This window comes from Brachyspira hampsonii, assembly GCF_001746205.1.
Lineage (GTDB): Bacteria > Spirochaetota > Brachyspiria > Brachyspirales > Brachyspiraceae > Brachyspira > Brachyspira hampsonii_B.
Window position 1 is genome coordinate 56,445 of record NZ_MDCO01000015.1, and the last position, 57,671, is coordinate 114,115.

The 57,671-nt window shown below is 28.5% G+C and carries 54 protein-coding genes, 17 pseudogenes and 1 riboswitch (2 of these 72 cut by a window edge); of the genes and pseudogenes, 49 read left to right on the plus strand and 22 right to left on the minus strand.

Annotated features, from left to right (window positions below):
• The 4 genes from BFL38_RS14200 to BFL38_RS14215 form a co-directional block, all read left to right on the plus strand.
• Positions 1–309: the 3' portion of a PhzF family phenazine biosynthesis protein gene (locus BFL38_RS14200; protein ID WP_069727651.1), read on the plus strand. The gene continues 489 nt to the left of window position 1, outside the view; only the last 309 of its 798 coding nucleotides appear in the window; its start codon lies beyond the left edge, outside the window; the stop codon is at positions 307–309.
• Between the two features lie 75 nt (positions 310–384).
• Positions 385–1,800, plus strand: coding sequence for a UDP-N-acetylmuramoyl-L-alanine--D-glutamate ligase (gene murD, locus BFL38_RS14205; RefSeq protein ID WP_069727652.1), 1,416 nt, complete (start codon positions 385–387; stop codon positions 1,798–1,800).
• Between the two features lie 98 nt (positions 1,801–1,898).
• Entirely contained in the window at positions 1,899–3,710 is a 1,812-nt protein-coding gene (locus BFL38_RS14210) for an ABC-F family ATP-binding cassette domain-containing protein (RefSeq protein WP_069727653.1), read from the plus strand.
• A gap of 42 nt (positions 3,711–3,752) precedes the next feature.
• Complete coding sequence (locus tag BFL38_RS14215; protein WP_069727654.1) at positions 3,753–5,333, plus strand: amidohydrolase; 1,581 nt, start codon at positions 3,753–3,755, stop codon at positions 5,331–5,333.
• Between the two features lie 128 nt (positions 5,334–5,461).
• Here BFL38_RS14215 and BFL38_RS14220 read toward each other — a convergent pair whose 3' ends face one another.
• Genes BFL38_RS14220 through frr form a run of 3 tightly spaced genes read right to left on the minus strand, consistent with a single transcriptional unit; the run spans position 5,462 to position 7,640 of the window.
• The gene (locus BFL38_RS14220; protein ID WP_069727655.1) at positions 5,462–6,367 is read right to left on the minus strand and encodes a phosphatidate cytidylyltransferase; all 906 of its coding nucleotides are present in this window, start codon (positions 6,365–6,367) and stop codon (positions 5,462–5,464) included.
• 5 nt (positions 6,368–6,372) lie between these two features.
• Positions 6,373–7,095, minus strand: coding sequence for an undecaprenyl pyrophosphate synthase (gene uppS / locus BFL38_RS14225; RefSeq protein WP_008729858.1), 723 nt, complete (start codon positions 7,093–7,095; stop codon positions 6,373–6,375).
• Positions 7,092–7,640, minus strand: coding sequence for a ribosome recycling factor (frr, locus tag BFL38_RS14230; protein ID WP_048594088.1), 549 nt, complete (start codon positions 7,638–7,640; stop codon positions 7,092–7,094). The genes uppS and frr overlap by 4 nt, the downstream gene beginning before the upstream one ends.
• Before the next feature lie 410 nt (positions 7,641–8,050).
• Here frr and BFL38_RS14235 point away from each other — a divergent pair, with 410 nt between their 5' ends.
• The 9 genes and pseudogenes from BFL38_RS14235 to BFL38_RS15015 form a co-directional block, all read left to right on the plus strand.
• A complete protein-coding gene (locus BFL38_RS14235; RefSeq protein ID WP_069727656.1) occupies positions 8,051–9,028 on the plus strand; it encodes a type I phosphomannose isomerase catalytic subunit in 978 nt (325 codons plus the stop codon).
• Position 9,029: 1 nt separating this feature from the next.
• Positions 9,030–9,809, plus strand: coding sequence for an ABC transporter ATP-binding protein (locus BFL38_RS14240; RefSeq protein WP_069727657.1), 780 nt, complete (start codon positions 9,030–9,032; stop codon positions 9,807–9,809).
• Positions 9,810–9,853: 44 nt separating this feature from the next.
• Complete coding sequence (locus BFL38_RS14245) at positions 9,854–10,636, plus strand: MlaD family protein (protein WP_069727658.1); 783 nt, start codon at positions 9,854–9,856, stop codon at positions 10,634–10,636.
• 25 nt (positions 10,637–10,661) lie between these two features.
• A complete protein-coding gene (locus BFL38_RS14250) occupies positions 10,662–11,555 on the plus strand; it encodes an inositol monophosphatase family protein (protein ID WP_069727659.1) in 894 nt (297 codons plus the stop codon).
• A 47-nt stretch (positions 11,556–11,602) separates the two neighbouring features.
• A complete protein-coding gene (atpD, locus tag BFL38_RS14255) occupies positions 11,603–13,015 on the plus strand; it encodes a F0F1 ATP synthase subunit beta (protein WP_069727660.1) in 1,413 nt (470 codons plus the stop codon).
• A 76-nt stretch (positions 13,016–13,091) separates the two neighbouring features.
• Entirely contained in the window at positions 13,092–15,944 is a 2,853-nt protein-coding gene (locus tag BFL38_RS14260; RefSeq protein WP_069727661.1) for a methyl-accepting chemotaxis protein, read from the plus strand.
• A gap of 19 nt (positions 15,945–15,963) precedes the next feature.
• On the plus strand, positions 15,964–17,175 hold the full coding sequence (locus BFL38_RS14265; RefSeq protein WP_069727705.1) for an OmpA family protein: 1,212 nt from the start codon (positions 15,964–15,966) through the stop codon (positions 17,173–17,175).
• A 150-nt stretch (positions 17,176–17,325) separates the two neighbouring features.
• Positions 17,326–19,368: a GTPase ObgE gene (gene obgE, locus BFL38_RS14270; RefSeq protein ID WP_069727662.1), complete on the plus strand. Its 2,043-nt coding sequence runs from the start codon at positions 17,326–17,328 to the stop codon at positions 19,366–19,368.
• 37 nt (positions 19,369–19,405) lie between these two features.
• Positions 19,406–19,504, plus strand: a pseudogene (locus BFL38_RS15015) (Rpn family recombination-promoting nuclease/putative transposase); the annotation flags it as partial.
• Positions 19,505–19,607: 103 nt separating this feature from the next.
• On the opposite strand, the gene BFL38_RS14275 reads toward BFL38_RS15015, so the two are convergent.
• Positions 19,608–19,874 (minus strand): hypothetical protein, encoded by a 267-nt coding sequence (locus BFL38_RS14275; RefSeq protein ID WP_069727663.1) that lies wholly within the window; start codon positions 19,872–19,874, stop codon positions 19,608–19,610.
• A gap of 21 nt (positions 19,875–19,895) precedes the next feature.
• On the opposite strand from BFL38_RS14275, the pseudogene BFL38_RS14760 reads away from it, so the two are divergent.
• From BFL38_RS14760 to BFL38_RS15720, 15 genes and pseudogenes are all read left to right on the plus strand, one after another.
• Positions 19,896–20,153: pseudogene (locus BFL38_RS14760) on the plus strand (ankyrin repeat domain-containing protein); the annotation flags it as partial.
• Positions 20,154–20,181: 28 nt separating this feature from the next.
• Complete coding sequence (locus BFL38_RS14285) at positions 20,182–20,484, plus strand: hypothetical protein (protein WP_069727665.1); 303 nt, start codon at positions 20,182–20,184, stop codon at positions 20,482–20,484.
• Between the two features lie 118 nt (positions 20,485–20,602).
• Complete coding sequence (locus BFL38_RS14290) at positions 20,603–21,235, plus strand: MotA/TolQ/ExbB proton channel family protein (protein WP_069727666.1); 633 nt, start codon at positions 20,603–20,605, stop codon at positions 21,233–21,235.
• 69 nt (positions 21,236–21,304) lie between these two features.
• A complete protein-coding gene (locus tag BFL38_RS14295; protein ID WP_069727667.1) occupies positions 21,305–22,243 on the plus strand; it encodes an ABC transporter substrate-binding protein in 939 nt (312 codons plus the stop codon).
• Between the two features lie 4 nt (positions 22,244–22,247).
• On the plus strand, positions 22,248–23,255 hold the full coding sequence (locus BFL38_RS14300; protein ID WP_069727668.1) for a FecCD family ABC transporter permease: 1,008 nt from the start codon (positions 22,248–22,250) through the stop codon (positions 23,253–23,255).
• A 6-nt stretch (positions 23,256–23,261) separates the two neighbouring features.
• A complete protein-coding gene (locus BFL38_RS14305) occupies positions 23,262–24,038 on the plus strand; it encodes an ABC transporter ATP-binding protein (protein ID WP_176720593.1) in 777 nt (258 codons plus the stop codon).
• 65 nt (positions 24,039–24,103) lie between these two features.
• Positions 24,104–24,280, plus strand: a riboswitch (cobalamin riboswitch).
• A gap of 333 nt (positions 24,281–24,613) precedes the next feature.
• Positions 24,614–25,306 carry a propanediol utilization microcompartment protein PduB gene (gene pduB, locus BFL38_RS14310; protein ID WP_069727669.1) on the plus strand — a complete coding sequence of 231 codons (693 nt, stop codon included), beginning with the start codon at positions 24,614–24,616 and terminating at the stop codon, positions 25,304–25,306.
• A 21-nt stretch (positions 25,307–25,327) separates the two neighbouring features.
• A complete protein-coding gene (locus tag BFL38_RS14315; protein WP_069727670.1) occupies positions 25,328–26,989 on the plus strand; it encodes a propanediol/glycerol family dehydratase large subunit in 1,662 nt (553 codons plus the stop codon).
• A gap of 10 nt (positions 26,990–26,999) precedes the next feature.
• Positions 27,000–27,686 carry a propanediol/glycerol family dehydratase medium subunit gene (locus tag BFL38_RS14320; protein WP_069727671.1) on the plus strand — a complete coding sequence of 229 codons (687 nt, stop codon included), beginning with the start codon at positions 27,000–27,002 and terminating at the stop codon, positions 27,684–27,686.
• Positions 27,687–27,707: 21 nt separating this feature from the next.
• Positions 27,708–28,211 (plus strand): diol dehydratase small subunit, encoded by a 504-nt coding sequence (locus BFL38_RS14325; RefSeq protein ID WP_008725498.1) that lies wholly within the window; start codon positions 27,708–27,710, stop codon positions 28,209–28,211.
• Positions 28,212–28,301: 90 nt separating this feature from the next.
• Positions 28,302–30,131: a diol dehydratase reactivase subunit alpha gene (locus BFL38_RS14330; RefSeq protein WP_069727672.1), complete on the plus strand. Its 1,830-nt coding sequence runs from the start codon at positions 28,302–28,304 to the stop codon at positions 30,129–30,131.
• Entirely contained in the window at positions 30,124–30,483 is a 360-nt protein-coding gene (locus BFL38_RS14335; RefSeq protein WP_256097290.1) for a glycerol dehydratase reactivase beta/small subunit family protein, read from the plus strand. The genes BFL38_RS14330 and BFL38_RS14335 overlap by 8 nt, the downstream gene beginning before the upstream one ends.
• A gap of 15 nt (positions 30,484–30,498) precedes the next feature.
• Positions 30,499–30,897: a GlcG/HbpS family heme-binding protein gene (locus tag BFL38_RS14340; protein ID WP_069727674.1), complete on the plus strand. Its 399-nt coding sequence runs from the start codon at positions 30,499–30,501 to the stop codon at positions 30,895–30,897.
• Between the two features lie 18 nt (positions 30,898–30,915).
• On the plus strand, positions 30,916–32,307 hold the full coding sequence (locus tag BFL38_RS14345) for an aldehyde dehydrogenase family protein (RefSeq protein ID WP_069727675.1): 1,392 nt from the start codon (positions 30,916–30,918) through the stop codon (positions 32,305–32,307).
• A 45-nt stretch (positions 32,308–32,352) separates the two neighbouring features.
• Positions 32,353–32,886: a BMC domain-containing protein gene (locus BFL38_RS15720; protein WP_069727676.1), complete on the plus strand. Its 534-nt coding sequence runs from the start codon at positions 32,353–32,355 to the stop codon at positions 32,884–32,886.
• 62 nt (positions 32,887–32,948) lie between these two features.
• On the opposite strand, the pseudogene BFL38_RS14355 reads toward BFL38_RS15720, so the two are convergent.
• The 9 genes and pseudogenes from BFL38_RS14355 to BFL38_RS14395 form a co-directional block, all read right to left on the minus strand.
• Positions 32,949–33,302: pseudogene (locus BFL38_RS14355) on the minus strand (Rpn family recombination-promoting nuclease/putative transposase); the annotation flags it as partial.
• A gap of 216 nt (positions 33,303–33,518) precedes the next feature.
• Complete coding sequence (locus tag BFL38_RS14360) at positions 33,519–35,516, minus strand: ribonuclease R family protein (RefSeq protein ID WP_069727677.1); 1,998 nt, start codon at positions 35,514–35,516, stop codon at positions 33,519–33,521.
• A gap of 179 nt (positions 35,517–35,695) precedes the next feature.
• The gene (locus BFL38_RS14365; RefSeq protein ID WP_069727678.1) at positions 35,696–36,544 is read right to left on the minus strand and encodes a prephenate dehydrogenase; all 849 of its coding nucleotides are present in this window, start codon (positions 36,542–36,544) and stop codon (positions 35,696–35,698) included.
• Positions 36,545–36,568: 24 nt separating this feature from the next.
• Positions 36,569–37,666 carry an NYN domain-containing protein gene (locus BFL38_RS14370; protein WP_069727679.1) on the minus strand — a complete coding sequence of 366 codons (1,098 nt, stop codon included), beginning with the start codon at positions 37,664–37,666 and terminating at the stop codon, positions 36,569–36,571.
• A gap of 90 nt (positions 37,667–37,756) precedes the next feature.
• Entirely contained in the window at positions 37,757–39,916 is a 2,160-nt protein-coding gene (locus BFL38_RS14375; RefSeq protein ID WP_069727680.1) for an ATP-binding protein, read from the minus strand.
• Between the two features lie 24 nt (positions 39,917–39,940).
• Positions 39,941–41,011, minus strand: coding sequence for a metallophosphoesterase family protein (locus BFL38_RS14380; RefSeq protein WP_069727681.1), 1,071 nt, complete (start codon positions 41,009–41,011; stop codon positions 39,941–39,943).
• 231 nt (positions 41,012–41,242) lie between these two features.
• Positions 41,243–42,232, minus strand: a complete 990-nt coding sequence (locus tag BFL38_RS14385; protein WP_069727682.1) for a DNA adenine methylase — start codon at positions 42,230–42,232, stop codon at positions 41,243–41,245.
• Complete coding sequence (locus BFL38_RS14390) at positions 42,216–42,473, minus strand: DNA methyltransferase (RefSeq protein WP_256097294.1); 258 nt, start codon at positions 42,471–42,473, stop codon at positions 42,216–42,218. Before BFL38_RS14390 ends, BFL38_RS14385 begins: the two co-directional genes overlap by 17 nt.
• Positions 42,460–43,059 (minus strand): annotated as a pseudogene (locus BFL38_RS14395) (hypothetical protein); the annotation flags it as partial. The gene BFL38_RS14390 and the pseudogene BFL38_RS14395, both read right to left, overlap by 14 nt.
• 279 nt (positions 43,060–43,338) lie before the next feature.
• On the opposite strand from BFL38_RS14395, the pseudogene BFL38_RS14400 reads away from it, so the two are divergent.
• The 6 genes and pseudogenes from BFL38_RS14400 to BFL38_RS14420 form a co-directional block, all read left to right on the plus strand.
• A pseudogene (locus BFL38_RS14400) lies at positions 43,339–43,614 on the plus strand (hypothetical protein); the annotation flags it as partial.
• 14 nt (positions 43,615–43,628) lie between these two features.
• Positions 43,629–43,964 (plus strand): annotated as a pseudogene (locus BFL38_RS14405) (hypothetical protein); the annotation flags it as partial.
• A 15-nt stretch (positions 43,965–43,979) separates the two neighbouring features.
• Positions 43,980–44,888: pseudogene (locus BFL38_RS15655) on the plus strand (hypothetical protein); the annotation flags it as partial.
• A 2-nt stretch (positions 44,889–44,890) separates the two neighbouring features.
• Positions 44,891–45,109, plus strand: a complete 219-nt coding sequence (locus BFL38_RS14415) for a hypothetical protein (protein WP_069727687.1) — start codon at positions 44,891–44,893, stop codon at positions 45,107–45,109.
• A gap of 25 nt (positions 45,110–45,134) precedes the next feature.
• Positions 45,135–45,296: a DUF7788 domain-containing protein gene (locus BFL38_RS15660; protein ID WP_305143777.1), complete on the plus strand. Its 162-nt coding sequence runs from the start codon at positions 45,135–45,137 to the stop codon at positions 45,294–45,296.
• Between the two features lie 250 nt (positions 45,297–45,546).
• Entirely contained in the window at positions 45,547–47,439 is a 1,893-nt protein-coding gene (locus BFL38_RS14420; RefSeq protein ID WP_069727688.1) for a hypothetical protein, read from the plus strand.
• A 294-nt stretch (positions 47,440–47,733) separates the two neighbouring features.
• On the opposite strand, the pseudogene BFL38_RS14780 reads toward BFL38_RS14420, so the two are convergent.
• From BFL38_RS14780 to BFL38_RS14430, 3 genes and pseudogenes are all read right to left on the minus strand, one after another.
• Positions 47,734–47,913: pseudogene (locus tag BFL38_RS14780) on the minus strand (tyrosine-type recombinase/integrase); the annotation flags it as partial.
• A gap of 6 nt (positions 47,914–47,919) precedes the next feature.
• Positions 47,920–48,189, minus strand: a pseudogene (locus tag BFL38_RS15800) (terminase large subunit); the annotation flags it as partial.
• 47 nt (positions 48,190–48,236) lie between these two features.
• Positions 48,237–48,476 (minus strand): hypothetical protein, encoded by a 240-nt coding sequence (locus BFL38_RS14430; protein WP_069727690.1) that lies wholly within the window; start codon positions 48,474–48,476, stop codon positions 48,237–48,239.
• 534 nt (positions 48,477–49,010) lie between these two features.
• Here BFL38_RS14430 and BFL38_RS14440 point away from each other — a divergent pair.
• The 5 genes and pseudogenes from BFL38_RS14440 to BFL38_RS14455 form a co-directional block, all read left to right on the plus strand.
• Positions 49,011–49,962 (plus strand): annotated as a pseudogene (locus tag BFL38_RS14440) (phage major capsid protein); the annotation flags it as partial.
• A gap of 24 nt (positions 49,963–49,986) precedes the next feature.
• Positions 49,987–50,181, plus strand: a complete 195-nt coding sequence (locus BFL38_RS15670) for a hypothetical protein (RefSeq protein WP_069727692.1) — start codon at positions 49,987–49,989, stop codon at positions 50,179–50,181.
• Positions 50,182–50,261: 80 nt separating this feature from the next.
• Positions 50,262–50,354: pseudogene (locus tag BFL38_RS15675) on the plus strand (head-tail adaptor protein); the annotation flags it as partial.
• 1 nt (position 50,355) lies between these two features.
• Positions 50,356–50,814, plus strand: coding sequence for a hypothetical protein (locus tag BFL38_RS14450; RefSeq protein WP_008730217.1), 459 nt, complete (start codon positions 50,356–50,358; stop codon positions 50,812–50,814).
• A gap of 11 nt (positions 50,815–50,825) precedes the next feature.
• Positions 50,826–51,110: a hypothetical protein gene (locus BFL38_RS14455; protein WP_069727693.1), complete on the plus strand. Its 285-nt coding sequence runs from the start codon at positions 50,826–50,828 to the stop codon at positions 51,108–51,110.
• A 32-nt stretch (positions 51,111–51,142) separates the two neighbouring features.
• Here BFL38_RS14455 and BFL38_RS14460 read toward each other — a convergent pair whose 3' ends face one another.
• Positions 51,143–51,445, minus strand: a complete 303-nt coding sequence (locus BFL38_RS14460; protein WP_256097292.1) for a hypothetical protein — start codon at positions 51,443–51,445, stop codon at positions 51,143–51,145.
• Between BFL38_RS14460 and BFL38_RS14465 the strand changes: the two genes are divergently transcribed.
• From BFL38_RS14465 to BFL38_RS14480, 4 genes are all read left to right on the plus strand, one after another.
• Positions 51,376–51,942 carry a hypothetical protein gene (locus BFL38_RS14465; protein WP_256097293.1) on the plus strand — a complete coding sequence of 189 codons (567 nt, stop codon included), beginning with the start codon at positions 51,376–51,378 and terminating at the stop codon, positions 51,940–51,942. The genes BFL38_RS14460 and BFL38_RS14465 overlap by 70 nt on opposite strands.
• Before the next feature lie 21 nt (positions 51,943–51,963).
• Positions 51,964–52,329, plus strand: coding sequence for a hypothetical protein (locus BFL38_RS14470; RefSeq protein ID WP_069727695.1), 366 nt, complete (start codon positions 51,964–51,966; stop codon positions 52,327–52,329).
• A gap of 342 nt (positions 52,330–52,671) precedes the next feature.
• A complete protein-coding gene (locus tag BFL38_RS14475) occupies positions 52,672–52,872 on the plus strand; it encodes a type II toxin-antitoxin system HicB family antitoxin (protein ID WP_069727696.1) in 201 nt (66 codons plus the stop codon).
• On the plus strand, positions 52,869–53,075 hold the full coding sequence (locus BFL38_RS14480) for a type II toxin-antitoxin system HicA family toxin (protein ID WP_069727697.1): 207 nt from the start codon (positions 52,869–52,871) through the stop codon (positions 53,073–53,075). Before BFL38_RS14475 ends, BFL38_RS14480 begins: the two co-directional genes overlap by 4 nt.
• 69 nt (positions 53,076–53,144) lie before the next feature.
• Here BFL38_RS14480 and BFL38_RS14485 read toward each other — a convergent pair whose 3' ends face one another.
• Complete coding sequence (locus tag BFL38_RS14485) at positions 53,145–54,095, minus strand: phage tail tape measure protein (protein WP_069727698.1); 951 nt, start codon at positions 54,093–54,095, stop codon at positions 53,145–53,147.
• 57 nt (positions 54,096–54,152) lie between these two features.
• Here BFL38_RS14485 and BFL38_RS14800 point away from each other — a divergent pair.
• The 5 genes and pseudogenes from BFL38_RS14800 to BFL38_RS14500 all read left to right on the plus strand — a co-directional run.
• Positions 54,153–54,431 (plus strand): annotated as a pseudogene (locus tag BFL38_RS14800) (ankyrin repeat domain-containing protein); the annotation flags it as partial.
• A pseudogene (locus tag BFL38_RS14805) lies at positions 54,383–54,604 on the plus strand (methyl-accepting chemotaxis protein); the annotation flags it as partial. The pseudogenes BFL38_RS14800 and BFL38_RS14805, both read left to right, overlap by 49 nt.
• Before the next feature lie 24 nt (positions 54,605–54,628).
• Positions 54,629–54,841 (plus strand): annotated as a pseudogene (locus BFL38_RS15680) (hypothetical protein); the annotation flags it as partial.
• Positions 54,842–54,974: 133 nt separating this feature from the next.
• Complete coding sequence (locus tag BFL38_RS14495) at positions 54,975–55,163, plus strand: hypothetical protein (RefSeq protein WP_013113818.1); 189 nt, start codon at positions 54,975–54,977, stop codon at positions 55,161–55,163.
• Positions 55,164–55,252: 89 nt separating this feature from the next.
• The gene (locus tag BFL38_RS14500) at positions 55,253–55,543 is read left to right on the plus strand and encodes a hypothetical protein (RefSeq protein ID WP_069727700.1); all 291 of its coding nucleotides are present in this window, start codon (positions 55,253–55,255) and stop codon (positions 55,541–55,543) included.
• Positions 55,544–55,929: 386 nt separating this feature from the next.
• On the opposite strand, the gene BFL38_RS15685 is transcribed toward BFL38_RS14500, so the two are convergent.
• Positions 55,930–56,508, minus strand: coding sequence for a hypothetical protein (locus BFL38_RS15685; protein ID WP_069727701.1), 579 nt, complete (start codon positions 56,506–56,508; stop codon positions 55,930–55,932).
• A gap of 537 nt (positions 56,509–57,045) precedes the next feature.
• A pseudogene (locus BFL38_RS15035) lies at positions 57,046–57,213 on the minus strand (tyrosine-type recombinase/integrase); the annotation flags it as partial.
• A 16-nt stretch (positions 57,214–57,229) separates the two neighbouring features.
• Here BFL38_RS15035 and BFL38_RS14515 point away from each other — a divergent pair.
• Positions 57,230–57,409 (plus strand): annotated as a pseudogene (locus BFL38_RS14515) (hypothetical protein); the annotation flags it as partial.
• Here the strand turns inward: BFL38_RS14515 and BFL38_RS15925 are convergent.
• Together BFL38_RS15925 and BFL38_RS15930 are read right to left on the minus strand one after the other, a co-directional pair.
• Positions 57,352–57,531 (minus strand): hypothetical protein, encoded by a 180-nt coding sequence (locus BFL38_RS15925; protein WP_083249438.1) that lies wholly within the window; start codon positions 57,529–57,531, stop codon positions 57,352–57,354. The pseudogene BFL38_RS14515 and the gene BFL38_RS15925 overlap by 58 nt on opposite strands.
• A gap of 65 nt (positions 57,532–57,596) precedes the next feature.
• Positions 57,597–57,671, minus strand: a pseudogene (locus BFL38_RS15930) (hypothetical protein); its annotated part runs 105 nt beyond the window's last position; the annotation flags it as partial.

A 57,671-nucleotide genomic window follows, 5' to 3' on the forward strand; every position in this document is an offset into this window, starting at 1 on the left:
ATTAATATCGAAAAGGTAAAAAATCTTCAGGGACTTTTATTACATATAACTTCTAAAGGTTCTGAATATGATTGTGTTACAAGAAGTTTTGCTCCTAAATTGAATGTTTATGAAGATCCTGTTTGCGGTTCAGGACATTGTCATGTTGTTCCTTTATGGGCATATAAGTTATGTAAAAAAGATATCTTAGCATTTCAAGCTTCTAAAAGAGGTGGTGTATTATATTGCAGCCTTAATGGAAATCGTGTCAAATTATCAGGAAAAGCTGTATTATATTCTCGTGCTGAAATATATATACCCCAAATTTAAAAATATATTATTTAAATTTATCGTTATTTTGTTATAATAAACTATATATAAAAAATAATTATTTGGTGTGTTAAAATGATTCTCGATTTGAATAAAACATATATAAAAGTCTTAAAAAAACAAAATATTTTGATATTGGGTGCTACTGTAAGAAGCGGAGTAAGTATAGCTAACATATTATATGATATTAATATCAATTTTGATGCTAATATTAAATATGCCTTAAGTGATAGTAAAACAGAAGAAGAACTTAAAGAGAGTATAGAAGAATTAAAAGATAAAAATATTAAATTATTTTTTGGAAATCAGGAAATATCTATTTTAGATGGTATAACTCTTATAATAATTTCCCCGGGTATTCCGCATACTATAGAGATAGTAAAAGAAGCTAAAAGAAGAAAAATAAAAATAATTGGTGAAATTGAGTTTGCATATAATTTTCTTCCTAATAGAAATTATATTGCAGTAACAGGTACTGATGGAAAAACTACTACTGTTACGCTTGTTCATAAAATAATAAGTTCATATAAAAAGGCAAGACTTGTAGGTAATGTCGGAAATACTTTTTCAAAAGAGATTGAAACTATAGAACCAGAAGAAGATATTGTATTGGAGCTTTCTAGTTTTCAATTAGAGACAGTTGAAAAATTTCATGCTCATATAGCTGCTGTATTGAATATTGCCGAAGATCATCTTGACAGGTACAAAGATATAGATGATTATTTTAATACAAAAAAGAAAATAGCTATTAATCAAAATAAAAATGATTTTCTCATACTAAATTATGATAATATTTATACTAATATTTGGTATAATGAACTTCATAATAACTGCAAGATGAAACTTTTAACTTTTTCATTAAAAAGCAAATTTGCAACTATTTATTATAATGAAGAAGATGACTATATATATTATGAGAATGAAAAATTATTTTCTATAGCAAGCAGAAAATTAATAGGTAAACATAATATAGCAAATATATTGGCAGCGGTTTTAATATGTTTAAAAGATAATATACCGCTCGATATAATAGAAAAAATTGTAAATAATTTCAAAGGCATAGAACATAGAGTTGAATTAGTTGCTGAGATAAATGGGGTAAAATATATAAATGATTCAAAAGCCACATCAATGAATTCTGTAATGAGTGCTTTAAAATCTTTTGATAAAGATATTATTCTTATAATGGGCGGCAGAAATAAGAATATAGATTTTACTTCTTTAAATAATATCATAGAAAGCAGAGTAAAAAAATTAATACTTATAGGAGAGGCTGCAGAAGCTCTTAATGAGATGATACATTTTGAGAATAAGATCATTATAAAAGATTTTACAGATGCTTTTTATTATGCTTCAGCAATATCAATAAATGGAGATACTGTTTTACTTTCTCCGGGATGTGCAAGTTTTGATATGTTTAAAAATTATGAAGAGAGGGGAAAATATTTCAAGAGTTTGGTATATAAACTTATAGAAATTTCAAAAGAATAATTAATATAATTATTTCATTTTTATATTTGAATATTTTTTAAAATTATTATAAAATTAATGCTTAATAATAAATAAAAATATTTAATTTAAAATGAAATATGGCCAAAAGTATTATAAATATAGTTAACATATCTAAAAGATTTGTTCATAAAGTTCTGCTTGATAATGTCAATTTGCTTATAGAAGAGAAATCCAAAATAGGCATGATAGGAAGAAACGGAGCAGGCAAAACTACTCTTTTAAAAATCCTTATGGGGCTTGAAGAAGCTGATGACGGAGAGATAATATTTTCTGATGATGTAAAAATAGGATATCTTCGTCAGCAGGGAGATTTTGACGATAATGAGAAGGTAATAGATTATCTTACAAGAGTTACATCAAAAGAATCTTGGAAATGCTCTAAAATAGCCAGCAGATTTGGAATAGATCATATAAAAGTTAATAATAATTTGGGAAGTTTATCAAGCGGATATAGAATGCGTGTAAAACTTGCTGAGATGATGCTTTATGAGCCTAATTTTTTAATACTAGATGAACCTTCAAACTTCTTGGATTTAAATACATTGATAGATTTGGAAAATTTTTTAACAGATTATAACGGAGGTTTTTTAATAGTTTCGCATGATAGAGAATTTCTTAAAACAACATGCGAAAAAACTATAGAAATGGAGAATGGAAAAATAACTTATTTTCCAGGTAATATAGAAGACTATTTTGAATATAAAGAGGAAAAAGAGTATACAATAAAAAAGTATAATAAAAATATAGAGGAGAGAAAAGCACATTTAGAAAGATTTGTTGAAAGATTCAGATATAAAGCTACGAAAGCAAAAGCTGTACAGTCTCGCATAAAGCAGATAGAAAAATTAAAAACTATAGAAATTACTCACCCTGCAAAAAATGTTAGGATAAAACTTCCGGAAGTTCCAGAGAAAAAAGGTTTTGCTCTTATATCTGATGATTTGGCTGTAGGATACGGAGAAAAAATAGTTGCTGAAAGCGGAAGAATAGAAATACCTAGAGGAAGCAGAGTAGCTGTTCTAGGACAAAACGGAGAAGGTAAAACTACTTTTTTAAGAACCATAGCAGGCAGACTTGATCCTGTATCCGGTACTTATAATTATTCTTATGGTATAAAGATAGCATATTTCGGAGAGGATACATATAAAAATGTAACTTCAAATGATACAGTATTATCTTATCTAAAGAAGAATGCCAAACAAGGATTATTGACTCAGGAACTTTTAACTCTTTTGGGAAGTTTTTTATTTTCAGGAGATGATGTTAATAAAGATGTAAAAGTTTTAAGCGGAGGAGAGATGGCTAGGCTTTCACTTCTTGCTGCTATTACACAATGTGCTGATGTGCTTATATTGGATGAGCCTACTAACCATTTAGATTTTGAAACTGTTGAGGCACTTGCTTCTTCTTTAAGAGATTATGGCGGAACAATATTTTTTACTTCGCATGACAGAACTTTTGCTAGTTTGCTTGCTGATACAATTATAGAAGTTAAAGATAAAAAACTTTCTCTTTATTCAGGCGATTATGAAGCTTATGTTTATAGAGTAAGGCTGGAAGCTTTAGAGGAAGAAGAAAAAGAATTAGAGTATCAAAATAAAAGTAATGTTAAAGAAAATAGCGATGATAAAAATGCTAACAATTATGAAGAAAGAAAAAAGATGAGAAATAAACTTTCTAAATGTGAATCTATGCTTAAAAAATATGAGAAGCAGATAGAAGATTATAAAAAAGAAGAGGCGGATATATTAAAATTTTTTGAAACTGCTTCTAGTTATGATGATGATAAAAGTAAGAGATTATTAGAAGTAAAAAAATTGATAGAAGAAACGGAAAATGAATGGCTTTTAACTAATGAAGAGATAGATAATATAAAGGCTGTATTGTAAATAAAAAGAGTATTTATAAATTAAATGAATGGAGGAAGATAAATGAGAATTTTTAAGAATGCCAAAATATACTCTATGGATAAAAATGACAGTATTTATGAGGCTTTAGCTGTTGAAAACGGCAGAATATCATTTGCGGGCACTAATGAAGAAGTATTAAAAAAATATGCAGATGCTGAAGATATTATTGATTTAGAAGGCAGAACTGTTATACCGGGATTTAATGACAGCTGTGTTAATTTTGTAGGTTTTGCCCGTTTTAATACTATGCTTAATTTGAGTAAATGTGAGTCTATAAGAGAAGTTATTGAATTAGCTAAAAATGCTGAAAAATATGAAGGCTGGATTATAGGTTGGGGTTGGAATCAGGATTATTTTGAAGAGAAAAGAATGCTTAATAAGAATGATTTAGACAGCATATCTAGTGAATTTCCTGTAGCCTTTAGAAGGGTATGCGGTGAAATGATAGTTGCAAATAGTAAGGCACTTGAAATTTGCGGTATTACTGAAAAAATGAAATCTGACAGTATAGATTTTGAAAACGGACTTATAAGTTCTAAAGATATGATATTAATTTTATCAAAAATTAAGTCATTAGAAATAGATACTTTAAAATCAATAATATTAGATACTCAGGAAGAATTTTTTAAAATGGGTATAACTTCTGTGCAGACAGATGATTTGAGAAGTTTACCTGATTTTGATTATAGAAAGATTATAGATGCTTATCAAAAACTTCATAGAGAGAAAAAATTAAAAATCAGAGTATGCGAGCAGGCACAGTTTATCAATAAAAAAGATATAGATGATTTTAGAGAATATTATTATTATCAATATATTAATGATGAAAGATTCAAAGTGGCTCGTATAAAACTTATTATAGACGGCGGTATAGGTTCAAGGACTGCATTTTTAAGAGATGATTATAATGATGCTAAAGGTTTCAGAGGTGTTACACAGTATAAACAGGAAGAACTTGATGAATTAGTAGAATATGCTAATAGCTTGGACTATTCTTTGGCTATACAGGCTACGGGAGATGGTGCTATTGATATGGCATTAAATTCAATAGAAAAAATAAAAGATACCAAAGATTTTAAATATAGAAGAAATGGTTTGGTATATGCTCAAATAACAGATAAACAATTATTTGAAAGAATGAAGGAATTGAATGTGGGTATATATTATCAGCCTATATTCCTTCATTATGATATGCATATTGTTGAAAATAGGGTGGGTAAAGAAAAATCTTCTACTTGTTATGCTTATAAAACTGCTAAAGATATGGGAGTACATATTGGATTCGGATCATCAGGACCTGTAGATGATATTAGTGTTATGGAAGGCATACATTGTGCTGTTAATAGAGAGGATTTAAATGGCTGGCCTGAAAATGGATGGATGCCTCAGGAAAAAATTACAGTAAAAGATGCGGTTTATTTATATACTATGGGAAGTGCTTATATGTCTTCTGAAGATAATATTAAAGGTAGCATTGAAGAAGATAAATTAGCTGACTTTGTTGTTCTAGATAGGGATATATTTGAGGTTGACACGAAAGAAATAAAAGATATTAAGATATTAAAAACTATAATTGACGGAGATATAGTTTATAGTGCTTAATATTAATTAATATATAAGTATGAATAAAAAGGATTTAACTATTGAAAGTTGAATCCTTTTTTATTTATTATAAAATTACACAATATTTAGTGAATTGTATATCTGTATTAATTCTGATTCATTCTTATTTATTGTATTAATAGAAATACATAGTATGATATTGGGGCAGTAAGTATTACACTATCGAATATGTCGAATACTCCTCCATGTCCTGGAAATAACTTACTTGAGTCTTTAGTGTCATACATTCTTTTTATTAAACTTTCACCCATATCACCTAAAAAGCCTGTAAATGTGAATATTACAGTTAATAACATTAATTGGAGAAAAGAGAAATTAGGCATATTTTTTCCAAGTAAAAAAGATAAATATCCTTTTGAATATAAGAAATAATATAGTATTGAAAGCGGTATAGTAAATATAAACATACCGAGTAAGCCTTCATAACTTTTATTTGGAGAAGCACTATTTGATAATTTGTGCTTTCCAAATTTTCTTCCTACAATATATCCTCCTGTATCGCTGAACCAAGCACATAATAAAATGAATACTATATAATATTTTCCGCTAGGCATAAAACGCATAAGTGATATATGCCATACTCCTAAGCCAACATATATAAAGCAGAAAACAGCAGTTAATATAGCCCTTCCTTTTTCTTCAAATGTGGATACATGAACTTTAAACATATTAATGATAAATAGTGTAGCTATCAAAGCAAAAACCATTACCAATGATAAATCCATAGAAGGATGTTTAGTTTCTACTATTTTGTAAAGATTGGAGAAATCGCCTTTAAATACATTTACATCGCATATAGTTATAATATAACCTAATACCATAGCTATCATAGTTGTTATTACAGTTCTCAAATTTTTTTGCCTATGAACTTTAGCCATGTAGAATATTTCTGATGCACTTAAAATAGATATAGATAATATAGCCAAATGAAATAAATATATAACTTTATCATAAAACATTATAATAAGAAATAATGGCAATGTTAAACATACAGATATAAGTCTTTTCTTCATAATTTTTATAGACCTCCATATCTTCTATTTCTATTTGAGTATTCTTCTATAGCCTTTTTGAAATATTCTTTAGAAAAGTCCGGCCATAATATATCTGTAAAGTATAATTCGCTATATGATGCCTGATACATTAAAAAATTACTTAATCTGTATTCTCCTGAAGTTCTTATCAAAAGATCCGGATCGGGTATTTCTTTTGTATACAGGTAATTTTGAATAAAGTTTTCATCAATATTTTCTATGTCTATTTTATTATTTTTAGCATCATAGCATATATTTTTTAAAGCATTTTTTAATTCATCTCTGAAGCCGTAATTTAAAGCTAATATAACAGTTAGTATTGGATTTTTACATTTTTCAAGAGTTTCTTTTTCTGTTTCTTCTATTGTTTCTATAGTATCTTTTGGAAATGCTGTAATATCGCCTATATGTTTTACTAAAATATTGTTTGAAATAAGTCTTTTAATTTCTTTTTTGTAGAATTCTTTTAATAATTTAAATAATGCTTTTTTTTCTTCCTCAGGTCTTTTCCAATTTTCTGTGGAGAACGCATATAAAGTTAAATATTTTATATTTAATTCACAGCATGCTTCTACTATATTAATTACATTTTCGCTTCCAGCTCTATGTCCAAAACTTCTGCTTTTATGATGAGATTTAGCCCATCTCCCATTGCCATCCATGATTATAGCCACATGTACAGGTATATTCGGCTCATCAGTAATCATATAGTATCTAATTCTTTTTCTTTTGTAGTAATCATTTCATCTATTTTTTTTATATATGAATCTGTATCATTCTGTATTTTCTTCTCCTGAGATTTTGATTCATCTTCAGTAATAGTTTTATCTTTTAATTCTTTTTTTATTTTATCATTTTCATCTCTTCTTATATTTCGTACAGCTATTTTAGCTTCTTCACCTCTATGTCTTACCCCTTTCTTAAGCTCTTCTCTTCTTTCTTTAGTAAGTTCCGGCACTACTATTCTTATATTTCCGCCGTCATTGAAAGGATTAAAACCTAAATCGGCTTTTAATATAGCTTTTTCTATGTCGCTTACTAAACCTTTATCGAATGGCTGTATCATAATAGTTCTTGAATCTGGGGTAGAAACATTTCCTACTTGTTTTAGTGGCATACTGCTTCCATAAGCCTCTACTTTTACTCCGTCCAATATAGAAGCGTTAGCTCTTCCTGTTCTTATACCTTTTAAATCATTTTGTAAACTTGAAACCGCTTTTTCCATTCTATCTTTATATGATTCTTTTGACATAGATAAAAAACCTCTTTTATTTAAAATAATTATCTTTGTAAGATTATAATTTAATATAATACTATTGTCAAGTTAATTATTTATTCATTAATTTTACAAACTTTTTATAAATTATATGTTTTAGTAAGATTTATAAAAAACTTGTAAAATTTTTTATTATATAATAATATATATAAAAAATTGCAGATTAATTAATTTTGTAGAATTATCTTTACTAAAAATGTATATGTATTTTATACAGATTTTGTGAAATATATCTATAAATTTAATAATGTTTTAATAAGAGTAAATTATTTATGTGATGATTTGCTTTTTTATAACAAATTAAAAATTATAACTAATAGTTTGATAAAAAAATATTTTAGATTATAATGTGTTGAATTATTTATTTTATCTTATATAATTGAACTATGTATTTATTAGAATTTAAAGAAATAGAAAAAGAAGTTATTTGGGGCGGTAATTATCTTGCTTCTGTATATTCAAAACCATTTGATAAAAATAAGACTATAGGCGAAAGTTGGGAAATTTGTGATTTGCCTAATGACAATAATATTGTATCCAATGGAGAGTTAAAAGGAAAAACTCTATCTTATTTGGTAAAAGAATACAGATTTGAACTTTTGGGAACAAAGTGTAAGGATAATTATTTCCCATTACTTATAAAATTAATTGATGCAAAAGACAAATTATCAATACAAGTTCACCCAGATGAAGAATATGCCAATAAAAGACATAATAAACATGGTAAAAATGAAATGTGGTATGTTATGGAAACTTACGGCGATGCCAAGCTTCTTATTGGACTTAAAGAAAATATTTCAAAAGAAGATTTAATAAAATCTTTTAATAATAATGAAAATATAGAGGGTATGTTCAATTATTTTGATATAAAAAAAGGAGATGCTTTTTATATACCTAGCGGCTGTATACATGCCATACTTGGTAATGTTGTTATAGCGGAGATACAAACACCTAGTGATGTAACATATAGGCTTTATGATTGGAATAGAGTTGATAAGAACGGAAAATTTAGAGAACTTCATATAGAAGATTCATTTAATGTTATAAAAGATATTAATGCTTTCGATTTGAAATCTGATAAAAAAAATCGTTTAAAAAATGAAAAATTGGAAATTAATATAGTATTTTCTAATGATTATTTTACAGCAGAAGAATATATTATAAATGGAGATTATTCTTCAAAAACCAGCAAAGAAAGTTTTGAATTAATTATCGTTATTGAAGGAAATGGTTCTATAGAATCTGATATTCCAAATAATATTATTAAACTTAATATCGGAAAAACAGTTTTGATTCCTGCTAGTTTGGGAAATTATTTTATTAAAACAGATGGTATTATAAAAATTTTGAGGGTAACTTTATAATATGGGTGATATAATAGAATTAAAGGATGTACATAAGAGCTTCGGTACTCAGAAGGTTCTTAATGGTGTTAATCTTAAAGTTAACAGAGGTGAAACCTTATCGGTTATAGGAAATTCCGGATGCGGTAAAAGCGTTCTTATAAAGCATTTAATGGGATTGCTTCAGCCGGACAGCGGTACTATATTAGTAGACGGACAGGATATTAATAAAATTTCTGATAATGAACTTACAGAAGTAAGAAAAAAATTTGCTATGGTATTTCAAGGGGCTGCTTTATTTGATTCATTAAATGTGTATGAAAATGTTAGTTTCGGACTTAGAAGAATAAAGAAAGATATTCCTGAAGAAAGAATAAGGGTAAAAGTTGCAGAAGTTCTTGAAATGGTTGGAATGCCTAATATAGAACATAAAATGCCTTCAGAACTTTCCGGAGGAATGAAAAAACGTGTAGGATTGGCTAGGGCTATAGCAATGGATCCTGAAATACTGCTTTATGATGAACCTACAACAGGTTTAGATCCGGTTATGTCTAGGGTTATAGATGATTTAATAGTAAAGATGCAGTCTATTCTTAATGTTACTAGTATAGTTATTACGCATGATATGACTAGTGTATTCAGAATGTCTGATAGAGTTGTTATGCTCTATAAAGGACAAATTATAGAGGGAGGAGATCCGGATCATTTGCATGAGACAGATAATCCTCATTTGAAATTTTTCTTTATGAGCAGTATAGCAAAAAAAGGAGAGGATATAGAGAGTATTAGACCAAAGGATTAATATATTTCTATATAAATAAAATATAATTTTAGGATAGGAAAATTATGAAAAATAAAATTAAATTAGGTGTATTTTTTATTGCTACATTTATTATATTTGTAGGAGCTATAATATTATTGGGCAAGATAAAACTTAAGGGTGATGGATATAGGCTATATGTAGATTATGTTTTTATAGGTGATTTACAGGAAAATGGTAAGGTTTCATATAGAGGCGGCGGAATTCAAATAGGCTTTATCGAAAAAATAGCTATAAATCCTGATGGTACTATTAGAGTAACTTTATTTATTACAGATAAAAATGTTATAATTCCGGTAGGGACTAGATTCTCTATACAAACCGTTGGTTTAGGACTTGGAGAAAAATATATAATGGTATCTCCTCCTGCCATAAACACAACCGGTATGACTAGTATGGCACCTAATACAATAGTAAAAGGTGTAGAGCCGTTTAGTATAGAAACTACATTAGGATCTATAGGAGATATAGGTAAGGATTTAAACTTCCAAGAATTATCAGCAGTTGTAAGTAATCTTTCTCAAACTATAAATTTGATATCAGCTGTTATAGTTGATAATCAAACTAATATTAATGATTCTATATCAAATGTAAGTGCTACTTTATCTTATGTAAATAATATTGCCAGAGATTTATCTTATGTTATAAATGATGTGGAGAAAGGAAAAGGTACTATAGGAGCGATAATGAAAGATCCTCAGATACATACTAATTTTAATGAAATAGTTGATAATTTAAGAGTATTTAGTGAAAAAATAAAAGATAATCCTTCTCTTTTGCTTTTTAGAGAACCAGAAACTAAAAAATAGATTAAAGAATTTATTGGAGGTTAATATGTTAGATAATATTGTAGATATTTTTAGAAATGTTTTTTCTAGTAAAAAGAAAAATTCAAATTTTTCTGAGTATGATAACATATTGGATGAAATAAAGCATCTCCCTAAATCAAAATTAAATAAGTGTCTGAAAGATGCTGAGCGTATAGCAATTAAAGCAGGTAAATATTCTTTAAAATATTTCGGATGTCCAAAAAAAGTTTCAAAGAAAGGTAAAACTGATTTATTTACTGAAGTAGATTTACAAAATGAAAAGAAGATAAAAGAATATTTATTAAAATGCTATCCTAAATTTGGTTTTTATGGAGAAGAATCTAAAGATAATAACAGTAAAAAATTTACTTGGATAGTTGATCCTATAGACGGTACAAGCAATTTTATACATGGTTATCCTTTTTACTGTGTATCAATAGGGCTTGCTTACAAGGGAATACCTATATTAGGTGTAGTATATGCCCCTTTGACTAATACAGTTTATAAGGCTCATATAAAATCAAAAGCATATAAAAATAATAAAGTTATAAAAGTAAGCAGCAGTAATAAACTTATAGAATCCATTATAATAACAGGATTTTATTATAATGTTAATGTTGATGATGATTTTCTTCATGATAGAATGGTAGATTTTGCTAATATGGTAAAAAGCTCCTTAGCTGTAAGAAGAGATGGTTCTGCAGCACTTGATATATGCATGGTTGCTGAGGGAGCAGCTGATGGATTTTTTGAGTATGGACTTTCACCTTGGGATATATGTGCCGGTACTATTATATTGAAACGGGCAGGAGGCACAGTAAGCAACATAAATATGGAAGAATATGATATATTTTCTAAAGAACAATATATAGCAAGTAATAAAAAAATTCATAAAGAAATGGTTAAAGTACTTGAATAAGTTATTAATAGATATAAAATATATAAAAAAAAATTAAGGAATGTTTTATGGTAGAAGGAAAAAGAGGAAAAGTTATTCAGGTTGTAGGTTCTACCTTGGATGCTGAGTTTGAAGAAGGACATCTTCCAGCTATATTGAATGCCCTTTATATAGATAAAGAAATAGAAGGTGTTCAAAGACATATAATTTGCGAAGTACAGCAGCATTTAGGCGGAGGGAGAGTAAGAGCTATATCTTTAGAATCTACAGATGGTATATCAAGAGGAGATGATATATTTGATACCGGTAATCATATAATGGTACCGGTTGGAACAGAAACTATAGGAAGGATATTTAATGTATTGGGACAGACTGTAGATAAAGGGGAACCTATAGCTGCCAAAGAATACAGGTCTATACATGCTTCGCCTCCTAAATTTGAGACATTAGAGCCTAAACTTGAAATATTTGAAACAGGTATTAAAGTTATAGATTTGCTTGCCCCTTATATTAAAGGCGGTAAAACAGGTCTTTTCGGAGGGGCAGGTGTAGGAAAAACAGTTCTCATAATGGAGCTTATACATAATATAGCAAGTGAGCATGGAGGTTATTCTGTGTTTGCAGGTGTAGGTGAGAGAACTAGAGAAGGAAATGATCTATGGTCAGAGATGAAAGAATCCGGCGTTATTAATAAGACTTGTCTTGTTTATGGTCAGATGAATGAACCTCCGGGAGCAAGACTTAGAGTTGCTTTATCAGCTTTGACTATGGCTGAATATTTCAGAGATTCTGCAGGTTTAGATGTATTATTATTTATAGATAATATATTCAGATTTACTCAGGCAGGAAGTGAAGTATCAGCACTACTTGGCCGTATGCCTTCAGCAGTTGGATATCAGCCTACTTTGGCAACAGAAATGGGAGCATTACAGGAAAGAATAACATCTACTAAAAATGGCTCTATTACTTCAATACAGGCAGTTTATGTACCTGCAGATGACCTTACAGATCCGGCACCTGCTACAGCATTTACTCACCTTGATGCTACTACTGTATTATCAAGAGAGGTTAGTGAAAAAGGTATTTATCCTGCAGTAGACCCTTTAGCTTCTACAAGCAGAATATTGGATCCTAACATATTAGGTCAGGAACATTATGATGTAGCAAGAAAAGTACAGCATATATTACAAAGATATAAAGATTTACAGGACATTATTGCTATACTTGGTGCAGATGAACTTTCAGAAGATGATAAATTAATAGTATCAAGGGCAAGAAAAATTGAACAGTTTTTGAGTCAGCCTTTCTTTGTAGGGGAGCAATTTACAGGACTTCAAGGAAGATATGTAAAACTAGAAGATACTATAAGAAGTTTTAAAGGTATATGTAACGGAGATTATGATGATTTACCTGATCAGGCATTTAGATTTGTAGGTTCTATAGAGGAGGCAGTTTCTAAAGCTAAAACTATGTCTAATTAATGATATTATTTCTAAATAATAATAGTATTATACCGATAAGTTTAATAGTATAAAAATATTTTATAGGTTGTATAATATGCTTTTTCAAGTAAATGAAGATAGATTAAAAAAAAGATTAAAATTTTATATACCGATTGGATTTCTTATAGTAGCTGCAGTTTCAGTTGGTTCATATTCGGTTTTATTGAAAACAATTTATCAGCTTTCAAGTTCATTAAGAGGGTATATATATATATTTATAGTCTTTTTAGCTTTATCTATAGCTGTAAGTATGTTTTTTGATTGTCTAAAGGTGGAAAGAGGAAAATCCATACCTTTAGGAAAAATATATGTAATAAAATCTGGTATTGCTGTAATTTTAGTAGCAATTATTTCGTACGCTATATACATATTGGATGGAAGCATTACTTTATTTGAAATATTTAATATACGGTTTATAATGGTTGTATTTTTAATTAGTATGGCTATGTCCGTAGCTTCTATAATCTTTAATATCTTAGTAAGACCATTATACAAAAAAACAGGAAAAAGAGAATATTATCTTCCTATGATATATAATTTCTTGCCGGTATCAATGGCTATAGTAATATTTATAGTTACTTTAATTAATGGTATGCATTACAGATCTGAAATAATTTATGACAGAGAATATGATATTACATTGAAAAAAAGTTATGCTAATGACTTTATTAATAATATTTCAGATTCAATAGGAAAATATGTTACAATATCTGATAATATAATAGCATACATGAATATGATATATAGAAATAATTATACTTTAAATGATTATGCTGATTTATTATCTATTTATTTAAGCACTAGATATGCTAATGATAATAATATTTCATCTATATATATACATTTAGTTGATCTTGAAAATGTCAATATTAATATTAATACTAATGGAATTAATAATTTATCTATAAATTGGGAATACGACATAAATAATTTAGCCAATATTAATACAAATGTAAGACCAAATTTAGATGCTAATTATTCCTCTAAATTATCTTCAGAAACTAATTTTTTGATAGATATAACTCCTAATGCAGATACTTTTTATATATATAATCCTATTCTACTTAACAATAGAAATGTAGGATTTGTCACTTTGGAGATAAAAAGTTCTGTATATTTAGATGTATTTTCAAATGATGAGATTAATAAAAATTTGAATATATTTTTAACAGATGATCTATATAATATCAAAGCATCTAATAATCCTTCATTAATAGGTAATCTTCAAAGATATTTAAGCGGAAGTTCTTTTGGAATAGAAATAAAAAATAGTCAGCCTGATAACTATGGAAGCAGTATAGTAAATTTGAATGTTATTTCTTTTAAAGATTCTAACATAGTTGCTGTAAAATATGCTCTGTTTAATAATTTAAATGTTATAAATATGTGGGAGCATAATATTGCTTATGAAAATCAATTATTCAGAAATACCATAATAAAGGCTTCTATAGCAATATATATAGGTCTATTTGCATTTTTATTAGTAATATTAGCTTTAATACTTTCTTTGAGAAAAACTTTAGTATTTGCTAAAAATGTGTCAGAAGGGCTAAGCGAAGGTGAAGGTGATTTAACAATCAGACTTCCTGTTATTAGTAATAATGAAACAGGAGAATTAGTGCATTCTTTTAATAAGTTTTTAGATAAAGTAAAAAATATTATAGTAAGTGTTAAAAATAATGCTTATACTTTAACCGGAAATATTCAGAACATGAGAGCTTCTATTAGTATAAGTATTAGTGATTTTAATACTATTTATAAAGAGTTTGAAACAGAATTAGCTAATTCTAATAAGATAGCAGAATCTTCGGCTAATGCTGCTAGAGTAAGTTTTATGCAGCGAACTAGGTTTACAGCAGTGAATGAAACAGTACAGTTATTATTAGATAATATTAATGATATTAATAATAAAATGAAGCAGCAGTCAGAGGCGGTAGCTAAGACTAGCAGTTCGGTGCAGCAAATGATGGCTAATATTGTAACAGTAAGCCATGGAGCAACTAAAGCAAATGATTATGCTAAAATTCTATATACAGAAGCACAAGATGGAAGTAATATAGGAGAGTCAGTAGTAGATTCTATACAAAGCATTAAAGAATATTCTAAACAGATAACCAATATTACACAGGTAATACATAATATAGCAGAACAGACAAACCTTTTAGCAATGAATGCTGCTATAGAAGCTGCTCATGCTGGAGAGCATGGACGAGGATTTACGGTTGTAGCTGATAAGATTAGAAAATTGGCAGAAGATACAGGTGAGAACTCTAAAATTATTAATGATATAATTGAAGAAACAACACAGGCTATAGATCATACAGTATCTTTAGCATTTAAAAGTTCTGAGTCTATGGAAAAGATTTTGGAAGGCTCTAATACTCTTGCTGATTTAATATCTACAATATCAGGTGCTAATGATGAACTTGATATAGGAAGACGAGAGATATTGATGAATATTAGCAACTTGAATAATATTACAGAAGATGTACAGGAACTTTCTCTTAAACAAATGCAGATGAGTTCAGCGGTAAGTCAGAATATTTCTAGTGTAGATAAATTAGCGGAAGATGTAGTTAATGTAGTAAATACAGCTGAAAATGAGATGAAAGAGTTAGTAAATTCAATAGAAAATGTATCTAATTTGTCTAGCACCAGCAGTCATAATATGGAGACAATGGATAAAAGAATTAAAGAATTGCAATATATATTTTTGCAGCTTTATAAATTAGTAATTTCTTTCAAAACAGAAAAAACTGAAGAGGATATAGAAAAAGAGAAGATTAAGACTGTTAAAGTAGATAGAAAAAGACTTAAATTAGAACGCAAAGCAGAGAAAGAGAGAATTAAAGAGGAAAAGAGAAGAATAAAAGAATTAAGAAAAGAAAGTGCTAAAAGTAAAAAATAATTTATTGAATATTTATTTTATGAAAAGAGTTAGTTTATTTGTTTTTATATTTTCTATTTTAATTTTTAATATTTTAAATTGTGAAATAACTCATAGATTCTATTGGAATTTAGAAAAAGGAAAAAGAATAGAATCAGTTAAAACCGCTGATGTAGAATATTATGAAAATGGTATATTAACAAGCACATACAAAGAAAGAAATATTGTTGATTTAACTGTTATTGCCATAGCTCCTAAGGGAGGATATAGAGTAAGCGGAGTATTTAAAATATTTAGAATGATGAAAGGAGATAAAGTTTTTCATCTCGATGAAGAATATACAAGCGATTTTATAATTCATACTAATGGGAAATTTGAAGTTCCATATAATTATTTTATGCCTAATGTAAGACATGTACCTACTTTTCCTGATAATGAAATAAAACTTACTGAATCATGGAATAGAGAGTCTATAGAAATTGTTAAAGTAAATAATGCTCCTAATTTAACAATGGCATTATCTTCAGATTATTTATTTGCAAATGTTGAGACTAATGATGATGGAAGCAGAAATGCTGTTATACAATATCATATTATGACTGATAAAGATTTACTTCAGGCAGGACTTTCAAGAAAAGGTTATCCAGAAAGAATATACGGCTTTAATTACGGTACATTTCTTTGGGATATGGAAAAAAATATTCCTGTATCTCAGCAGGAAAGATATCAGATATTATTTGGTTACGGAAAAGAATTGTCTTATGCTAGTTTGCAGTATAAGATGAATATTATAAGTACATACAAAATTTATGATACAATAACAAAAGAAGAAGAAGATTATAATAGAAAAAAACTTGAAGATAATCTTTATAATGATGATAATGTTACTATAGATACAGTACCTGAAGGTTTAGTATTAAGACTTGGTGAGATTCTTTTTGATACTGATTCTTATACTTTAAAACCAGAAGCAAAAACTACTATAGACAATATTATTAAAGCAATCAAAGAAACTTATCCTGATAGAGAAATTATAGTAGAGGGACATACTGATAATACAGGAAGAAAAGAGTATAATCAGGAATTATCTGAAAAAAGAGCAAAATCAGTTGCTGACTATATATTGCCTAATCTTGAACATGATAAATTATCTTATAAGGGTTTTGCCGATGATGATCCTATAGCTTCTAATGATACAGCAGATGGAAGAAGAAAAAACAGAAGAGTTGATATTATAATCAAATTAAGATAATTAATATTTTTATATATTTCAAAATATAGCATCATTCTATTTTTGTTAATAAATAATATATTTATTAGCATTGCTAAAATGTTTTTTTATAATATAATAAATAATTCTTATAAATAAAATAACAATTAAACTATACAAGGTAATAAGAAAATGGATCAATTTATAGATGTAGTAAGTTTTTATATAGAAGCAGGACATGGAGGAGCGGGAAGTGTAAGTTTCAGAAGAGAAGCACATGTACCTATGGGAGGTCCTGATGGAGGAAATGGAGGAGACGGCGGCGATGTTATAGTAAGAGTTGATGCTAGAATAAACAGTTTTGGTAAAATAAAAAGCAGGAAGAGATTTAGAGCCAGAGACGGAGAGCCCGGAAGAGCTAGGCTAAGCGACGGTAAAAGAGGTGATGATGTAGTTATAAGGGTTCCTATAGGCACAGTTATTTACGATGAAGATACAAATAATATATTGGCTGATCTGCTTGAAGATGGACAGAGCTATACTGTTGCAAGAGGCGGCAAGGGTGGTAAAGGAAATAAATTTTATGCCACCGCTACGAATCAGGCACCAGATTATGCACAGCATGGTTTGGACGGTGAAAAACTCAATATAAGGCTTGAAGTAAAATTAATTGCTGATATTGGGCTTGTAGGTATGCCTAATGCCGGTAAATCTAGTTTGCTTGCAAGACTTACAAGAGCCAATCCTAAAATCGCATCATATCCTTTTACTACCTTAACTCCTAATTTGGGGGTGTGCTATTTAGATTATGAAAGAAGTTTTGTTATTGCTGATATACCGGGTATTATTGAAGGAGCAAGCGAAGGGGCTGGACTTGGTCTTACTTTTTTAAGACATATTGAAAGAACAGGAGCTTTATGTTTTGTTATAGATTTAACCGATGAAGATGTAGCAGATACTTATAAAAAGTTAAGAAATGAATTAAAACAGTACAGTAAAGAATTAATAAAGAAAAAGTCTATTATTGTACTAAATAAAACTGATATGCTTGAAAAAGATGAGATAAAAGAAAAGATAAAATCTATAGAGAAAGCCGTAAAAAAAGAGTATAAAAATAACAAAGAAACTCATTATGAAGAGCCGGAGATATTTGCTTTATCCGTATTTAGTTTGGAGGGAGATATGCTTGATAAGGTAATAAATGCATTTTATAAAGCTAATGAAGAGAGATATGATAATACAGCCAAACAAACAAAAGAGCCTTTACTTCTTAATCAAGATAAAAATAAATCAAAACTTAAAACCAAAAGAGTATTCGGACCTGTTATGTCAAAGAGACTAGGCAATTCTTTGGGAATAGATGTTATACCTCATAAGACTTGCAGTTATAACTGCATATATTGTCAATTAGGTTCTGAAGAAAATACTAGAACTTCTCTTCACAATTTTTATTCTGTTGATGAGATAATTTATGAATTAAAAGAGGCTTTGCTTAATAATAAAAATATTGACTATATAACTTTTGCAGGTTCTGGAGAGCCTACTTTATATAAAGATTTAAAAAAACTTATTTATGAAATAAAACAGATAACTGATATTCCAATATGTATTATAACTAATGGTTCTTTGCTATATAAACAGGAAATGCGTTCTGATTTGCTTATGGCTGATTTGGTAATACCTTCGCTTGATGCTGGAAATATTGATACTTTTAAGATAATAGATCAGCCTAATAAAGAAATTGATTTTGATAAAATGGTTAATGGACTTATAGAGTTTAGAAGAGTTTTTAAAGGAGAGTATTGGCTTGAGGTATTTTTGCTTAAAGGCATTAATGACAGCAAAGAAGAACTCGATGATATAATAAAAATAGTAAACAAAATAAAACCAGATAAAGTTCAGCTTGTTACAGCTACTAGAAGAACAGCCGATGAAAAAGCTAAGGCATTGAATGATGAAGAGTTAGAAAAGGTGAAAAAATATTTTAACGCTAACTGCAATATTGAAATAGATGTTCCTAGTGTATCTGATAATGCCAAGGGAAATGTAAAAAAAATTACTGAAGAAGATATAATAAATTTATTAATAAGACACCCTGATACTTCTCGTATGATAGCGGTAAGTTTTAATGAAGATGAAAATAGAGTAGAGGAATTATTAAAAAAATTAATAGAAAGCGGAAAAGTAAGAGAAGAGATAGTTAATGGTGTAGTTTCTTATGCTGCTAATATTTGATATAGACAAAACAAATTATTTTTAGTATAATAAAATTATGAAAGAAATTAACAGGCTTAATGATTTATTTGTACGATACCTAATCGGTACTGAAGGTGATGAAGATATATTAGAANATATTGTTAATGCTGTAATAACAAAAAATATAAGTGATTATAAGTTTTTATTTGAATAGTTATAAACTTAATTAAAAATATGCACGGTAAAAAATAAGAAAATAAATTTGGTTTTAAATAATATCAATCCTTTATATCAATACTATAATCTTTTAAAGTATTAAGTATTAAAAGCATTGACAGTTCATCTTGATTTGTTAATTCGCCTGCAGTTTTTAAGAACTCAAATACATTTTCTCTAGGCACTCCTGCAGAAAGTGATTGATATAAGGCAGGTACTACTTCTTCAGGAACTTTTCCAAGTTCTTTAGAAAAAGCCAAAGTTTCCTGCTTTAAAGATTCAAAACCTTCATTGCTTAATTTAGGAAGAAGCGTAAGAACTTCACGCATTCCATTATCAAAATCAGTAGCTTATTAGTTGAAAACGGTGCTGATGTAAACTTTTATAAAGGAGGAAGTACTGCTTTAATATTAGCATGTAAACCTAGTTTGGAAATAAATATAGACGTAATAAAATATTTAGTTTCAAAAAATGCTGATATAAATGCCCAAGATAATGAAGGATACACAGCTTTAAACAAAACTCTTACTACTATGCCAGACTTTGAAATAGCTCATTTTTTAATAGAGCAAGGTGCTGATGTAAACATAAAGAATAAACGAGAATATGGTATGGCAGAGCGGAGGCGAAAAAGTTATGCTTAATATTAATAATAAGGCAGTGCAGCTTGTGGACTATAGGCAAGTAGAATATATGTATAATACTATTAAAGATTATTCTATTGTAATAAATTATTTAAGAAAAACAGCAAAAGAATTGAGAGATGGAACTTATTGGGATCCTTATGTAAATTTTGGACAAGGAGGATATGTAAAAAATGTACGTGCTGGTATGGAGTATGATGCTAGGGCTGATATGCTTGAGCTTTTGAAAAGTAATAGAGAATACATTATGCCAGATGAGGCTGTTACGCATTATACTGTGGAGTTTAAATATTAAAAGCGGTTTAATTAATATAAATTTAATTTTATATACAGAATATTTCTATTGATTTTTTATATTCTTACAATTATAATGTTTTAACAAATAATGACATTTTAATGAGGCATTTATATATATGAATGGTATATTCGGTTCTGAAAGTCTTTTAAATTCGGCTATGATAGTCTGTTGGATAGGGCTTTTAATATCTTCAATATTGGGATTAACAATAATAATTGACAGATTTATTTATTTTACTAGAATAAAATCTCAGGATAATTCATTGGCTCCTAAACTTATTTCTTTAATAAAAGATAAAGAATTAAAAGCTGCCATTGCCTTATGCGAAACAGCAAAATCGCCTATGGCAAATATTGTGATGTCAGGACTTAAAAATTCTGATATGCCTAAAGAAGCTATGCAAAGTGCCTCCAATAAAGAACTTCCAAGACTTGAAAGATTTATTTCGGCACTTTCAACAATATCAACAGTAGCCCCATTGCTTGGACTTTTAGGTACTATTCTTGGTATGATACAATCCTTTGCTGTAATATCAGTTGCAGGAAGCGGAAATCCTTCTGCTTTGGCTTCAGGTATTGCTAATGCTCTTCTTACTACTGCAGCAGGACTTATTATTGCTATACCTACTGTGGTATTTTATAACTATTTTGTAAATACTCTTAATGAAAGAATTTTATTTATAGAAAATTTATCAAATGAAGTTTCAGATTATATAATTGATGATAGCAATATTAAAACAGAAAATTAATAATTGACAATAAAGGTTATTTGGTTTATACTTCTTTAATTAAAATATTTTTTCTTAAAGAAGTTTTTTATGAAAACAGTTATAATATTTTTATTTGCTTTTTTTAGTATATTTTTATTTTCATGCAGTAATGCAGATACAAATAATAAAAACTTATCTATAAAAGATAGGGCAGGAAATGAAATTGCTGTGCCTGAAAAAATAGAAAACATAGCATGTTTATCTCCTTCCGTTACAGATGTTATACTAGCATTGGGGCTTGCTGATAAGATAACAGCTTCTGATTCTACTTCAATAGAAATTTTACAGACTAATAATATTGATGTATCAAATATAGCGGTTTTCGATATGCTTAATCCTGATTCAGAAAAAATGATAGCTATGAGACCTGATATTATTTTTGTTAATACTTTCAGTGTATTTTCAGGAAAAAACTCATTAGATTCTATAAAGGCTTCAGATATATGTGTTGCCGTTATACCAAATAGCGATACTATAAAATCTATAGAAGATGATATAACTTTTTTGGGCGATGTTTTGAATAAAAGCGATGAAGCTTCTAATATTATCAGTATTATGGACAAAAATATAGAAAATATTAGAGCTATAGGTGAAAGCATACAAAATAAAAAGAAAGTTTATTTTGAAATAGCGGCTTTGCCGAATTTATATTCATTCGGAACTAATGTTTATTTAGATGATATGATAAATATTATAGGGGCATCTAATATATTTTCTGATAAAAATTCTTGGATAACTACCACTGAAGAAAATGTGTTATTTTCTAATCCTGATATAATATTTACAAGCGTTCACTATATAGATAATCCTACAGAAGAAATATTAAGCCGTGAATCTTGGCAGAATGTAAATGCTGTAAAAAATAAAGATGTATACTATATAGCTTCAGGTTCATTGCCTACGCATAATATTGTAAATGCTTTAATTATAATGGCTAAATATGCTTATCCTAATGAATACAAAGATATTGAAATAATTAGGAATTAGTATAATGATTAAAAAAGTTATAATAATTTTGCTGTTAGTTATTATTTCTACTGTGTTATCTATATGTATAGGAAGTGTATTCATACATCCAAAGGAAATATTTGCTATATTATTATATAAGTTTTTTAATTTTGAGATTATGAATATAGATAAAATAAATGCTGATATTATAGGTATTAGACTTCAGCATTCTATATTATCATTATTTGTAGGAGCTTCATTATCTATAACAGGTGTTGTTATACAGTCAATACTAAGAAATCCTTTAGCCTCTGCATATAATTTGGGTATATCATCGGGGGCAGGTCTTGGAGCGGCATTGATTATAATTATGAGTGTATCTTTTAATCAATATTTGTTTATAGGTGTATCAATGATGTTTGCTTTTATCACTATATTATTTATATTATTCATATCAAACATAATAGATAAATATATGAGCAATAATTCTATAATACTTGCAGGAATTGTTATATCATTGTTTCTAAGTTCTTTAATGAGTTTTTTATCTTATATGTTTCCTAAATATTCAAATCAAATAATACTTTGGCAGCTTGGAAGTTTATTTGTGAGAAATAAATTGGATATTTTAATAATAATATTTATGACTTTAATATCATTACTGCTTCTTATGAAATACTCAAGTGTATTAGATATAATGACATTTGGAGATGAAACTAGTTTATCACTTGGTATAAATGTTAAGAATATGAGAGTATTTTTTATATTAATTTCATCATTTATAACAGCCGTTTTGGTAGCATTTACAGGTATAATAGGTTTTATAGATTTAGTGTCTCCTCATGTAACAAGAAAAATATTCGGAGCCAAGCATATAGTTTTACTTCCTATGTCTGCTTTGATTGGAGCATTAATATTGAATGTTTCTGATATATTTTCAAGGATTATAGTTCAAGGAGCTAATATTCCAATAGGTATTGTTACTGCAGTGATAGGTGCCCCTTTCTTTTTGTATGTGTTTATATCCAGCAGTAATATGAAAGGAATGTGATTTGTTATGAATGATGTAGGTAAAATAAATAAAATGGTTGAAGTTAAAAATTTATCTTTAAGCTATTCAAATAAGAAAAAAGTTTTGAGTAATATATATTTTGATGTCAATTCAAATGAAAGTTTATGTATTATAGGACCTAATGGATGCGGAAAAAGCACTTTGTTAAAATCTCTATGTAAGATAATAGATTTTGATGAGGGGGAAATACTTATTAATAATAAAAATATAAAAAAAATAGATGCTTACAAAACTATAGCAATGATGAGTCAGATGTCTGTTATATATTTCGGATATACCGCTTATGATACTATAATGATGGGAAGATATTCAAGCTATAAGGATAAACTTTTATCAGTACCAAGTAAAGAGGATAAAGAGTTTGTAATTTATTATATGGAAAAATTAAAAATAATGCATTTGAAAGATAAATTGATAACAGAGCTTTCAGGCGGTGAATTACAGAGAATATTTTTAGCTAGAACTTTAGTTCAAGATCCAAGTATAATACTTATGGACGAACCTACTAATCATTTAGATTTAAATAGCCAAATAGAATTAATTTATAATCTGAAAGAGTGGGTAAAAAATGGAAATAGATGTATTATAGCGGTTCTTCATGATATAAATGCTGCTTTGAATTTCGCAGATAAATTATTAATTTTAAAAAACGGAAGTTCTATGTATTTCGGAAATATAGATAATTTTGATATTAGATTATTAAATGATGTTTATGATATAAATGTAATTGAATATATGACTAATTCTTTAAAAAGATGGTGATTTTTGTTTTATTTTTTGATGATGTTTCAAATTAATTATAATTTGTATTGATGAAAACTTGATTTATTATATTTTTTTTATTATAATATAGATGTATATTGAAGGAAATAGGTCAGAATCCTATACTAGCCCGTAGCCGTATTCAGTAGCGAACCCTAGTTAACCATTGTTGCCTATTGAGGTGATGAGAAGGTAGGATGTAGAAAGCTGTAAGTCGGAATATTTCAATATATAGTTTATTTTTCTGTCGAGGAGCATGGAATGGAAATCTTTTTATAGTAATTCTCACAATTATTAATTAATTCAAAATTATTCTAACTTTTTTAGTTAAATAAATTAATTCGCATATTGTTTCAAATTATTGAAATTTTTTCATTTTTTTAAAAAAATTATTTCTTTTTGTTGACAATAGTATTTCATTGTTTTATACTATTATGTATAGCAATGGTTTATTGTGCATTTTTTGATAATTTTTCTATTCTAATAATCTAAAATTAATCTTTGTCATATAATCATTGCCTTTTAATTAAAAAAAAATAACATTAATTTTATTATTTTTTAAGGAGGATTTTTATATGAGTAAAGCAATAGAGTTTGTAGGCACTGCTATGGGAGATACTATAGGGCTTGTTATTGCTAATGTGGATAAAAGTATTTTGGAGAAAATGAATTTTGAAACAAAATACCGTTCTATTGGTATTATAGGCGGCAGAACAGGAGCTGGTCCTCATATAATGGCTGCTGACGAGGCTGTGAAAGCTACAAACACAGAAATTGTTTCTATACAATTAGCTCGCGATACTAAAGGCGGTGCAGGTCATGGTAACTTAATTATATTCGGCTCAGATGATGTTTCAGATTCAAGACGAGCAGTTGAGGTTGCATTAAAAGATTTAGACAGAACTTTCGGAGATGTTTATGGAAATGAGGCTGGACATATAGAACTTCAGTACACTGCAAGAGCTAGTTATGCCTGCAACAAAGCATTTGGTGCCCCAATAGGCAAGGCTTTCGGAATTTGTGTTGGTGCTCCTGCTGCTATAGGTGTAGTTATGGCAGATACTGCTGTTAAATCTGCTAATGTAGAAGTTGTTGGATATGCTTCTCCAGCAAACGGCACTAGTTTTTCAAATGAGGTTATATTACAAATATGCGGTGATTCAGGAGCTGTTAGACAGGCTGTAATAGCTGCTAGAGAAATAGGCTGCGAATTATTAGGTACTTTAGGTTCTACACCTAAAAATGACAGACCGTCATATATAATTTAATTTAACTATTAGGAGAAGCTCATGAAATCTAAAAGATTTGAAATATTAAGAAACAGACCAGTAAATCAGGACGGATTTGTTGGTGAATGGCCTGAGGTAGGTCTTGTAGCTATGGACGGACCTAATGATCCTAAACCTAGCATTAAAATAGTAAATGGTAAAATAGTTGAGCTTGATGGTAAAAAGGCAGAAGATTTTGATTTTATAGATACATTTATCGCTAATTATTCTATAAATATTGAAAATGCTGAAAAAGCTATGAGTATTGACTCAAAAAAAATAGCTCTTATGCTATGCGATCCTAATGTACAAAGAAGTGAAATAATTCCAATAACAACATCTATAACCCCTGCTAAAATATCAGAAGTTATGAGCTGTATGAATGTCGTTGAAATGATGATGGCTTTGCAGAAAATGAGAGCAAGAAAAACTCCTTCCAATCAATGCCATGTAACTAATGTAAAAGATAATCCAATACAAATAGCAGCAGATGCGGCAGAAGCAGCTGTTAGAGGTTTTGATGAAGAAGAAACTACAGTAGGTATAGTTCGTTATGCTCCTTTTAATGCTTTAGGCTTATTGGTAGGTGCTCAGGTTGGAAGACCGGGTATACTTACTCAATGTTCATTAGAAGAGGCTACTGAATTGTTATTAGGTATGAGAGGATTAACCTGTTATGCAGAAACAATATCGGTATACGGAACAGAAAGAGTATTTACAGACGGAGATGATACTCCATATTCTAAAGCTTTCTTAGCATCATCTTATGCTTCACGCGGTTTGAAAATGCGTTTTACTTCTGGTACAGGAAGTGAAGTACAAATGGGATATGCTGAAGGTAAATCTATGCTTTATTTGGAAGCTAGATGTGTATTCATCACTAAAGGTGCCGGAGTACAAGGCTTGCAAAATGGTTCTATAAGCTGTATAGGTGTTCCGGGCGGAGTTCCTAGCGGCATCAGAGCAGTTTTGGCTGAAAACCTTATTACAGAATGTTTGGATTTGGAAGTTGCTTCTGGTAATGACCAAACTTTCTCTCACTCAGATATAAGAAGAACAGCAAGAATGTTAATGCAGTTCCTTCCTGGTACTGACTTTATATTCTCTGGTTATAGTTCTACTCCTAACTATGACAATATGTTTGCAGGTTCTAACTTTGATGCTGAAGACTTTGATGATATGAATGTATTACAAAGAGACTTGAAAGTTGATGGCGGATTAAGACCTGTAAAAGAAGAAGAAATAATAGCTGTTAGAAATAAAGCTGCAAGAGCTATGCAGGCTATATTTGCTGATTTGGGATTTCCAGAAATCACAGATGAAGAAGTAGAAGCTGCAACTTATGCACATGGCAGTAAAGATATGCCGGACAGAAATGTCGTAGAAGATTTGAAAGCAGCACAAAGCATACTTACTAATGGAATAACAGGTTTAGATGTTGTTAAAGCTTTATATAGAAAAGGCTTTGAAGATGTTGCTCAAAGTGTTTTAAATATGCTTAAACAACGCGTTGCTGGAGACTATTTGCATACTTCTGCTATCATTGATAGAAACGGTTATGTTATTAGTGCTGTTAATGATGTTAATGATTATCAGGGTCCTGGTACAGGTTATCAAATAAACAAAGAGCGTTGGGAAGAGATTAAAAATATTCCTAATGCTATTAGCCCAGATTCTATTTAAGGAGTAAGTAATGAATATAGATGAAAAAACTCTAAAATTGATAGTTAGCGAAGTTATAAAAAATATTAATAGTCAAAATAATAATACAAGCAGCAGTACTTCTGTAAGTTCCAATCCGAATCCTAATGTAAGTACTAATCATCAGGATCCTCCTCCTCTTAATTTCAAAGAGCTTGGAAAAGCTGAAGTTGGTAAAAATAAATCTGAAGTAGTAATAGGTTTAGCTCCTTCTTTCGGACTTCATCAAACCGAAACTATAGTTCATATACCGCATTCTCAAGTATTAAGAGAATTAATCGCTGGTATAGAAGAAGAAGGATTAAAGGCACGCATATTGCGTTTCTTACATACATCAGATGTTTCATTTATAGCCAATGCAGCTGCCAAATACAGCGGTTCTGGAATAGGTATAGGAATACAGTCTAAAGGTACTACAGTTATACACCAAAAAGATTTGCTTCCTTTAAGTAATGTTGAATTATTTCCTCAGGCACCTCTTTTGGATTTGCCTACTTTCAGAGCTATAGGTAAAAATGCTGCTAAATATGCTAAAGGAGAATCTCCAACTCCTGTTCCTGTTCGTAATGATCAGATGGCTCGTCCTAAATATCAGGCAATTGCGGCTTTGCTTCATATAAAAGAAACTGAACATGTTGTAGACAATGCTGATCCTATAGAACTATCAATTTCATTATAATAATTTATAAGGAGATAAAATATGGATGAACAACTTTTAGAAAAAATGATAAAAGAAATAGTTAGCAATATTAGTAATACAAGCAATTCAAAAAATATTTCTAATAGCAGTGTTGAGGTTAGTGCCAAAGATTATCCTTTAGGTTATAATAGAAAAGATTTAATAAAAACTTCTACAGGAAAAAGTTTAGATGATATTACATTAGATGCTGTAATGAATGACAGAGTAGGACCTAATGATGTTCGTATTACCGCTGAAACTTTGGAATATCAGGCAAAAATAGCAGAGTCTGTAGGAAGAAAAATATTTGCTATGAATTTGAGAAGAGCTGCTGAATTGACAAGAATAAGCGATGACAGAATATTAGAGATATATAATGCTTTAAGACCTTTCAGATCAACTAAAGCAGAATTAATTGCTATAGCTGATGAACTTGAAAATAAGTATTCAGCTACAATATCTGCTTCTTTGGTTAGAGAGGCTGCTGAGGTTTATGAGAAGAGAGATCGTTTAAGAAGAAAATAATAATTTTATTGCTATGAAGCTGCCAAATATTTTCATTTATATGCGGCTTACATAGCAAATGAAAAATAATTTCTATTTATGGAAGTGCCAATGAAATATATTGCAGGAATAGACATAGGCAATTCTACTACTGAAATTGCAGTTGCTAAGATTAGTGATAATAATGATGTAGAATTTATCTCTAGCGATTTAGTATTTACTACAGGTATAAAAGGTACTTTTTCCAATAAGCATGGTATTTTTGGAGTTTTGAAAAAGAGCTTGGATAAAGTTAATCTTAAAGTAGAAGATATATCTTTAATAAGAATAAATGAGGCTACACCTGTAATAGGAGATGTTGCAATGGAAACTATAACTGAAACCATTGTAACAGAATCTACTATGATAGGACATAATCCGAAGACGCCGGGCGGTTCTGGAATAGGTATAGGAAAAAGTGTACTCTATGATGATATTTCAAATATAAATAAAGGTGAAAATGTAATAATAGTTATTCCTAGTAGCGTAGATTTCAAAGATGCAGCCAATTCTGTTAATAATGCTGTATCGAAAGGTATAAATGTTAATGGGCTTATTTTACAAAAAGATGATGGTGTTCTTGTACAAAATAGGATTAATAAGAATATTCCTATAGTTGATGAAGTGCTTCTTATAGATAAAGTTCCTATAGGCATGCTTTGTGCACTTGAGGTAGCTTTGCCGGGTAAAGTAATTGAAACATTATCAAATCCTTATGGTATAGCAACAGTATTTAATTTATCTCCTGAGGAAACTCAGTCAGTTGTACCTATAGCCAGAGCTTTAATAGGAAATCGTTCGGCTGTTGTAATAAAAACTCCTGAAGGAAATGTTAAAGAGAGAAGAATACCTGCCGGCAAGTTAAAGATAATTGATGTCAAAAAAAGTTTAGAAGTAGATATAGAGGCTGGTGCTGAAAAAATAATGTCTACTATAAATAAAGCTGCAGATATAGAAGATATTATTGGTGAGCCGGGTACTAATATAGGCGGTATGATAGAAAAAGTTAGGCAGACTATGGCAAAACTTACGAATAAAAATAAAGATGATATTAAAATTCGTGATTTATTAGCTGTAGATACTTTTGTACCTAGAAGTGTAAAGGGAGGACTTGCTAATGAATTTTCTATGGAAAGTGCTGTAGGTATAGCCAGCATGGTAAAATCAGATAGGCTTCAAATGGAAATAATTGCAAATGAGCTTAAAAAAGATTTGAATATCAATGTTGAAATAGGCGGAGTTGAAGCTGATATGGCAATACTTGGTGCTTTAACTACTCCGGGTTCTTCTGCACCATTGGCTATTATAGATATGGGAGCAGGAAGTACAGATGCTTCTTTAATAGATAAAGACGGTAAAATAAGATATACGCATTTAGCAGGTGCCGGAAATATGGTTACGCTTTTAATTAATTCGGAATTAGGATTAGATGATCTTGAAATGGCTGAGAGAATAAAAAAATATCCTTTGGCAAAAGTTGAAAGTGTATTTCATATAAGACATGAAGATGGTACTGTGCAGTTTTTTAAAGAGACTTTAGATCCTAAATTGTTTGCTAGAGTTGTAGTAGTAGAAGAGAATAATTTTGTTCCTATAGATTCTGATATACCATTAGAAAAAATAAGAATTGTAAGAAGAACAGCAAAAGAAAAAGTATTTGTATTTAACTCTATAAGGGCATTAGAAACAGTAAGTTCTACAGGTAATATAAGGGATATACCTTTTGTAGTATTAGTTGGAGGTTCATCATTAGATTTTGAAATACCTCAAATGGTTATGGATGCTTTATCTCATTATAAGATAGTTGCAGGAAGAGGTAATATAAGAGGTAAAGAGGGACCTAGAAATGCAGTTGCTACAGGTCTTATATTAGATTATGTTAGAGCAATGAGGAATGGCTGATATGGATATACCATCTATTATTATATATAGTTTAGGAAATACAGATTCAAAATTAATGGATCAGATTTTGTATGGAGTAGAAGAGGAGGGAATTCCTTATATATTTGAAAAAAAAGATATTGGTGAGTATAGAGATGTAAAAGAAGCATCTTATAAAGCTGCTGTTGCTTCTCAGTTATCCGTTGGGGTAGCTGCTGACAATGAGTATATAGCGGTGCATTATGCTAATTTAGATGAGAATACTCCTTTATTTTTCTATCCTGTTAAGTCAATGAATATGCAGAATATGAGAAGTGTTGGAGCTAATTCGGCTAGACTCGTTAAGGGAATTTATTTCATACTTAATGATTGATTTAAGGAAATTTTTATGGAACTTGGTTTAAATGATGCTTTTAGTATGGCTTTAGAGGCATTGAAGAAGGCAGGAAGCATACATGTTGATGTTTGCATTTCCATTGTTAATAGCCATGGAGAAGAGATTTTCTTTTGTAAAATGGATAATGCTCTTAAAATAAGTGAGAAATTGGCTTTTAAAAAGGCTTACAGCAGTATATCATTGAAAGTTCCTACTTCTGAAATAAAGAAACTTATTGATGAGAGTTTATGCGGACTTGATACTGCTATGTCTGGTGAGATTGTGATGTTCGGCGGAGGAATTCCTATATTTAAAGATGGTAAATTATTAGGAGCTATTGGAGTAAGCGGAGGCGCTGTAGAAGAAGATATTCTTATAGCTAAATCTGCTTTAGAGGTATTTAATAAATAATTTTTATGGAGATAATATATGGATGAGAAATTGATTGAATCTATAGTAAGAGAAGTTGCTAAGAATATTAACATATTGGAATCCAATAATAATACAAATACACTTGGTATATTTGATACTATGAAAGAAGCTATTGAATATGCAAGTATAGCACAAAAAAAGTTTTTATGTTCTACTTTGTCAGAAAGAAAAAAAATAACTGATTCTATAAGAAATAAATTAAGACCTCTAATTAAAGAGATGTCAGTTATGGCTGTAGAAGAAAGTAAAATGGGAAGAGTTGAGGATAAAATAAATAAAAATACATTGGCTATAGAAAGATGCACTGGTGTTGAAGATTTACATACAGGTGCTTTAACAGGAGATGATGGATTAAGTTTATTAGAATTTTCTCCATTTGGCGTAATTGGTGCTATAACTCCTGTTACAAATCCTACAGAAACAATAATATGCAATAGTATAAATATGCTTGCTGCCGGAAACAGTGTTGTTTTCAGTCCGCATCCTAGTGCTGTTAAAGTTTCTAATTGGCTTGTTGGTAAAATCAATGAGGCTATAATAGAGGCAGGCGGAGAAAGAAATTTAGTAGTTACAATTTCAAAAGCATCAGTTGAAGAAGTTGACTATATGATGGAGCACCCTAAAATAAATGCTTTATGTATTACAGGCGGTATGCCTATAGTTATTAAGGGATTAAAAAGCGGAAAGAAAACTATAGGGGCAGGTGCAGGAAATCCTCCTGTTATAGTTGATGAAACTGCAGATATAGAACAGGCTGCTGCTGATATAGTGGCTGGTGCTTCTTTAGATAATAATATGCCTTGTATAGCTGAAAAAGAGGTGTTGGCAGTTGATTCCATATTTGATTATTTGATGTTTAATATGGAAAAAAATAATGCTTTTAAGATTTCTAAAAAAGAAGATATGATGAAATTAGAAAAAGCTCTTATAAATCCTGATGGAACTGTAAATAAAAAATTTGTGGGTAAAGATGCCAAATATATATTGGATACTTTAGGTATAGAATGTTCTTATGATCCTAGGCTTATAATCATGGAAACTCATAAAGAACATCCTTTTGCAGTTGAAGAGCTTATGATGCCTGTGCTTCCTTTAATAAGATGTAAAGATTTTGATGAGGCTTTAGAGTTAGCTGTTAAATTAGAAAACGGATGCAGACATACCGCTGCTATGCATTCTAAACATATAGACAGATTAACTATAGCTCCTAGAAGATTGCAGACAACAATATTTGTTAAGAATGCTCCTTCTTATGCCGGTATAGGTTTAGGAGGTGAGGGATATACTAGCTTTACATTGGCTAGCAGTACAGGAGATGGTATTACTAGTACAATAACATTCACTAGAAAAAGAAGATGCGTATTAAAAAATGGATTATTTGTTAGATAAATAATTATATTTTTATATACTTAATAGAAGAGGATATTAATTATTATGGAATATGCTTTAGGTATGATAGAAACTCATGGTCATACTGCTGCTATTGAGGCTTTAGATGCAGCAAATAAGTCGAGCAATATAATTCTGCCTTCTATGATGCATGTTGGAAGCGGAAGAATTGCGGTATCATTTTTTGGAGATGTTTCTGCTGTTAAAGTTGCTGTCGATGCTGGAGTTGCTGCTGCTGAGAAAGTTGGTAAAGTTTTGGGCAGTAATGTTATAGCCAGATTGGATAAACAGGTTCTTAATACTCTTTTTTCGTATGCATCTTCTGATAATAATACGGTTGAAGATGGCAATAAAGAAATAAAAGAGAATGAAGAAAAAAATACTGAAGAAAATAAGCAATTAGAAAGCAATACAGAAATAATTAATGAAAATGCAGACATAAGTTCATCAAATGCCAATGCCGAAAATGCATCGTTTTTTGATGAAGATATTAATAAAAAAACAGATAGTGAAACGGCTTCTAATGAATCTGTTTCAAAGAAAAAGACAAGAAAAAAGAAAAAGAATGATAATCAATAAAATAATAAAAATTATTGGAGGTAAACAATATGGCAAGTTCTATGGCTTTAGGTATGATAGAAACTAAAACTATAATTATAAGCCCAATAGTATAAAGCTCTTTTTATAAAATCTTCGTTTCCTCTCGATTGTATTTCTATTAAAACAGTTATCCCTGTTTCGGTTGTTGCTTTTATATCAACTATTGATTCTTTTTCATCATAATTTTTTGCTATATTAAAAGGATTTAATATTTCTATTTTATTAAAAGTTTCAAAGTTTAAATCTTTAAATACAGCATTAATAAAATTTAAAGCTATATTTTCATTGCCTGTATGTGAAAATAAATAGCGTATAAAATAGTCATTAATTCTATTTAAATTATCAACTGTAACAGGCTCATTTAATATTTGTTTTAATTTATCTAAATCTCTCATAAGTTTATTATACTAAATTAATTATAAATGTAAAGTTATATAGTTGAATTAAACTTCTATAAAAATAGATAGTAAAATAAAAAAATTATAATGAACATAGTAAATATACATATTGGCAGTTTAGAAAATTAAGAAAATAAATGAGATTATTAATACTATTAAATAAAAAGGCTTAACTTATTATAATTTAAGAAAGCCTTTTATATTAATTAAATATTATCTTCTCTTTTTAGATTTCTTCCTTTCTTTTCTCTCTCTTCTCTCTTTTGCACCTCTTTTTCTATCTTTAGATGATTTATGAGATTTTCTTGAATATATTTCTTTTTTGTTTTTTTTCTTCTTTAAGAAATCTCTGCTGTCTATTATATCTCTGTCATCAAAACTATTATCAAATTCGCTTGCTGGTATAAAGTCAATGAATAATTCTTTAATATCTACTTTATAAACTACTATTCTTATTCTGTCTCCCAATGTGTACCATTTGGCATCTTCTTCACTGTAGGCTGCCTGTTCATTTTCATCATATCTATAATGTGATTTTAATACGGCATATCTTATTAAGCCTTCTATTCCTCTGTCCTCTATTTCTACGAATATACCGAAGTTTGTAATACCGCTTATAATCCCGTTATATTCATTTCCTACTTTGTCTTTCATAAATCTTGCAGCTTTTACCTTTGCTAAACTTCTCTCGCATTCAACTGCAACTCTTTCTGTTTTTGAACACCACTGTGCCGAATTGGTATAAAATTGCTGCATAGTAGGTTTTAAATTATTTATACCTTCTAATGAAAGTTTTAAAAGTCTATGTGTAAGTAAATCAGTATATCGTCTTATAGGCGAAGTAAAATGAGTGTAGCATTCAAAACCAAGTCCGAAATGCCCTATATTATTAACATCGTATATAGCCTGTTTCATAGAACGAAGTAGTAGGGTAAGAAGTAATTTTTCGTCTGGCTTTCCCATTATAGATTCTATAAATGAATGAAAATCCAAATTGCCGTCTGCATCTTTTGTGAGTCTGTAGCCTCTGTTAAATGCTATTCTTGTAAAAGTATCGAGCTTTTCCATATCTGGACTGTCATGTACTCTGTAAATAGAGCCTTTTATATTTTTTAATCTTTTGGCTACTTCGCAGTTGGCAATAAGCATTAATTCTTCTATTATTTTATGAGTTTCTTTTCTCTCACCAATAAAAAAGTCTTTAGGGTTACCGCCTTTATCCAATATTATTTGTGTCTCATTGAGATTAAATTCTATACTGCCGTTTTCTATTCTCTTTTGAAGAAGTATTTTTTTTACATCGTCAGCATTTTTTAATAATTCTACAAGCCAATCTTCATATTGTTCTATGCCGTCCAGAACATCTTGTGCATAGTCATAGGTTAATCTTCTGCTCGATTTTATGATGCTTTTATGAAAAGTGCTTTCTTTAACATTGCCGCTATTATCTATAGTTACAAAAACAGTCATAGTAAATCTGCTTACACCTTCATTTAAAGAACATATGCCATTTGAAAGTTCATGCGGAAACATTGGGTAAACTGTATCTATTAAATAAACACTATTGCCTCTTTTTCTGGCTTCCCTATCTAAAGCACTTCCCATTACTACAAAATGACTTACATCAGCAATATGAATGCCTAATTTATATCCGTCATTTAATTTTTCTATACTTATAGCATCGTCAAAATCTTTTGAATCTGCTCCGTCTATTGTTACAGTTCTTATATCTCTTAAATCTATTCTGTCAAACTCTAATTCCACATTTTCCATGCTGTCTGGTAAAAGTTTTGCCTCTTCCAAACATTTTTTTGGGAAATCTGTTTGTACATTATATGCTTTTGCTATTATTTCAGCGTCTTTTTTAGCATTGTTAATATCTACTTTTATTTCTGGTTTTGGTATGCTTGTTTTTTTATTTCCTGTATCAGATTTTTTATTTTTAGCATTTCTTCTGTCTCTTTTACTTTCTGATATATTATTTTCTTTTTCAGATGATTTTCTTAATTCTCTTTCTAAATATGCTTTTCCTTCATTGGTAAGTTTTAGTATATTAGATTTTTTCATTACTAATCCCATAGAAACTGACTTTTGAAGTATTTTATCAAATCTAAGTTTATCTTTTTTAGTTTCTACATATCTATTTTTGTATTCTGATATATCTAATTCTTTTTCTTTATTGATTCTTTTCAGAAATTTTATAACTTTCATTTTTTATTATCCGCGGTAGTTATTAATATTATTACATAAATAATATTATTTTATTATAGCAATATTATTTATAATGTCAAATAGTAATATCTTTTTACATATTTTTAAATATACGGTTTTATTATTTAAGAAAGCATTTATTTTTATGCCTCCTATTTTTAGGGGGCATATAATTAATCTTATTTTTTCTTTCTTTCAATCCATTCATTTTTTATTGTATTTGAATTATCCATTAATTTTTTTAACTTATCTCTGTTTTTATCTTTTAAAGCATATTTAAAATCATTTAGGCATTTTATATATTTATCTAAAGCATCATATAGATAATCGCTGTTGTATAAAAATAATTCGCTCCACATATTAGAATCTATTGTACCTACTCTTGTATGATCTCCTAAACTGTTTCCCTCAAAACCAAGCGAAGATAAAAAATGATCATGATTGACAATACCGCAGGCTACTATATGCATAAGCTGACTTGTAAAAGCTATCATTTCATCATGTTTCTCAACTGTTGATCTTATAATTTTAGAACATCCTATATCTTTTGAAAGTTTTTCTATTATTTTAATATCGCTTTCATCTGCATTTTCATTGTTCACTATTATAGCATTTGAATTTTTGAATATAGTTTCAGAAGAGTTGATATATCCGCCTTTTTCTTTTCCTGCCATAGTATGAAGCCCTATATATTTTTTATCTTTTGTATTATTAAAAATATCAGTCTTTACTCCGCAGAAATCTGAAAGTATTTTATTATTATCAATTAAATGTTTATATTTATCAATAATATCTATTGCTATTGAAGGAAGTGTACATATCATAATGATGTCGGATAATTCAATGAGCTCTTTTATATTATCATAATTAAAATACCCTTTTTCAATATATCCATCTTTTAAAGCAGATTCTATATTTTCTCTATTTGTATCTATGGCATATATATTATAATTTTGATTGCTTAGTTTTAATGCTTTTGTTAAAGAGCCTCCCATTAATCCCATTCCGATAACTGTTATATTTGACATATTTCACCTCTATGTTATTTTTTTCTATTCATTACCTATATTTTCTAGTATTTCCAAAACTTTGTTTTTATCTTTCATTATAAAAGCGTTTCCCTTATTAGTAAGTTCAATAGGAATATCTTTTTTGATTATATAATCTATAAATTTACTTGGTTTTTTAAATTTTGTATTTTTTACAGCACTTGAATTATTTCCTATTTTGAATTTTTTATTAATTTCATTCATTGTATTAGCAAGAGAAATAACAGCATTTTCTTCATAATTAGAAAGTATTTCTTTGAATGCTAATATAAAATTTTTTTCGCTTATTTCAGAGCTGCTTAGATTTATGATTTTAGACATTATATTTTTGAATATGTTTATTTCATTAATATAAAAATCATCATTATTTATTTCTGTTTCTATTCCATTATTATTTAGATATTTAAGAACATTTTTAATTTTTTTGAATTGTGTTTGTTCTACGGCACTCTTACCTTTTTCAAGATTAAAATCTTCATTGATTTTGTTGCATATATCTGATATTGAAATCTTTACAGTTTGTGTATTTTGTATATTGTATATTTCCAATACTCTATTATAAAAGAAAGTTAAAAATTCCATTTTATCTATATTATTTTCTTCTTTTTTAGGTTCATTTTCATGTTTTTCTGCTGATTTATAATCTTCAATTTTAAATATGTGGCTGCATGAGTTTTTGAATATATTTCTTTTAGCATTATCAAATACTGTAACTATTCCAACAATAGCCCCGTATCTTGAAAGTCTATCCATAACCACAGTATAATCAACATCTCTGCTTATGAATATTACTATATCTATTTTTTTGTCTATTACAAAATCTTCAAATGCATCTATTGATGATATCATATCAGCCATGTTTTTTGCTTTATTAACAGGTACAGAATAAATAATATCAATATGCATATCTCTTAGTTTTTTAGAATATTTTTTTATAGATTTTGCATCACCATAAGCTTTTTTTATAGAGTAAACTATTTCTTTGTCTTTTAAATTATTCTTATAAAATAAAAATATATTATTAAGCATTTGTTCAAAATTAACTTCGTAGCTTAAATGCGATACATTTTCTAAGTCTATATATACGCCTATTTTTTTCATAATTCCGCCAATACTTGTATAATATTATTATCAAGTATATTTTATAAAGAAATTGATAAAAATACAATATTATCGAAGATAATAAATATATTAAGATAATTCATGTATAATAGCTTCTTCATAATTTTTCATAATATCTCTTATAAATATATCTTTTGTAAATATTGCTATAGGAATATTATATTTTTTTGAATATTCTCTTATAAATGATAATGCTTCTTTTGTTCTATTATTATCAAAAGTTATAAAAGGATCATCTAATAGTATTAATCTTCCTTTTTCATGTATTTTTGAAAGTATAGAAAGACGCATAGCTATATAAACGGCATCTTTTGTTGCTGAAGATAATAATTCCACATTTCTCATTTCATTATTCTTATCTTTTACCATTATTTTATTTTTATCGAATCCAGACATTGAAATTATATCATCTGATAAATTTTTCCCTGTTATATGATTGTATAAAATTTCTGCATCATTTGAAAGAGAATTAAATATATCATCATTTTTTTTATTTATTTTTGAGAGCATATTTTCAAGCAGTGCTAATGCTTTCTTTCTTTTGTTTAAATTTTTTATTTCTTCATTATTTTCTGCAAACTCACTTTCAAGGTTTATTATTTTTTCATGTACATCATCGCTGCTGTTAAGTTCTCCTTGAATATATGAGGCATTAGACATAACTTTGTTCATATTTTCCTTTATGGAATTAATTTCTATTTCAAGCTCTCTTAATTTGTTTTCTAATGCTTTCATTTCCATTTCATTAAAATCATCAGGATTAATTCCATTTTCATCAAGCTCTTTTAATATTCTGCTGCAATTAGCTTCTAAAGTTTTGATATCTTTAAAGCCGAATTTTTTTGCTTCTATCATTAGTTTTTTAAATAGCTCTTCAGTACTTTTATATACATTATCAAAATTGCTTTTTATTTCATAGTAATTTTCTTTATTTTTTACATTGAGCTTATCAAAGAAATTATTTAATTCATTATGATGATTTTCTAAATTTACTGCTGCTTCCTCTAATTCTTTTTTATAATTTTCTAATTCTTCATCATTATTTTGTTCAAGTATCAATTCTATTTTAGCTAATTCTCTTAACAGCATATCTTTTAAATCTGACATCTCCAAATTATCGCTTTTTATATCAAGTTCCGGAAGCGAGTCTAATATATCATTTATAAACTTGTCATTTTTTCCTTCTTTTATAAGTAAAAATGGTATAGAAGGAAGTATGATTAAAAACCAATATGGATTTTTAAAATATAAACTGAGTAATGCTGATATTAAAACAACGGCAGCTAAAAACACTATCTTTGGTATTTTATTATTTTTTTCTTTTAATTCATCTATTTTTTTTATTGCTTTATCTATTCTTATCATTATGCTTTGATAATCTGTTTTATTTTTTTCTTCTGAAGATTTTTGAAGAGATTCTATTTTTCCTTTTAAATATGATATTCTATTTTCGCCTTCATCTATTTTTCCGCTTAGTTCATTAATTGTTTTTGAATGATCTTTCTGCAGATATATATTTTCATTTATAAATTTATCCTTTTTATTAAATTCATGAATCATTGTATTGATATTTAATAAATTATTTTTTTCTTTTGCTTTATTTTTCTCTTCTCTTAATGAATTTAATTTATTGTAATTATCAATTTTTTCTTTTAATATATTGCTGCTTTCTTTTAATAATTCATCGAGTTCCTTTAATTTATCTTTTTTATTAACTTCTGTATTAGCCTTGCTGTATAAATTATTGAGTTCTTCTTCTATTTCTTCATTTCTGTATTTCGTATTTTTTAATTGTGCCGGTATTGCACTTTGGGATTTTCCTGAATATTCAGCTTTTATTTCTGATATTATTTTTCCTACATCTATATCTGAAGCAAATAATTTTTTCTTTATCTCGCTTTCCCAATCCTTAGAATCTTTTTTGCTGTCGGACATCTCAAATATTATTTCGCTTTGTCTTATTGAATATAAATTATTATAGGACTGTGGATGAAGTTTTATATTTTCCTCTATTTCAGGTTCGGTATTAATATCTATATTATCTCCGTATCTCAATTTTATTTGTTTGGCGAATGATGAAGTTTTTTTGTTTTCTGAAAATAATAACATCAAAGAATCAAATATAGTAGTTTTTCCAGATTCATTTTCTCCGTAAAATAATGTGAGATTATCTGATATTTCAAAAGATTTATTTTTAAACTTTCCGAATTTATTTAAATTTAATATCATTTTTATTTTCCATATTTTTAATTATTATTTTTTATTATTTTGTAATGCAGTATATAGTTTTTCTATACCTATTCTTTTTGCAATTTCAACTATTTCTAAATCTTCTTCATTATTGGTATTAAATTCATATTCATCTGCTATAGATAAAAACTCTTTTATAATGCTTTCATTGTAAGCATTTTCAAGTAAAAATATATCCGAAGTTTTTATATTAAAGTCTCTTACATATTTTGAATATTTATTTTTTATATTATTTATCTTCTCTTCAATCTCATTTTCATCTTCAGCTATTCCGTATATATTAATATCTATAATATCATTCATGCTCCATTCAGAAGCTTTTTGCTCAAAATTTGATATATTGTAAATGCTACTTTCATATACCCTATATACTCCGGCATTTTTGATATTTATAAATGTTTTTTTTATTGAATTATTTTCAGTATCAATAGCCAAACATCTTCTTATACCCATTTCTGATTTAGTTCTTCTCCAAACTCTTGCAGAACCTGTATATATTATTTCTATATTTTCTATATTAACTTCCATTTGTTTATGTATATGCCCAACTACTGCAATATTAGGATCTATTTTTTTTATTATATCTATTGGTATGCTTGCTGATTCCTCATTTTCTTCTATAGCCCATAATGTACCTTCTACTATTCCATGTGCTATTACTATTCTGTTATCAGCATTGAGATTTTCTATTTTTTTATTTATATCATTATCTATAATATATTTTTCACTGTAGGGAAGTGCTATAATATCCAAGTTATCAATATTAAAAAAACTTATATCTTCTATTACTATTAAATTGTCTGGGAATTTTAATTTATTTAATGTTATGCCTTTGGATTTTAAATTCTCATGATTGCCTTTAAGTAAGTATACATCTTTTTGATAGTCCTCTATTTTTTTTGAGAACACATCTTTTAATCCTTGCAAATCTTCAAAAGTATTGAAAGTATCACCGAGAAGCATTAAGGCATCATAATCTTTTGCATATTCTATTATCTCATCCAGCACAGAAAGAGAATATTCTTTTTCTTCTAGGCTGAGATGAAGATCGCTTGATATTAATAATTTAGACATAATAAAATTTCTCTTTTTAATATATATAATAATTTTGAAACTGTATTTTTATATTATAAATCAAATATATTAATTAATCAATATTCGTTATTATTAGAGTCATTATAAATAGATGAATTATATTATTATATTTAATTATTAATTATACAAAAAATATAGAATAGAAGTTGAAAAAATCATATTTATATTATAGAATGTGAGTATGTATGAAAATATAAGGAAATATAAGCATTAAATTGTTATTTTATTACAAGAACTTGAAGCCCAAAGCCTTTCTTTTAATTTATTATTATTATTTCCACTTATGTTTCTATATCCGCCATTTGATTTCCAAGAATATTTTACATATCCGTAATCTTCAAGATTATTATGTTCTCCTTCATATCCTGCCACAACTATTTTATAAGTTTTTCTATAAGCATTTTTTATACAAAACTCATTAACTTCTTTTGCTGTATCATAACTATCAATTCTATATAGAGATTTTTTTCTGCTTGTATCTGAATACGGAGGATCAAAAAATATTCCTATATTACTTTTACCACCATCATCTTGCCAATGTGTACCTTCATTAAAAAGTCTTTTCCAGTCCATACAAGTTATTTTTACATTTTCTAATATATTTTCTATTTGAGAAAACCATAAACTAATTCTTTCTAATTTACATCTAGTGATACTGTATGGATTGACAATTTGAGTACATTTTGAATGAATGCCGTTTCCTCTTAATAATTGTATTCGTCCTTTTGTAATTCCATTATCTATTGATTTATAAACTTTTTCTACATCGATTTTATCTATTTCTACTCCTCCAATTTCTGAGCATTTGCAGTAAATCCAATATGCTGCAAGTTTTACATCATAATATTCATCATCTTTTAACATTTTTTCTAATAAACTATCTTTATTTTTTACTATATAGCATATTCTCTGCCAATATAAAAGCTGAGAACTTGGATCACAGCATAAAAGAGCTACTTCAGCTGATGCTTTTTTTAATGCTCTCCACACATTAATCAATAAGCAGTCTAAATCATTAACTATTTCATTATATAAAGTATTAGGTTTTCTCTTCCTAGCTAATAATACTGCCAAACTTCCTGCAAAAGGCTCGAAATATTTTTTTACATCATTTCCTATAAGTTCCCAAACTAAATCAGCAACTGCACTTTTCCCACCAAAATAAAAAAAAGGTGCTTTAATTTTATGCTGCTTTTTCATTAATCAACTCCTCTTGTTTATCCTGATATGCTTTACTTACTCTTTTGACTGCTGTATCAAAATATTCATCATCAAGCTCTATTCCTATAAACTTTCTATTAGTATTAATGCATGCTACTCCTGTACTGCCTCCGCCCATAAATGGATCTAATATTGTATTATTTTCATCTGAAACTAATCTTACTAAACGCTCCATTAAGGCAACAGGTTTTTGTGTTCTATATAACTTATTTCTGCATATACTCTATAACTGCTGAGCCGTCTTGTCCTTTTTCTCCATTAGCAACAACACCATTGCTGTTACTATTAGTACCTCCATTTCCTCCAGCACCAACTATAATTTTTATTTTACTTGCCGTACCAAGCATAGCTCTTGTAATATCTACTATAGCAGCACTTCCGCTGCCTCCTCCTCCTGAACTATAACCATTTATAGAACCATTGCCTCCATTTCCACCGCTTGCCAAAGTAGTATTATTGCTGAATACTGCACCTGTATTTGGATTCTTTCCATCATATCTTGTAGTAGTTCCATTATTTCCATTGATTAATTTACCTTGTCCGCTTGGAACACCTCCTTTTCCTCCATTAAAAGTTATAGTACCTGTCTTTATAGCTATTTGACCTCCTTGACATGTTGTAATAACTTTATCATTTATTAAGATTTGAGAGTTACCGCCTGCTGTTGGTCCTGTTCCAACTGTATCTAATAAACCATAATAACCTCCTGCACCGCCTGAACATATATGAACTGTAATACTATTAACATCACTTGGAAAATTAAACTCATGAGTACCAACGCCAAAGCTCACTGTTTTTCTTTTTAAATGATAAAGTTATTATATTATATCTATTCAGCCTATAAGTGCTGATACTATTATGGTAACAGAGCCTAACGGAAGCTATGGATTTAGCGGAGTGTTTAAAAAGCAGTCTAATTAATTTTTATTTATTTTGAAATTTAAAGGCTTTATCAATTATTTGTTGGTAAAGCCTTTTTATTTTATATGTATTTTTTTAATATATACATAATTAATAATACTTATATTGAAATAAATATATCTACATAGTATACTTGTTTTTATAATATGATTTAAGGAAAAACTATGAAGAAAATATTTTTACTCATTACAATAATGTCTTTAATTATAATTCAATGCGGTAATAAAACTGATAATCAAACTACTTCTAATAACAATGTTAATACAAATGAAACAGTACAGTCAAATGAATGCAGAACTTTAGCAGCTGGACATGGCATTACAGTAAAATTAAAGCCTATAAAATATTATACACCTGCACCACAGGCGGGCAGTCGCCATATATTAAATCCTGATTTGATTCCTGAAGTAGTTTTTGAAATATGCGACACTTCAAGACATTTAAATATAAAAGGATTATAACAAAAGCAATGTATATAATATTTCCTATACTAGTATTATTATTTAATATATTAGTATTAAGTGCGAATATATACAGAGTAACTATTTCAGAAAATAAAATAAATGAAATTTCTATAACAGTTCTTAATATAATAATAGCTGTTAATTTAGTATATATAACAATACAAAATATAAAGTCCATAGTAAAAATATTAAAGAACAATATCAATATAAATGAGGCAGTGATTGGAAATAATAAAATATATAACTTCATTTATATTTATGGTATTTACTCATTTATTTTTTCTTTTATAGCTCCTATTGTAATGGTATTTTTAAAAAATAAATAAAAGTATGAGAGATTTATGAACTACATCAGTAAAAAAAGATTATATTATATATTAGTATTTGTCATAATAATAATATCTTCTCTTCCTATAAATATACAAATATTATTATATGATATTGATCATAATGCTGACAATTTCTATTCAACAATTATTACTAATAGTTTTTATTATCAAGTATTTTACTTTTTTTGTTATTCATTTTTATTTATTATAGATAGTAATTTAGAAAACATTAATAAAAGAACAATACTAATAATATTTTTGTCATTTTTACTTTTATTTTTGCTTGGCATATTTATTTCAGCTCCTTTAAAAGATTCAATACCTGATATGCTTGAATTTTTTAAATCTAATATAATGATTAATAAAAGTATATTATCTTCTATAATCTTTTTTATTATAATACTTTTATCTGATAACAATTTTAATATAAAGAATAATACATATAATAGTTTTACTAAATTAGGAGATATAATACTGTTTTTTGTAGTATCAGAAATTTTATTAGCAATAATATTATTCTTAATTATTAAATTGGTAGCATTAGTAGAATCGCTAGAATTTTTGGCATTTATGGTATTATTATTTTTTGTTTTAATGTTATCTGCTTTTACTGGAGAAGATGCAAGTACATTAGCCTCAAAACTGATTTTGATTTTTATTGTATATTTACATACTTTAATACCGTTTATATTTTTCTTTGTGCAAAAAAGATTCAAAACTGTTTTATCAATATATATTTCTCGAGGATTATTATTTTTATATTCATTTTTAATATTTGTTTCATTTTTTGCATTACTATATGAACCTATAAGACCTTTTGACAATACTAAGTCTTTTATAATTTATAATGCATTATTAATTTTATCTGTTTTTACTTTATACTTTATAAGAGCTGAATATAAAGCTGGAGTAATAACAAAGTAATGCTTAATTGGATAGATGGATTAAGTAAAGGGGATCTTCCCGGAGTAAGTATTTCTGCTATAAATCCAAGCGATCCAAGTGTAAGTCAAAATGGAAGCATACCATTATTGCCTAGATCAGTGATAGTTTATAATACATTTTCTATTCCTTCTGATCCTAAAACTAAGACAAGGCAGTTAAGCGGACAGGGTTGGAATGGTTTTTCTGCTGTAGTATAAAACTAATTTTGAATATTGGAAAGAAATATTTAATAAAAATAATTACAAACTTCCTAGAATAATTTTTTGGAATGTAAACTCATTAAGCAGAATAATGCCTGCTTTAAAAAATGATGATGTATTATTTGTTTCTGGAAGAAGCCAGAATGCTATAAAAAATATAATCAATATAGATAAAAAGATTTAATGAGAAGATACCAAGAAAGCATTATAAAGATAGGAGAATGGCAGCTTTGGTACAACATACAAGTAGGAACGAATTATTACTTATATAAAAAATAAATAAAATAAGAATATAGCAAAAAGTGAGCCGAACAGCTAATAAGTTACTTATTAGCTGCTATATAGTGAGGCGAGCATAGCAATAATATGTATACAGCTGCTTTTACCTCCGTGTAGCAGCTGTATAAAAACATCCATGTTTTTAGGAGTTTTATATGGCTTTAAGTAAACCTAACGAATATAAAGAAGTACCTGCTCAGCAAGGGGAAACAACTGTATATGCAGAGGATATTAATCAAATAATATCAAATATAGAAAAAATAAAAGGCGGACAAGCTAATGAAGCTCCTATTTCTAATATAAAAGAATTAAAAGAAAGAGTTGATGGTTTAACAAACGGAAGTACATCATCAGCTTCTAAAATAGCTTTTAATAATGATAATGCCAATTTAGATTTTTCAGACGGATATGATTTTCCGCCAATAAAAAATCAACTAAGTGATAATTATAATATCAGTTTAGTAACTGATTATTATTTAAATAGTTTATCTCATATAGATAATGCAGAAGAAGTTTATGATCTAGTATTAGAAAAGAGTACTGATAAATATGTTTTGAAAGGTACTTTAATATATAATAATAATAATACTTCTTCTAATCTTATCTTTAACATAATATCTATACAAAAAAAAGGTGAAGAAAAAAATAAAGATATTATATATATAACAAATGAATTATCACAGTTTATTTATCAATATGCAAATGCATCAGATAATGAAATAGTTATAGAAGGGGAAGAAAAACTTAAATATAATTTTGCTTTAGTTTTAGGAAGTCCTATGTTTGTCATAGGAAAACAAGATTCTAGTAGTTTTGAAGCTAAAGAATATACTATAAATATTAATATAGAAATATCAGTAAATAATATACGAAATTATCAAGATTTTATATTTATTCAAGGTACTAATGATACAGTTTCTTTCATAAAAGCAAATAATAAAAATGAAAAAATAGTATTTCAAGGAAATACGAAGTCAAAAGTTGGAAATACAATATTTATTATTTTTAATATTTCTATGCTAGAAAATTATCTTGATATAAAAACTGATAAAAATGACAGCTATTATATAGAAGCAAATGATATGATTACTTCTAATAAAAATAAGCCTATAAAATATTATATAAGAAAATCTGTTATTGATGGAACAGAATTATCAGAGAAATATTCTAATATCAATATGACTTTTGGTTATTTAGAAATAAAGCATACTGATGATACTGATATAGAAAAAGATGAAATACTTTCTTTTAATTTAACAGCTCAGAAAAATGTTGATGTTGAAAAAATAGAAAAAGAGAAAAATATACAAAATGCTATAGAAATATTAAATAGTAAAATAATTGATATATTAAATTATCTTGGACTTAATTTTGAAGAACCTCAGGCAGGCACTATATTTACTTTTGAAAAAACTTCTTTGACTTTAGAAGTTGGAGATGAAAGTACAAATATAAATGCTGATATAATAAAAGATATTACTAATTTATCCTTGATTGCAAATGAAGACGGAAGCCTTAATTTAAAAGGAAGTTTTGAAATTAGTAACGAAGGTATGGGAGTCATAAGAGTTAATAAAAAACTTAAATTATATAAAAGAAAATTAGTAGGGGTAATATATAAAGAAATACAGATTATATGTCTATACCAAGATGATTACTTATACTTAATTATTATGGCAAATAAAATACAGAATACAATATTTGATTTGGAAAATATCAAAATATATGATAATAATATAATATGTCCTATAGATTTTAACTATATTAAACTTACAGGTCATCAAGTATCAGAAGATTTTGGCATTCATTTAATAGATGGAAAATATATTTTAAAAGGTTCTATAACACCTAATACCGTAAGTATATCAGTATATGTTAATTGTTATATAGAAGATTTTTTTGAAAACAGCAAAACGTATCAATATGAAGGATATACAATACTAATTCAGAACACAAAACCTCTTTATGGCTATATATCTATTACAGGATTAACAGCAAATAAAGAAAATACAATATATTTTGAATGTCCTAAACAGCCGTCAATTTAAAAGGATATAATAATGAAAAGACAGTTTGATACTTTATTTAAACATAATATTTTTAATAATAAAGAACATTATAACTTCTGCAGCAAATGCAATAAACTTTATAAAAATAAACAATTCTGCGAATGCGGTAATTTTATTAATCTTACTAGGATAGATAAAAATATAGCAGATATCATTTTAGAGTTAAACAAAAAAGGATATAAAACTAGTCAGTGCTGCGAAGGGCATATTGAAGATGAATATTTCCATCCATATATATATTTTAGTTATTTATTTGATGTTAATCCTGTAATAGATATATATGATGGCCACTTTTATAAGAGGATCTGCTATATCTTTAATTATTAATTCAATTTCTTTTTTAGTTGGGACTTCAAGTCTTTTTTTGTTCTTCACAGGCGGACGAGTTTTTGTACCTCGAAAAGGATTTTTCATAAACGGATATCTTCTCTCTAAAAAAGAAAAGAAAGAGGTAAATATAGGATTAGCTTGAAAAATAATTTTATTTATTAATTCTTCCTGTTTTGAAACATCTTCATTTTTATTTAATTTTTCTTTATATTCAGACATAAATACCCAAATATCATTGATGTCATCAGGCTCGTATATTATAGTAAAATACTCATCATTATTTAATGAACCTTGTAATACTTGCTTTGCATATTCATATTCAGAAAAACATACTGAAGATTTATCAAATCCAGCCGTAGTAATTATAAATATAAGAGGCTGCCTTCTAGCTCCCATTCCAGGAGATGGGGCTTTTAAGGAGGTTCAGTTCAGTTCAGTTCAGTCACTCAGTCGTGTCTGACTCTTTGCACCCCATGGACTGCAGCATGCCAGGCTTCCCTGTCCATCACCAACTCCCAGAGTTTACTCAAACTCATGTCCATTGAGTCGGTGATGCCATCCAACCATCTCATCCTCTGTCGTCCCCTTCTCCTCCTGCCTTCAATCTTTCCCAGCATCAGGGTCTTTTCAAATGAGTCAGTTCTTCGCATCAGGTGGCCAAAGTATTGGAGTTTCAGCTTCAGCATCAGTCCTTCCAATGAATATTCAGGACTGATTTCCTTTAGGATGGACTGGTTGGATCTCCTTGCAGTCCAAGGGACTCTCAAGAGTCTTCTGAAATATCACAGTGTCAAGCATGCTGCTGCTGCTGCTAAGTCGCTTCAGTCGTGTCCGACTCTGTGCGACCCCATAGACGGCAGCCCACCAGGCTCCCCCGTCCCTGGGATTCTCCAGGCAAGAACACTGGAGTGGGTTGCCATTTCCTTCTCCAATGCATGAAAGTGAAAAGTGAAAGTGAAGTCGCTCAGTCGTGTCCGACTCTTAGCGACCCCATGGACTGCAGCCTACCAGGTTTCTCCGTCAATGAGATTCTCCAGGATAGATGTTAAATATTCCTTTTTGGGAAAAATACGCTATTATCAGTTTACTGCTGTAGATATAGCTACGAAGTGCCCTATTGGTCTCATCACCTTGGTACAATGGAGTAGTTGAAAGTACACATCACTGCGACCAAAAAGAATTTATGACTTTTGTAATATGGAATTAGCTTTCTCTAAAGTGTTGACAAATGGTTTAGGACAGGTAATGATAAAGAAATAAGAGAAACACTTCAGGCAGGCGTTGCTGAAGGCGGCGGAAATACTATAGCAGTATCTAGTAAAGCAAATTATAAAAGACTTAGATGAAGCAGTACAGATAAGAAAAAGATCAAATATCATTCCTGCTATGAATGGATATGCAAGTATAGGAATACCTACACTAGAAAGTGATTTAAATGATCTTGATTGGACAGCAGAAATCGCAGAAGTTACAGAAGATACAAATATGTCTTTTGGAAAAAGAGAAATGAAGCCTAATCAATTAACTAAGTTAGTTAAACTTAGTAAAAGATTAATAAAGCAAAGCAACATAGATATTCAAGGTTTAGTTGAGGAGAGAATAGCATATAAATTGGCTTCTACATTAGAGCATAATTATTTATATGGAAATGGACAGGATAAACCTCTAGGTATATTTGCTCAAACTTCAGATAATACAGCAGCTATTCCAACTGACAGAGATATAAAAGTAGGAACTGCAAGTGCTGCTATAACTTATGATGGTTTAGTAGATGCAGTAAGCGGATTGGAAGGCGGATATCAAAACGGAGCGGTATGGATGCTTAATAAAAAAGCAGTTGCTGCTTTAAGAAAATTAAAAGATAAGCAGGACCGTCCTATTTGGCAGGAAAGTTTAATAGCGGGACAGCCTAGTATTTTACTTGGTATTACAGTTGTGCAAAATGATTTTATCGAAGATAAGCTGGAAGCTACAAAATATTTCGGTTTCTTAGCAAACTTAAAATATTATTGGATTATGGACAGCTTGTCTATGGAGCTTTAAGTTTTGCATGAGCTATACAGCAAAACAAATCAGGTAGGTTTCCAAGTAGGATATTGGGGAGACGGTGCTCCTATTCAAAAATCAGCATTTGTAAGATTACTTCCAAATGATCAAGCGTATGCAGCTTAATAATTTTTAATAAGGCTTTTATATATGAGCAGTGATACTGAAGATATTAATAGTATAGACATTGATGTCGGAAAAGTAGTCGCCGAAGGCGTGCTTTCGCAAGAGGCAGGTACCGAAGGTATGCTGTCGCAAGATGATGACGAAGAAAAGCAAGCGGAAAGCCCGCCGAGTGATACTAATCACTCGGCGGGCTTTCCGATAGGCACCTACTCGGTGTAGCGAGCGAATATAATAAAGTAGTTACTTTGGCTGAGTTCAAAAAGTTTCTAAACTTAGAAGGCATTGACTATAATGATGATATTAATATGGAGAATGTTTCATATAAAAATATAGAATGTCTATTTACAATAAAGAAATTAGTAAATAATAAAAAAGCTGACAATAGAGAGTAATATGTCTGAAAAAAATAAAGTAACTCTTACAGGGTTTGATGAGTTCAGGAAAACTTTAGAAGAGTTAGGAATTGATTTTAAGAATGAAGTAAAAAAAGCCTCATTAAAAGAAGCTAGAAGAATAGCAAAAGAAGCTAATGCAAAAGCAAAAAGCAGAGGCTGGACTTTTGATAAATATTTTACTGTAAAAGAAACAAGAATAAACAAAAAGAGTAATACTGAAAGCAATGTGAAGATTACTACAATTAGCGGAAAAAGAGGCACAGCACCTGAGAAAAATAAAATAAAATGGTATAAAGAGCAAGGCGATAGGTATTATGCTTTTTTTAATGAATATGGAAATAAATATAAAAATGAAGTGCCTTTGTTAATACCTCTATTTGAATCAAACAGAGAGAATATAGAAGAGGCAGTCAAAAGTGCTTTGAATATAGTAATACAAAAAGCTAATAATAAATAGAGTTTATAAATATGCATAGAGTAATTTATCAATTATTAAAAAGTCTTACTCAAGAAGATAAAAAAACGGCAGGTGTTTATTTGGATTTTGTTGAGGACAGCAATGTAGATAATGATAAAAGCTATATAGTTTATTCTCTTCAAAGTTCAAATCCTAAATATGAGTTTGAATATTCAAGAGATATTTATCAAGTTAGTGTTTATTCTACAAGTTTAGAACATGCATTAACTCCTATCAAAACTTTGGCACTTCCGTATCTTATTGTTTTTTTTCTTGCACACTTGTTTGACTCATAATATCTCCTTATTGTTATTATGCTAGCTTTATATTAATATTTATATAATATTTCTATTATTGTCATTGTCTGATATGCATTGTCTATACGAAAATGGCTTTCATTGCTTATATCACAGCCGCATATCTCAATATTATCTATCTTTTTTTTCAAACTATTAAAATACTTACCTATTTTTTTCTGAAGAGTTAATGCATGTTCTAAACTTGTAGAATAAACACTAACTTGATAAATATCTCTTGAATATTCAAACTCATATTTAGGATTTGAACTTTGAAGAGAATAAACTATATAGCTTTTATCATTATCTACATTGCTGTCCTCAACAAAATCCAAATAAACACCTGCCGTTTTTTTATCTTCTTGAGAATAATAACCCTTCTGTATTTCAAAATATAGCAAAATATTCATCAGTTGAAGATTATAATAGAGTTTTAAATAATGTAAGTTTTACAGGTGCATCCAGCTGGGACGATTTATTATTAAAATGGCTTGAAGGAATAAAAAATAATGAAGTTGCAGGAGTTGAGCTGTATATTCAGCAGGGAGGATATGCTGTATCATTATTTCCAGGTGCCGCAGTGGCTTATAATGGAAGTATTCAGACATCTGGAAATTTAGTAACAAAAGATTTTTCTGATGGAGTACAAATAGCTTTGAATAAAGACACTTATGTAGGTAATAATCCTTCTTATATAAATATTGATATTCCTCAGTCATATTCAGCACAAGCATCCAAAATGTATAAAACAGTTAGTAAAGATGATAAGTCTTATACACCTAAATACAGACATGTATTATTTGATAAAGACGGAAATATTAAGGAATATTAAATTAAATAGGAGAATATATTTATGAAAAAAATACTTTTTATAATTAGCATTTTAATTTTATCTATTATTTCTTGTAATAGGAATAATGTTACAAACCCTATAGAATCAAGCGGAGGATTAATATATCCAGACGGAAATATGGAAAAAAGAACTTATTATGCTTACTATAGAATGCAAGAAAATAAACCTTATAATTTTTATAAAGTAGCAGAGTATGATAAATTGATTGTATATGTTATGGAGGGCAGCGGATATAATCAGGAAAGTCTGGATTATATAGCGAATGTATTTAATAATAATTATGCTGAAGAAGTAAGAATATATGGAGAACATACAGATGTTGATAAGAATATAATAAAGAACTTGGGTGGGTGCTTTAATTTCTAATTAAACTATAAATATAATTAAAATTAGAATTTCAAAATAAAGTTATAGAAATAAAAGGGTGGGGTATGTAAATAAAATTTTAAAATATAAAAAATTATTTATGCTATAATTTATATAATGGTGATCTTCATTATATTGAGATTTAAATGTAATTTTTTAAAAAGAATAAGGATAAATCTAAATTAGAAAAATCTTTGTTGAAAGATTATGAGAAAGCTTTGTAATTAGATCCTAATAATAATGCTGTTATAGAATATATAAAGAAAATTGAAGATAACTATATTTTATAATATATTGTTTTTTTTATTGATATTAAATATAATTATTTCAGAGGTATATATTATGGTTTTTAAAGTTATTGTTCATCAAGATGAAGATGGTTTCTGGGCAGAAGTTCCATCTATAAAAGGTTGTTTTACTCAAGCTAATACTATGGAAGAATTAGAATTCAATATTAAAGAAGCTATTGAGGGATGTCTTTCAGTTGATATTGAAGAATATAATAAAGATAATATTATAAAAACTATTGATGTAGTATTATGAAAACCATAAGCGGTAAAAAATTTTGTAAATTATTAGAAAGTCATGGTTGGCTTCTTGCTAGAATAAATGGAAGTCATTATATTTATGTAAAGTCAGGAAGTGATTTGAGAATATCGGTGCCAGTGCATAAAAATGATGATCTAAAGATAGGACTTTTGAAAAAATTATTAAAGATTACTGATATATCGGAAGATGAATTATAATAACTTTATTCTAATTCCCGCCCATTTTGTTTTATGGCTTTCTTTGTTATTATTGTTCTATTATTCTTTTTAGTCTCTTCTGTTTTCCTCTGCCTCTGCTTTTTTTAGTAAAGCTAAATAATCTTCATAAGTTTTTGTTTTATCTTTAGTAGACGCAGATAAATTATTATTCGCTTCTATTTCTTTATCTGTTATACTAATGCCGTCTATTGAAAGAGCTTTTCTTTCTCTAATATTTGTATTTAATCTAGTAATCTCAGCATTTAATGCATCCTGCTGAGACTTCCATTTCTCTACTTCTTTTCTAGCTTCTTCTAATAACTCTGGACGAACTGCACCTGCCGCATCTAATGAATTTAAATCCTGATATATTCCTTTATCAAAATATTCTTGTGCCTTCTTATATTCTTCTGTTACTTTTTTATAATTTTCAGCTGCTATAGCTAGTTTTTCAGCTTCCTCTGAAGTCATGAAATCTTCATCTTTAGCTTTTCTAGCATCTATAACACTGTAAGCATCAAGCATTTTGGTTTTTAAGTTTGGAAATAATGAAGTAAGTTCTTCTGTTAATTCATTTAATCTTTTTGTTTCCTCTGCATCAAGATTTTTTGCTTTTGCTAAATTGTTATATTCTCTAAATAGTAAAGCTATATTATCAGCTTCTCTATTTAATCCCATCAAATCAGATGTATCTGTAGTAGAATTATCATAAAGTTCTTTTTTTAATTTTCTTATTTCTTGCCCTGTCTTATAAGCATTTACTGCCAATGCTGCAAGACCTGCACTAACTGCTGTAACAATTCCAATAGGAGTAGCAACCATTACTGTATTTAATGCTTTCCAAGCTGTACTTAATCCTTGAATAGAGCTTGCGGCTGTCTTTAATGTAGATACCGCATTTTTAAAATCTTTTATAGTTTTCTTAGCTTCTGTTATTCCTTTTGAAAGTCCCACTATAGCTTTTAAAGCAGGACCGAAACCTGCTGCTAAAGAAACAAATCCTACACTTGCTGCCTGCAAAGGTGCTGGTAAGTCGCTGAATGTTTTTATTAAAGATAAAATAGTACATCTTACAAGTTTAATCGTATAAAATTAGCWGAAGTTTTATTAGAAAAAGGTGCAGATATTAATGCTCAAGATTATAATGGATACACTTCTTTAATTTGGGCTTGTGCATCATCAGGATCAAGGTTTGCTGAACCGTATGTTAAATTTCTAGTAGAAAAAGGAGCCGATGTAAATATAGAAGATGACCATGGAGATACTGCTTTAGATATGGCAGAGTATTTTAAACTTAGAAAAATTGCAGGTATGAGTCTCAGGCTTCCAGCTTGGAAGAGACTGCTGCTTCTATGAATGAGATGGCTGGTGCTATCAAAGAATCAGCAGAAAGTGTTTCACAAAGCACTTCTATGGTGTTAGATGCTAAGGAATCTTTAAATAAGGCTGGTGATATAGTAGCAGACAGTGTAAATAAGATGAATGATGTATATGAAGCTAGTTCTAAAATAATGGATATTACTAAACTATTTGCTATATCTCCCCACTCATCAATTTTGAAAAACGATATGATTAATAATGGAGGTCTCTTATTAGCTATTGATAATTATTATTATTATTATTATGAAATAGATGATAAAGGTTGGTGTGAAGTATATTATATGCCTCCGAATGCTATATACTCAGGATTTTCATTAACTATTTTTATATCCATATATAATATCTCAGCATTATTATTTTTATCCAATAGCAAATCATTTCCATAAAAATAACCATTATATGTAGAACCTGAATAACTAGTATTCAGTTCTAATAACAAAATTATAATTTTACCATTCTTATCAACATCTGTATGTTCTCCATATATTCTCTAATAGCTATGGGTTGACAGAAGACTGTATGATGGAAATGAGTTTGCAAAGACTTCTGCTTTATTATACAGCTTCTTTAAATTTGCCTTATATTATAGAAGTAGAAGAGAAAACTAAATCAAACAATTCTTCATCTGAAATAAAACAGGGAAATAAAACTATAAAAAAAGAAAGACAAGGTTTATGGGAAATAGAAACTATTACGGTAAATAATTAGCAATAATAAAAAAGGAATAAAAAACGAAAAAAAGCCAAATCGATAATTTATTATCGATTTTCTCAAAGGCTTTTTTGAGTTTAGCAATAATGAGTAAATTAAATGTATATATTAATGCAGATGCTTCTCAAGCTATTGAGGCATTTGGAAAACTTAAAGATAAAACAACAGAAGGAATGCCATTCCCTTCTGAAGTTAGTATAACAGATATGTATATTTATAGATATGTAGGAAATAATCCGCTTTATGATAGTTCTGCTTATTTGGATGGAAGATTAGATAGATTTAATTTTTATGCTATAGATGGTTATGCTACAAGTTCAGTACACCTTCTAACACCGACATCCGCAACAGGTACTTGCCAAGGACCAACAGATTGACTTTTTAGAGAACATGTTGTTCTTAGTTTAGAAGAATATCTAATCATATAACAACTCCTTTAAAGAATATCCATTACTCAAGATATTCTTTAAATCATTTATTATTTAATAATAAATATAACACAAATATAAATAAATGTCAATAGTATATAAAATATTTTTATAACTTTTTTATATAAATATTTTTCAATGCAAATAAAAAAGAGGCTTTTTGCAGCCAACTTTTTATCAAAATTTTATCATTATTTTTGATAAATAACTTCTTTCCATAAAGCACTAATAGTTAAACCAGTATCAGTAAATGTAAAAATCTCTTCAATTCCTACAACAGTTGTTTTAAATAAATTATCAGATAATTTAAAATATTGTTATTTTGTAACTGTAAGCTATGGGGTAGAATAATCTCCATTAAGATAAGGAGTAGTTCCTACGTTCTTTAAAATAATATTTTTATTAAATTTCTTTTCTATATTTCTAGCACTAATCAATGTTTCCATTATAAGCAACTTAATATTATCATAAATAACCTGCTGTATTAATAAAATAGGAATAAATAAGAAATGGCTTTTACCATAGTTTTTATAATTATTTTTTCCAGTAAGCTGAATAATGCCTCTGCCTCTATATTTATAGCCTTCATCTTGGCCATTACCCAAACGTCCGCCATAAACAAAGTTGCCAATAGCCTCAGCTCCCTGAATACATAACTTTTTAGCATTTTCCAAACGTTCCAGCATTATATTATTATAATTAAAATTATTTTTTTCTATTCTTTCATCTATTTTAGAATCAAAACTATTAGAAAGCTCTTCTTTAAAATTATTTAAGTTTTCTTTCTCTTCTTCTAAAAATTTAGTTTGCTCCTCTTTAGATTCATTTATTTTATTATTTAAACTTTCTATTTCTCTTTTATATTCTTCTGAATGAGTATTCAATTTATCATTGATATTATTAATATTATACAAAAAAATAATATATCTGAGGAGCTTAAAGATATTTTTGAGAAAGGAACTCATTTATTAGGAGCTCGCAGAGAATTAATGCTTTATCTAGGAAAACAAGTAGTTCATGGCTTAAATCTTGCCTTCATATCTAGAAGCGTACCTGCTACTCTTAATCCTTTACCTTATTATGAATTAATAATAATAAATATTAATGAAACAGGAAAAACTTGTATTGTAAGGAGAGAAACCATATTAAAATCTTCAGAATCTGCAATCGGAGGTATAATCTGTTCCAAAGAAGATGAAGCTCCTATAAGAATAATTAATTCTACAGAGGCTAATAATCTGAGCAGGGATAGAATTATAATATCTTACATTATCAAGTTTTATCCAATTAGGCTCTTCAGGAGTTCTTATCTTTTTTTGTATAGGAGGTAAATCTCCTCCAAGAGCACTATAAGAATATACCGAATCAGCATTATCATAAGCTGAAGAATTAGGCTCTACTTGCCAATTTACACCGTCAGTAGTTGACCGGCCTGTGAAGAACAAAAAAAGACTTGAATTGACTTCCGTTATAAAATCATCAGCTTCTCTTGCTTTAATAAATAAAATATTTTTCTTATTCATTTCACCGCAGGTGCTCCTTCGGAGGCAGTATTCTTCTAGTTTATTAAGTCCGTTTCTATATTGTCTTTTTGTGTGATTGCTTTTTGTTTTTGAACAAGGTGTATGCTAGTCTATGGGGATGGGTTCTCCGGCAGAAGATATAGATTCAGATGATAAATTCAGGAGAGAACTTACTTCTAAACAAGCAGCTGAATTGGATGCTAAAAATAAAATTGTAGCAAGAATTGTTGGTTCTTATATAGAATCTTTAAGCTCTACTGAAAAAGGTATGATAGATGAGTATGTTATACAGGTTACCTGATCTACTCCTGCCTCCTGCTCTACTGCTGTATGACTTATATCACTCATTATCTTAGAAGTTTCCTCAATTTTACTTTCTATATCGCTGAATATCTCCTGAGAATGTCTTGCCATTTCTGCTGATTTATTTATCTTTTCATAAATATCTTCTATAAGTAAAGTATGTCTTTTGCATTCTATTTGTATTGATAATAAGATTTATTCTGTTTATAAAGAGCTTCTAAAGAAAATACTTCTATATATCCTCTGTCATT

Coding starts and splice junctions, on each gene's coding strand:
- BFL38_RS14450 (WP_008730217.1), top strand. CDS start 50,356: ATGTCTGAAAAAAATAAAGTAACTCTTACAGGGTTTGATGAGTTCAGG.
- BFL38_RS14300 (WP_069727668.1), top strand. CDS start 22,248: ATGATTAAAAAAGTTATAATAATTTTGCTGTTAGTTATTATTTCTACT.
- BFL38_RS14315 (WP_069727670.1), top strand. CDS start 25,328: ATGAAATCTAAAAGATTTGAAATATTAAGAAACAGACCAGTAAATCAG.
- BFL38_RS14320 (WP_069727671.1), top strand. CDS start 27,000: ATGAATATAGATGAAAAAACTCTAAAATTGATAGTTAGCGAAGTTATA.
- BFL38_RS14325 (WP_008725498.1), top strand. CDS start 27,708: ATGGATGAACAACTTTTAGAAAAAATGATAAAAGAAATAGTTAGCAAT.
- BFL38_RS14295 (WP_069727667.1), top strand. CDS start 21,305: ATGAAAACAGTTATAATATTTTTATTTGCTTTTTTTAGTATATTTTTA.
- BFL38_RS14235 (WP_069727656.1), top strand. CDS start 8,051: ATGTATTTATTAGAATTTAAAGAAATAGAAAAAGAAGTTATTTGGGGC.
- BFL38_RS14495 (WP_013113818.1), top strand. CDS start 54,975: ATGATGGAAATGAGTTTGCAAAGACTTCTGCTTTATTATACAGCTTCT.
- BFL38_RS15670 (WP_069727692.1), top strand. CDS start 49,987: ATGAGCAGTGATACTGAAGATATTAATAGTATAGACATTGATGTCGGA.
- pduB (WP_069727669.1), top strand. CDS start 24,614: ATGAGTAAAGCAATAGAGTTTGTAGGCACTGCTATGGGAGATACTATA.
- BFL38_RS14265 (WP_069727705.1), top strand. CDS start 15,964: ATGAAAAGAGTTAGTTTATTTGTTTTTATATTTTCTATTTTAATTTTT.
- BFL38_RS14240 (WP_069727657.1), top strand. CDS start 9,030: ATGGGTGATATAATAGAATTAAAGGATGTACATAAGAGCTTCGGTACT.
- BFL38_RS14420 (WP_069727688.1), top strand. CDS start 45,547: ATGGCTTTAAGTAAACCTAACGAATATAAAGAAGTACCTGCTCAGCAA.
- BFL38_RS14330 (WP_069727672.1), top strand. CDS start 28,302: ATGAAATATATTGCAGGAATAGACATAGGCAATTCTACTACTGAAATT.
- BFL38_RS14220 (WP_069727655.1), bottom strand. CDS start 6,367: ATGAAGAAAAGACTTATATCTGTATGTTTAACATTGCCATTATTTCTT.
- obgE (WP_069727662.1), top strand. CDS start 17,326: ATGGATCAATTTATAGATGTAGTAAGTTTTTATATAGAAGCAGGACAT.
- BFL38_RS14345 (WP_069727675.1), top strand. CDS start 30,916: ATGGATGAGAAATTGATTGAATCTATAGTAAGAGAAGTTGCTAAGAAT.
- BFL38_RS14215 (WP_069727654.1), top strand. CDS start 3,753: ATGAGAATTTTTAAGAATGCCAAAATATACTCTATGGATAAAAATGAC.
- BFL38_RS14500 (WP_069727700.1), top strand. CDS start 55,253: ATGAGTAAATTAAATGTATATATTAATGCAGATGCTTCTCAAGCTATT.
- BFL38_RS15925 (WP_083249438.1), bottom strand. CDS start 57,531: ATGGCAAGACATTCTCAGGAGATATTCAGCGATATAGAAAGTAAAATT.
- BFL38_RS14260 (WP_069727661.1), top strand. CDS start 13,092: ATGCTTTTTCAAGTAAATGAAGATAGATTAAAAAAAAGATTAAAATTT.
- uppS (WP_008729858.1), bottom strand. CDS start 7,095: ATGATTACTGATGAGCCGAATATACCTGTACATGTGGCTATAATCATG.
- BFL38_RS14290 (WP_069727666.1), top strand. CDS start 20,603: ATGAATGGTATATTCGGTTCTGAAAGTCTTTTAAATTCGGCTATGATA.
- BFL38_RS14335 (WP_256097290.1), top strand. CDS start 30,124: ATGGCTGATATGGATATACCATCTATTATTATATATAGTTTAGGAAAT.
- BFL38_RS14470 (WP_069727695.1), top strand. CDS start 51,964: ATGAAAAAAATACTTTTTATAATTAGCATTTTAATTTTATCTATTATT.
- BFL38_RS14370 (WP_069727679.1), bottom strand. CDS start 37,666: ATGAAAAAAATAGGCGTATATATAGACTTAGAAAATGTATCGCATTTA.
- BFL38_RS14340 (WP_069727674.1), top strand. CDS start 30,499: ATGGAACTTGGTTTAAATGATGCTTTTAGTATGGCTTTAGAGGCATTG.
- BFL38_RS14285 (WP_069727665.1), top strand. CDS start 20,182: ATGCTTAATATTAATAATAAGGCAGTGCAGCTTGTGGACTATAGGCAA.
- BFL38_RS14250 (WP_069727659.1), top strand. CDS start 10,662: ATGTTAGATAATATTGTAGATATTTTTAGAAATGTTTTTTCTAGTAAA.
- BFL38_RS14305 (WP_176720593.1), top strand. CDS start 23,262: ATGAATGATGTAGGTAAAATAAATAAAATGGTTGAAGTTAAAAATTTA.
- atpD (WP_069727660.1), top strand. CDS start 11,603: ATGGTAGAAGGAAAAAGAGGAAAAGTTATTCAGGTTGTAGGTTCTACC.
- BFL38_RS14375 (WP_069727680.1), bottom strand. CDS start 39,916: ATGATATTAAATTTAAATAAATTCGGAAAGTTTAAAAATAAATCTTTT.
- BFL38_RS14455 (WP_069727693.1), top strand. CDS start 50,826: ATGCATAGAGTAATTTATCAATTATTAAAAAGTCTTACTCAAGAAGAT.
- frr (WP_048594088.1), bottom strand. CDS start 7,640: ATGTCAAAAGAATCATATAAAGATAGAATGGAAAAAGCGGTTTCAAGT.
- murD (WP_069727652.1), top strand. CDS start 385: ATGATTCTCGATTTGAATAAAACATATATAAAAGTCTTAAAAAAACAA.
- BFL38_RS14480 (WP_069727697.1), top strand. CDS start 52,869: ATGAAAACCATAAGCGGTAAAAAATTTTGTAAATTATTAGAAAGTCAT.
- BFL38_RS14275 (WP_069727663.1), bottom strand. CDS start 19,874: ATGCGTGAAGTTCTTACGCTTCTTCCTAAATTAAGCAATGAAGGTTTT.
- BFL38_RS14365 (WP_069727678.1), bottom strand. CDS start 36,544: ATGTCAAATATAACAGTTATCGGAATGGGATTAATGGGAGGCTCTTTA.
- BFL38_RS14385 (WP_069727682.1), bottom strand. CDS start 42,232: ATGAAAAAGCAGCATAAAATTAAAGCACCTTTTTTTTATTTTGGTGGG.
- BFL38_RS14380 (WP_069727681.1), bottom strand. CDS start 41,011: ATGTCTAAATTATTAATATCAAGCGATCTTCATCTCAGCCTAGAAGAA.
- BFL38_RS14475 (WP_069727696.1), top strand. CDS start 52,672: ATGGTTTTTAAAGTTATTGTTCATCAAGATGAAGATGGTTTCTGGGCA.
- BFL38_RS15720 (WP_069727676.1), top strand. CDS start 32,353: ATGGAATATGCTTTAGGTATGATAGAAACTCATGGTCATACTGCTGCT.
- BFL38_RS14415 (WP_069727687.1), top strand. CDS start 44,891: ATGCTTAATTGGATAGATGGATTAAGTAAAGGGGATCTTCCCGGAGTA.
- BFL38_RS14245 (WP_069727658.1), top strand. CDS start 9,854: ATGAAAAATAAAATTAAATTAGGTGTATTTTTTATTGCTACATTTATT.
- BFL38_RS14360 (WP_069727677.1), bottom strand. CDS start 35,516: ATGAAAGTTATAAAATTTCTGAAAAGAATCAATAAAGAAAAAGAATTA.
- BFL38_RS14430 (WP_069727690.1), bottom strand. CDS start 48,476: ATGCTGAAGCTGAAACTCCAATACTTTGGCCACCTGATGCGAAGAACT.
- BFL38_RS14210 (WP_069727653.1), top strand. CDS start 1,899: ATGGCCAAAAGTATTATAAATATAGTTAACATATCTAAAAGATTTGTT.